Here is a 57671-nt window from a genome sequence, read left to right as displayed (position 1 = left end):
CAGCTTCCATTAATGCGTTTTGATAAGCTTCAGAAGGTTTAAAGTGCAGCGGAGCAGGTTCTAACGATAACTCAGGGCCATCTATAGCATCTTTTGAAACTACAGTTAACCATCTATTCTCTCCACCAACAGGAATATCATGTTTTTTAATAAAACTCAATTTTTCAGTGTAAAATTTTAAAGCCTTTTCTTGATTTTGAACAGGAATGCTAATTAATGCTATTTTCATTGATATTATTTTTTAAGCTTGTTGTTTATATTAAAAGTTTCTAATGTCAACAACAGCTCCGTTTTGTAATTGATTTTCAGTATCAATTTTATAAATTGTTTCTGCAACAAAATCAGGAGTGTATAAACCATTGCTTTCTTTTAAATCAACAAAACGTTGTACGCTATTAAAATCAGTTTTACTAGTGTTTCTTATTTGAGATTGCATATTGGTATCTACAACGCCAGGATAAATTGAAACGCACTTTACACCGTTTTCTATTTCAGTTTGTTCAGTAGCAATTGCCTTGGTCATCATATCAATAGCGGCTTTTGATGTGCAATAAATAGCCCAACCTTGATACGGGTTTACCGCTGCGCCAGATGAAATATTAATAATTTGTTTTTTGCAGATTAATTGCTGTGTTAATTTGATAAATAAACCAGATAAAATAAGTGGAGTAGTGGTGTTTAATTGTATGGTTTTAGAAATATCGTTAGCTTTTAAGTTTTCTAAATTTGATATTTGGCCTAAACGGCCTGCATTATTAATTAAAGTAATTGAGGCTATTTTAGGCGTTATAATTTCTTTTAAAAGATGTGTAAAAGTGTTTTCTGTAGCTGTTATGTCTGATAAATCTATGGCAACATCAGTTATGTTTTCTAAACCAGATGATGTTCTTGCTAAAGAATATACCTTGTAGTTTTTGTTAGCATATTTTTTAGCCAATGCTTTTCCAATTCCTTTGCTTGCTCCCGTGATTAATATAATATTCATAAAAGTAAAAATACAAAATGAAACTTTATTACGAGAAAGAAGAAGGAGGAAATCTTTTTACCAGAGAAGATTAAAAGAACGGTTTAAAGAAAGTTGATTTGTTTATTAATAGAATGATTACTTCACTACGTTGGCAATGACAAAATGTTATCTAAAAAATTCTTTTGATTTTTCCCAATATACATCCATTTCAGTTAAAGACATGTCAGATAAATCTTTACCTTCATTTTTAGCAGCTTTTTCTATATACTGAAAACGATTAATGAACTTTTTATTTGTTTTTTCTAATGCATTTTCTGGATTTACCTTAATAAAGCGTGCGTAGTTTATCATTGAAAATAATACATCACCAAATTCTTTTTCGATATTTTCTTGGTTTCCCGCTTTAATTTCGTCATTTAGTTCGGTAAGTTCTTCCTGTACTTTTTCCCAAACTTGTTGTGGCTCTTCCCAATCAAAACCAACACCAGCAACTTTATCTTGAATTCTATTTGCTTTAACAAGGGCAGGTAAACTTTTAGGAACTCCTTCTAAAACCGATTTGTTACCTTCTTTGAGCTTTAGTTTTTCCCAGTTTTGCTTAACTTCTTCTTCATTTCTAACTTCAACATCTCCATATATGTGTGGATGACGATCAATTAATTTATCAGAAATTGCATTGGCAACATCGGCAATATCAAAAGCTTGTTTTTCACTACCTATTTTAGCATAAAAGACGATGTGTAATAACACATCGCCTAATTCTTTTTTTATTTCTTGTAAATCATTGTCTAGAATGGCATCTCCTAGTTCGTAAGTTTCTTCAATTGTTAAATGGCGCAGACTTTCTAAGGTTTGTTTTTTATCCCACGGACACTTTTCACGAAGGTCGTCCATGATATCTAACAAACGGTTAAAGGCGCTTAATTGTTGCTTACGAGTATTCACGGTTTATTCTTTTTCAGTAGTTGTAGCTTCTTCTTGTTTAGTTAAAGCACTAAAATCAAAATCAGATGAAGCTAATGTATTATACCATTGAATTACTTTTTTTATGTTTGAAGCATATACACGCTCTTCGTCATAACCTGGTAAAATTTCACCAAAATAAGCGGTTAATTTAGCAGCACTTTCTTTATGAGAAATAGCTTCTTTACCATCTTCTTTATCAGCAATGTTTTTAAGAACAATTGCTAAAGGTACTTCCTCTTCATAAGTATAAATAGCTATGTTTTCTAATAAACTTACATTGTGTGTAGCGGTAATAGGAAAACGTTTTCCGTCTACAATCGATTTTACGATTACACCTGTTTTAGTTTGTGATAAGATTTGAAATAATCCTGGTTTACCAGTAACGGCAATAATTTTGTTAAATTCCATATTATAATATTTTTAATGTCTTGATAGACTATTTTCTTTTAACTTTAGGAAAACGCATTCTGTAACCTGCGTTAACTTTTCCTTTAGCTATGTTTTCTAATTTCTTTTTAATTAATCGTTTTTTTAATGAAGATAATTTATCGGTAAACAAAACTCCATCAATATGATCGTATTCGTGTTGAAAAACACGTGCTGCCAATCCGCCTAAAACTTCGGTATGACTTTCAAAATTTTCATCTTGATATTCAATCGTAATTGTTTCTTGACGAAAAACATCTTCACGCACATCAGGTATACTTAAACACCCTTCGTTAAAAGCCCATTCATCACCTTCTTCTTTAATAATTTTAGCATTGATAAATACACGATTAAAGTTTTTTAACACCTCTCTATCTTCTTCAGATAAATCTTCATCATCGGCAAAAGGAGAAGCATCAATTAAAAACAAACGAATGTCTTTTCCTATTTGTGGTGCTGCTAATCCTACACCTTGTGCGTTATACATTGTTTCTTTCATATCGGCAATTAATTTTTCTAACTGCGGATAGTCTTTATCGATTTCTTTTCCTACTTTACGTAATACGGGATCTCCGTAAGCAACAATGGGTAAAATCATGTTTTTAAATTTTTTAAGGAATGCGAAAATACAAAGAATCGTTTTGCAATAAAATTATTTGTTATATAAATATGACTGTAAAATAATTGTAGCACTAATTTCATCAACCAAAGCTTTGTTTTGACGTTGTTTTTTATTTAAACCACTATCAATCATTGTTTGAAAAGCCATTTTAGAGGTAAAACGTTCATCTTCACGCTTTATAGGAATGTTTGGAATTGATTTACTTAGTTTTTGTAAAAAAGGAATAATTAAAGTTTCACTTTCGCTATCAGAATTATCCATTTGTTTAGGTTTACCAATAATAAATAACTCAACGTTTTCTTTTTTAACATAATCTTTTAAAAAAGGAATTAGTTCTTTAGTTGTAATTGTTGTTAATCCAGAAGCAATAATTTGTAATTCATCAGTAACAGCAATTCCTGTTCTTTTTTTTCCGAAATCAATGGCTAATACTCTTCCCAAGTGTGTTGTTTTTTAGCAAAAATAAGCATTTTAAACAATGATAATACATCTGTTTAAAAAATGTATCTTCGCATTATATTGAGATAGAGATTTTATATTTGTAGAAAATTTAAAAGATGACAGAATTACAATCTATTATAGAAAAAGCATGGGATAACCGTGATTTATTACAAGAAGAGACTACTATAAACAGCATTAGAAAAGTTGTTGATTTATTAGATGCAGGAGAATTACGAGTAGCTGAGCCTACCGAAAATGGATGGCAAGTAAACGAATGGGTTAAAAAAGCAGTTGTATTGTATTTTCCAATTCAGAAAATGGAAACTTTAGAAGCTGGTATTTTTGAGTATCATGATAAAATTCCGTTAAAAAGAAACTTTAAAGAAAAAGGTATTCGTGTAGTACCAAATGCCGTAGCACGTCATGGAGCTTACATTTCAGCAGGAACAATTTTAATGCCTAGTTATGTAAATATAGGTGCATATGTAGATGAAGGAACTATGGTAGATACTTGGGCAACCGTAGGATCATGTGCTCAGATAGGTAAAAATGTACACTTATCTGGTGGTGTTGGTATTGGTGGTGTTTTAGAGCCTTTACAAGCTGCTCCTGTAATTATTGAAGATGGTGCTTTTATAGGTTCTCGTTGTATCGTTGTAGAAGGTGTTAAGGTAGAAAAGGAAGCTGTTTTAGGAGCAAATGTTGTATTAACAATGAGTACAAAAATTATTGATGTTACTGGTGATGAGCCTGTTGAAACTAAAGGAGTTGTTCCTGCTCGTTCAGTAGTAATTCCAGGTAGCTATACTAAAAAATTTGCGGCAGGTGAGTATCAAGTACCATGTGCGCTAATTATTGGTAAACGTAAAGAAAGTACTAATAAGAAAACTTCGTTAAATGATGCTCTTAGAGAGTATGATGTAGCGGTATAATAAGTTATATAAGAGGATGAATAAAAAGGTACGATATTTTAAATCGTACCTTTTTTATTTTCTTCATATAGTTTTCTAAGTTTGGCATATTTCATATAAGAAAAGAATGCTTGCATCATAGAAAATGTTATTCCATCTAAACCATGAAAAATCCCTTTTTTTAGAATATAACATCGAATAAAAGACCATATTCCGTGAGTAATAGGCGTAAAGAAGTTAACTTTTTTATTTTGTTCAAAATATTCTTCTGATTGCCAGGTAGTGTATAAATTATATTTACCTATAATCTGATGAAAGTCTTTCCATCCATAATGTAATAAATGTAATTTTGTTGTTTTTAAATTTGTAGCTTGTATACTTTGATGAACCTTGGTTGTAGCTGGTTTAGCAGTTTGTTTATTAAAAAAACGACAAGTATATGAAGGATACCAACCAGCAAAACTAATAGGTTGTTTTTTTAAGAAATTTTTTCTTCTAAAATTATAAGCATCATAAGGTTCTTTTAAATAATCTTCACTCTTAATAAACTGATAACTATCTTCATCTAAACGTTCATCAGCATCTAAATTTAAGATCCAGTCGTTTTTACAAAATTGTAATCCGTGTACTCTTTGTAATCCGTCACCTAAAAATTCTTGAGAGTATACTTTTGCTCCCATAGATTCAGCAATTTCAATAGTTTTATCTTTACTAAAAGAATCAATAATAATAATTTCATCACAAACTCTATTTAAAGAAATTATACAGTCTTTAATGTTTGACTCTTCATTAAAAGTAATTACTAACCCGCTTATGTTCATAAATATTATTGTAATTTTGTGTGGTCAAAAATACAATTATATAAATGATTCCAAAAATTATTCACTTCTGTTGGTATGGAAAAGGAGAGTACAACGAAACAATAAAGAAATGCATAGCTTCTTGGGAAGAAAAGTTACCTGATTATACAATTAAAAGATGGGATGAAACAAATACACCGTTTGATAAACTTCCTTTTCTAAGATTGCTTTACAAGCAAAAAAAATGGTCTTTTATTACCGATTATGTTCGGTTATATGCTTTGTATAAAGAAGGAGGAGTTTATATGGATACAGATATAGAGATGTTAAAAAGATTTGATGAGTTACATAAAGAAGAAGCTTTTACAGGTTTTCAAACAGATATGATTTCTTCTCCTTTTCCTGTAGCAGCTGGTATTATTGGAGCAAAAAAAGGTAATTCTTTTATATTGGATTGTATTAAAGAAACGGAAAAGAAGCAACGTTTGAAATTTAATGGAATGGGAGGGCCTCCTATTTTAACAAAAGTATTAAAAGATTATGGTTTAAAAGTATATAAAACGCAAACTATAAAAGATGTATTAGTATTGGATAAAAAATATTTTTACCCATTTTATATTACTGAAAAGTTTACAGAAACTTGTATTAAACCTGAAACAATTTGTATTCATTGGTGGCAAGATTCTTGGGGTAATAAGAAAAAAGGAGGGACGTATATTTTAGATAGTTTAAGTAGAAAATTACAAAAATTGCCGCTAATTTTGTTAAATAGGATAAGATTTAATTTTTTTAAAAAAAGTTTTTATCTAATAAATAATTTATAAGATAAATAAAAAAACACTTTTTAATATACATATATGTTTTTATCTATTGTTATTCCTGTTTATAATACGCCTATAGCTTTTTTAAGTGAATGTATTGAAAGTTTAGATCACATTCCATTGTCAATTGCTTACGAAGTCATAATTGTAAATGATGAATCTACAAATGAAGATACACTAAATTATTTATCAAATTTAGATAAAAAAAAGTATCATATAATTTATAAAAAAAATGGAGGACCAGGCTCGGCTAGAAATGTAGGAATTAAAAAAGCGAAAGGAGAATATATTTTTCCTTTAGATGCTGATGATATACTAAATGGCGATTTTAGTTTATTTGTTACTTACCTTAAAGAAAACGATAGTGTAGATGTATTGTATGGAGATTTATTATATTTTGGAGATGTAAATAAAGTAGAAAAAAATCATGAATTTAATAAGATAGCATTATGGTTTGAAAATAACATAGTACCTATGTGTTCTTTTGTTAGAAGAAGCCTTTGGGAAAAAGTTGAAGGATTTGATGAGAACTTAAAGACTTTTGAAGATTATGATTTTTGGATTCAATGCGCTGTTAAGGGAGGAGAATTTAAATATTTACCGATGTCTACTTATAAATACCGCGTTATTGATGACGGAGCTTCACGATATCAAAATACAAGAGAGTTGCATAAAAAATATTTTAAAATTATTAGAGATAGAGTACCTGTAAAGGAAATTACTTTTTTAGGTTTAATAAAATTTATGAAAGGATATTATTTAAAAAAAAGAAAAAAGAAAGATTCTTTTTTTACAAAAGTTATTAATTATGTCCGTACTTTTCTCAAAACAATAGAAATTTTAAAAAGAATTAGTTTATCTCTTTTTAGGAGAGTTTAAATTATAATAGATTATTTTCATTAAGCTTTTTACTAGATATTAATTATTTTTAAGTAGATTTTATATTATAAAAGAAGAAAATACTTGAAAATAAATAAGGATTTAATCTTTAAGATATTAAATATATTTATAAGATGTAGCTAGAAGAATAATGTATATACTTAAAAGTATTATTATTTTAAATGGTATGATTTGGTCTTTTAATATCATTTTAATTACTGTATAATATATAGTAGATTTGCGAAAAAGATAAAAAAACAATTTATGCGCTTTAAACTCCCTAATTATTTAAGATTTTTATTCATAAACATTTTTTGTTTGTTTGGATTTCTATTCTTATTAAGAATAATTTTTTACTTTTTATTTATAAGTGATTTAACTATAAATTCAGATGAAATTAACAAATCTCTTTTTTTAGGATTGCGTTTTGATTTAAAGTTGGCTATAATTGCATTTATACCATTAGCTTTATTTTACATAGTAGTAAGGAATTTTTTTAAAAAAGGAATTTTCAAAAAAATATATATAGTATATACAACTGTCATATATATAATACTATTAGCATTTTATCTATTTGATTATGGGCATTATGCTTATTTAGATTTACGCTTAAATGCTAATGCTCTGCGTTTTTTAGGTAATTTAAATATCTCAACTCAATTTGTTTTTGATACATATCCGGTATATAAAGGGGCTATTGGTTTTATTATATTCATTTATATAATAATAAAAATTAATAATTTTATTTATAAAGCTTTTAAGAGAAGAGATTTTATATCCTCAAAAAAAAGTAAAATAGTATTTTCAATAATAACAACACTTCTTTTAGCTTTTGGTATTTTTAGTAGTGTGCAGCATTACCCATTACGTTGGAGCCAGGCTTTTTTTTCAAAAAATAAAAGTGTAAATCAATTTACTTTAAATCCTGTATTGTACTTTTTTGATAGCTTTAAATTTAGAAACGAAAGTTATGATATAAACGAAACAAAAAAATATGCTGGAGTAATTAATAAACATTTAGGAATACCATCTGATAGTTTACTATTTAAAAAGAGTTTTACTTTTTCAGATAGCCTTAAAGTAAAAAAGCCTAATGTGGTTTTTGTAATGTTAGAATCCCTAGGAAATGCTTCATTGGGATATTACGGAAACCCACTTAAAGTTACTCCAACAATAGATAGCCTATTAAATAATAGTGTTAATTTTACGAATCATTATGTACCTAAGGTATCAACGGCAGCATCAGTTTTTGGGAGTATTACGGGATTACCTGATGTTGTTAATGTACGTACAGCTTCAAGAAACCCAATGATTATAAACCAACGTGTTTTATTTGATCAGTTTAAAGGTTATAAGAAGCTATATTTTATTGGAGGAAGTGCAAATTGGGCTAATATACGTGCGGTTTTCCAGTCTAATATAAAAGGATTAAAAATTTATGAAGAAGGAGCTTATAAGCATGAAGATAGAGCCGATGTTTGGGGAATAGATGATTATGATTTATTTAAAGAGTCTAATAAAGAGCTTGAAGAATTACACAAAAAAGAAGAACCTTTTGTTGCTTTTATACAAACAGCCACTAATCACCAACCATTTACAGTACCAGAAAAAAGAGATAGTTTTGTACCTATAAAAGAAATTGATGAATCAGTATTAAAAGAAGCAGGCTCGCGTACTTTAGCTCAAGTAAATGGTATTCGTTATTTAGATTTTAACATAAAACGATTTTTAGAAAGAGCAAAGAAATCAGGTTATCATGATAATACCATATTTGTTTTTTTTGGTGATCATCAAGATCATCAGATGGGAGTAGGCTTAGTAAAACATTACAAACCAACTGAAAGTAAATTAGGCGTTTTAACACATAATGTACCTTTGTTTATACATGCTCCTAAATTACTAAAGCCAAGAGTATTTACTAAACACATGAACTTAGTAGACATGTTTCCAACAACAATGGCGTTAGCAAAAATTAATTATACAAACTATACTTTAGGTGTTAATGTTTTAGATACAATACCACGTACTAATTTTTCTTTTATATACAGATATTTAAACGGAGAACCTGCCTCTGGGGTTGTTCAGGATTCGTTATTTTATTATCAAACGGTTTTAAGCAAAAAGTCAAAATTAATAAACCTTAATGATACAAGTTTAAATGATATAAGTGATAAACATCCAAATAAAAATAAAGAAATGGATAGTTTATTAAATGCCTTTTATCAGAGTACAAAATATCTTTATTTTAACAATAAAAAATAATTAATTTCTGATGTTTAAAAACATTCTTAAAAAATTAAATGCAGGAAAAATTATTTTGTACCCAACAGATACTGTTTGGGGAATAGGATGTGATGCTACAAATGAAGCAGCTGTAAAAAACATCTATCAACTAAAAGAAAGAGAAGAGTCTAAAAGCCTTATAATTTTAGTTTCTTCAATAGATATGTTAAAGGAATATGTTTTAGAAATTCCTGATGAAGCTATTAAAATTTTAAATAGATTTAAAAAGCCAACAACTATAATATATAATAATCCGATAAGGTTGGCTAAAAATACTATTGCTTCTGATAATTCAATAGCTATTAGAATACCTAAAGATGAGTTTTGTATTGAAATGATTGAAAGATTTGGTAAACCTATTGTTTCTACATCGGCAAACGTAAGTGGAGAACCAACACCCAAATCGTTTTCAGAAATAAGTAAAGCTATTTTAAATAATGTTGATTATACAGTACCTTTACATCAAAATAGAATTAATAAAAAGTCGTCTACTATTTTAAAAATTGAAGATGATCAAATAAAGGTTATTAGAGAATAATTAAATGCAAGAACAATATTTTAAAGAAGCAATTTCTGCTGAAATATTTCAATATATAAGTAAAGCAGCCGAAGAATTACAATTAGAAAGTTATGTGATTGGAGGTTTTGTACGAGATTTTATTTTACAAAGAGGTACCGCAAAAGATATTGATGTAGTTGCTATTGGTAGTGGAATTGAGTTGGCTGAAAAAGTAGCTTCTTTGTTACCAAACAAACCAAAAGTTCAAGTTTTTAAAACGTACGGAACAGCAATGTTACGTTTTAAAGAGATTGAAATAGAGTTTGTAGGGGCTCGTAAAGAATCTTATAAAGAAAATAGTAGGAATCCAGAAGTGAAGTCAGGGACTTTACAAGATGATCAAAATAGGCGTGATTTTACAATAAACGCATTAGCTTTAAGTTTAAATAAAGACAATTTCGGGCTATTACTAGATCCTTTTAATGGAATAGCTGATTTACAAGCTAAAATTATAAAAACACCGTTAGATCCAGATATTACCTATTCTGATGATCCTTTGCGAATGATGAGAGCCATTCGTTTTGCTACGCAATTAAACTTTAAAATAGAAGCAGAGTCGTTAAGTGCCATTGCTAAAAATGCAAAAAGAATCGATATTATTACCAAGGAAAGAATAATCGTTGAGTTGAATAAGATTTTAGAAGCCAAAAAGCCTTCAATTGGTTTTTTACTTTTAGAAGAAACAGGGTTATTAAATAGAATTATTCCTGAATTAATTGCATTAAAAGGAGTAGAGGAAGTTGAAGGTCAAAAGCATAAAGATAATTTTTATCACACCTTAGAGGTTGTTGATAATATAGCTGTAAACACTGAGGATGTTTGGCTACGTTGGGCAGCTTTATTACACGATATAGGTAAAGCACCTACAAAACGTTATCATAAAAAACAAGGATGGACGTTTCATGCACATGAGTTTGTAGGTTCTAAAATGGTATTTAAATTATTTAAACGCTTAAAAATGCCCTTAAATAATAAAATGAAATTTGTTCAAAAAATGGTCATGTTAAGTTCACGACCAATTGTGTTAGCAAGTGATGTAACAGATTCGGCTGTTCGTAGATTAGTTTTTGATGCTGGTGATGATGTAGATTCTTTAATGACTTTATGTGAAGCTGATATTACAACCAAAAACGCTAAGAAATTTAATCGTTACCATAAAAACTTTGAACTTGTTCGTAAAAAAATTAAAGAAGTAGAAGAGCGAGATAAAGTGCGTAATTTTCAACCACCAATTACAGGAGAGGAAATAATGAAAGCTTTTAATTTAACCCCATGTAGAGAAATAGGAGTAATAAAAGAAGCTATAAAAGAAGCTATTTTAGAGGGCGAAATAGCTAATGAACATGAGGTTTGTTATGAGTATATGCTAACTAAGGGGCAACAATTAGGATTAAAAAAATAAATCAATAAAAAAGGGAAGTTTTAAAACTTCCCTTTTTTATTATGTTAATGACTGCATGGAAACTAACTTAAAATATTCTCCTTTTTTGGCAAGTAATTCATCATGTTTACCTTGTTCAACTATCTTCCCTTTTTTCATTACAACAATTAAGTCAGCGTTTTGAATTGTTGATAAACGATGTGCAATAACTAAAGAAGTTCTGTTTTTCATCATTTTTTCTAAGGCTTGTTGAACCAATTGCTCAGATTCAGTGTCTAAAGCTGAAGTTGCTTCATCTAACACCATTATAGGAGGGTTTTTTAAAACCGCACGAGCAATAGATAAACGTTGCTGTTGACCTCCTGAAAGAGAGTTACCTCCATCACCTATATTAGTATCATATTGATTTGGTAAATCTTTTATAAATTCATGTGCATTTGCAATTTTAGCAGCCTCTAATATAGTTTTGTCAATCGGGCTATCAATACCTAATGTTAAATTATTTTTAACAGAATCATTAAATAAAATAGATTGTTGTGTAACAATTCCCATTAACCCTCTTAACGATTTTTTAGACATTTCTTTAATATCTACTCCATCAATTTCTATAATACCATCATTTACATCATAAAATCGAGTAATAAGGTTTGCTAAAGTAGATTTACCACTTCCAGATTGTCCTACTAATGCTACAGTTTCCCCTTTTTTTATTGTTAGGGAAAAGTTTTTTAGTACATAATCATCTAAATATTTAAATGATATATTTTTAAAGGTGATTGCATTATCAAAGCTGTTTTTAATAAGAGCATTTTCTTTATCAATAATAGTGTTTTTAGTTTCTAAGATTTCTAAAACCCTCTGAGCTGATGCATCGCCTTTTTGAATACCTGAATAAGCTGTTGCTATGGCTTTTGCTGGGTTTAATACTAAATAAAATAAACCAATGTATCCAAAAAAGTCTTGTGGTTTCATTGTTCCTTCTCCGGTTAAAACCAATTTACCTCCAAACCATAAAATAGCTATAATGGTAGTTACTCCTAAAAACTCGCTTGTTGGAGAAGCTAAGGTTTTTCTATGAATAACTTTTGTCATCAAACTAGAATAGTTTTTTGTAGATTTTTTAAATTTTTTATCAATTTTATTTTCAGCATTAAAACCTTTAATAACTTTTAATCCAGTCAAAGTTTCTTCAATAAATGATAAAAAAAAGCCATTTTCTTGTTGTGCCAGTAACGAATTTGCTTTTAATTTTTTGCTAATTGATGATATTATAAAACCCGAAACAGGTAATAAAATAAAAACAAAAAGAGTTAATTCTGCACTAATAGCAAACATAGATGCTAATGTAAAAACTATGGTTAAAGGTTCTCTTACAATTGTTTCTAACGAAGTTAAAAAAGAGTATTCTATTTCAGTGACATCAGATGTCATTCTAGAAATAGTATCACCTTTTCTCTTTTCTGAAAAATAAGAAATAGGTAATTCTAAAATTTTAGCGTATAAACTATCACGTAAATCTTTTACAACACCATTTCTTAAAAAAGCTAATACATATGATGCGAAATATCTAAATAGATTTTTAAAGAAAAATAAAATAAATGATAGCATACAAATAAACAGTAAAGCTGTTTCAATACCACCACTTTCAATCATTTGAGTAACTTTAAAGTTTAAAGAACCTTGCACGTAATCTGAAATAGAGGAAAGACCAGTGTATTTGGGCTGTGTAAATGTTTTTTCTGTTTTTCCGAATAAAATACCTAACACAGGAATAAATCCTAAGACAGATAACACATTAAAAATAGCATATAGGATATTAAAAAGAACATTTAATAGTGCGTATTTACGATAAGGTTTAGCGTACGCTAATATTTTTTTAAAATAATTCATTTAAAAGTTAAGTTCTTTTATAATTCTTTGAATTTTTATATCTAATTCTTTTTCGATAGCAACAGCATTATCAATTGCGTCTAATTTTGATTTTACACTAAAATAAAACTTAATTTTAGGTTCTGTTCCACTAGGACGAGCCGCAATTTTAGTTCCATCTTCAGTTTGATATATTAAAACGTTAGATTTTGGAAGATCTATAACCATTTTTTCACCAGTAATTAGATTCTTTTTAATAGATGATTGATAGTCATATAAAAATTCCACCTTAGCGTTATCTATTTCAGTAAACGGATTGTTACGTAAATCAACCATCATTTGTTTAATTTTCGCAGCACCATCCATTCCTTTTTTTACAATAGCAATTAAATGTTCTTTATAAAAATGATGACGGGTGTATAAGCTTAATAATTCGTTGTAAAACAAACTTTTATTTGCTTTTGAATGCGCAGCAATTTCACAAGCCAATAGGGCAGCGGTAACCGCGTCTTTATCGCGAACAAAATCACTAACCATGTAACCAAAACTTTCTTCACCACCACCAATAAAATTTAGTTCAGGGTGGTCTTTAATCATTTTAGCAATCCATTTAAAACCAGTTAAACCAACTTTTGTTTCAACTCCATATGATGCTGCAATTTCATTTACTAAATTCGTAGATACGATGGTAGATCCTACAAACTGTTTACCATTTAACTTTCCTTTATTTTTCCAATCATTAATTAAAAAGTCGGTCATCATACTCATGGTTTGATTTCCGTTTAATAATTTCATATTGCCTTCTAAATCACGAACAGCAATACCAATTCTGTCCGAATCTGGATCGGTACCAATAACAATGTCAGCATCAATTTTATTTGCCAACTCAACTGCCATTTTTAAAGCTGCTGGTTCTTCTGGATTTGGAGATTTTACCGTTGGGAAACTTCCGTTAGGCGCTTCTTGTTCCTTTACAATATGAACTTGCGTGTAACCAGCACGTTTTAAAACTTCTGGAATTAATTTAATAGCTGTTCCGTGTAAATTAGTAAAAACAATTTTTAAATTTTCACGCCCTTTTACATCAAAAGTTCCGTTTTTAATAGATGCTTGCCAAAAGGCCTCATCTACTTCTTTACCAATTAATTCAATTAAGTTTTCTTGTGCCTCAAATTTAATTTCAGAAAAAGCTAATGAATTTACTTCGTTTATAATTTTTGTATCATGTGGTGGTACAATTTGCCCTCCGTCATTCCAATATACTTTGTAACCGTTATATTCTGGCGGATTATGAGAAGCTGTTAAAACAATACCAACATCGCAACCTAAATGATTTACCGCAAATGATAACTCGGGAGTAGGACGTAGGTCTTCAAAAAGAAATACCTTAATATTATTAGCAGAAAACACATCGGCAACTACTTTTGATAACCATTTACTATCGTGACGACAGTCGTAACCAATGGCAACTTTTATTTCTTTATTAGGATAAGTTTGATGTAAATAATTACTTAAACCTTGTGTTGCTTTACCTAAAGTATATTTATTAATTCGGTTGGTTCCTGCACCTACAATTCCGCGCATTCCTCCTGTACCAAATTCTAAATTTTTATAAAAACGATCTGCTAAATCATCAGAATTAGTATCGATTAATTGTTGAATTTCATTTTTGGTTTCTGTATCAAATGTATCAGATAACCATAATTTTGCTTTGTTTAAAATCTCTTTCATTTGTCAAATTAAAACGTACAAAGATACGCGTTTTATAAATTTAGTTTTTGTTTGATTTTATAATGTTTTTGTTGTGGATTACTTTTAATAATTAATTCTCCTAAAAAACCTGCCAAAAACAATAAAGTTCCTAAAACCATTGAGGTTAAAGCAATATAAAACCAAGGATTACTGGTTACTAAAATGGTTTTTATTCCGGTTGATAATCGGTATATTTTCATAGCTCCAATAAAAAAAGCAGCAAAGAAACCGAAGATAAACATTAAGCTACCCCAAAGGCCAAAAAAATGCATTGGTCGTTTGCCAAATTTTGATAAAAATGAAATAGTAATTAAATCTAAAAAACCGTTTACAAAGCGATCCATTCCAAATTTTGTAACGCCGTATTTTCTTGCTTGATGTTGTACTACTTTTTCGCCAATAATATTAAAGCCTTCGTTTTTTGCTAAAACAGGAATGTAACGATGCATTTCGCCACTTACTTTTACGGTTTTAACAACTTCATTTTTATAAGCTTTTAATCCGCAGTTAAAATCATGTAATTTTAAACCAGATGTTTTACGAGCAGCCCAATTAAATAATTTTGAAGGAATGTTTTTAGTTACCACATTGTCATAACGTTTCTTTTTCCATCCAGAAATTAAATCGAAGTTTTCGTTAATTATTAAATTGTATAATTCAGGAATTTCATCAGGACTGTCTTGTAAGTCGGCATCCATAGTAATTACAACTGCTCCTTTAGCTAAATTAAAACCAGCATCTAATGCTTGTGATTTACCGTAGTTACGTTGAAAACGAATCCCTTTTACAGCACTGTTTTTTGTTGATAATTGCTCAATTACTTGCCAAGAAGTATCGGTGCTACCATCATCAATAAATATTATTTCATATAAATAACGATTGGATTGCATAACGTTTGCAATCCAATCATGTAATTCTTGTAAAGATTCATCTTCGTTAAGAAGTGGTATTACTACCGATATATCCATATTATAGGTGCAAAATTTAAAAAAGGTAAAGTTACAAAGTCTTTTGTAAACTTTATAGCTTTACCTTTTTAAAGTATTCTTAATATTGATCTTCTTCTGTTTTTTTCATGATTGCGCCTCCGATAGCAGAAATAATAAAACCAAAAAATGCTGAAACAACAATTGATACAGGTATTGTAATTGCTGGGCCTCCAAATTTTTTAGCCATTTCTTCAGATGCTTCAATCTGCTCGTCATTCATGCCAGCATCTAACCAAGCTTGTTTTTGAATTTCCATCATTTGTGCTTCAAAACCAGGTTCAATTACATTGATAAATATTAAAGTGTAAACAGCACTAATAACAGCACTAAATACGGCAATTCCTACACCTACTTTTAAAGCTTCTCCAAAAGTTAAAAAACCTCCAGTATTAGCTTTAAATTTTTTAATACCTAAAATGATTAAGGCAATCATGGCCACAAAACCTAAAACACCGGTTATCCATTGAAATTTAATTAAGTTACCTGTTGCATAAAATATTAAATGAATGAATATGCCGATTAAACCTAAGTATAATCCATAATTTAAAATAATGTTTTTACTGTTTGCTTGATTTTCCATTGTTTGAGTTTAGTTAGTTAACAAATATATTATTTTGTTTTCGAATCGGGTTGTTGTAAAAAAAAGATTCTTAACAATAGGTTAGTATTCAAAGAGTTAAAAAAGTTACAAAAAAAAGCTTTTTTTTTTCATTGTTTTTATCAAAAAAGGCTGTAAATTTGCAGCGGCAAGTTCTACACAACTAGCTCCCTTTGAATCCCCCAGGGTGGGAACGCAGCAAGGGTATTAGGTTGTAGCAGTGTGATGTAGGTAGCTTGCCATTTTTTGTACCCAATAGTTTCGTAAAACTATTTACTTTTCTTGTTTTTTATCATCATTTAAATTAATATCACTTCTTGGGTGATGTAATTCTACTACTTCTTTCAAATAGCTAGTATCTAAATGTACATAAATCTCAGTAGTTGTAATACTTTCATGTCCTAGTAATTGTTGTATCACTCGTAAATCGGCACCGTGTTTTAATAAATAAGTAGCAAAAGAGTGTCGTAATGTGTGTGGACCAATATTTTTTTTAAGATTTATTTTTATAGCCAATTCTTTTAAAATAATAAAAATCATCTGACGGGTTAAACGTTTGCCACGTCTGTTTAAAAAAACAATATCTTCATCATCCTTTTTTGGGGTTATTTTAGAGCGAATATCATAAATATAGAAGTTTAAATAATTAATGGTGGTTTTATGAATAGGTACAAAACGGAATTTATTCCCCTTTCCTAAAATACGTATGTAACCATCATCAAAAAATAAATCAGATAATTGTAGGTTTATTAATTCACTAACACGCAAACCACAACTAAAAATAGTTTCGACAATTGTTTTGTTTCGTTCGCCTTGCGGATGACTTAAATCAATGGCAGCAATTAAAGCATCAACTTCTTCTTTTTCTAACGTATCTGGTAGTTTTCTGGTAATATTAGGACTTTCAATTAAATCAGTAGGATTATCTTGGCGATAGTCTTCAAAAATCAAATAATCAAAAAAACTTCGCAAGCCTGAAATTAAACGTGCTTGACTTCTGGGGTTTATTGTTTTGCTACTTTCATAAATAAAGGTTTGAATAATGTCAGAAGATATATTTATTGGAGCATATTTTTTTTTAAGAGTATCAATAAATAAAACGAGTTTTTTTATATCTCTATGATAACTATCAATAGAGTTTTTAGAGAGCCCTCTTTCTATTTTTAAATAATTAATATAATCGTATGTTGCTTGTTTCCAGTTCAAACCGTAATAATTTAAAATATACCCAAAATTGGGTATATTTAGTTTTCTGATTTTTTTTTTTCAAAAATAAGCTTTAATTTGCAGGAACAATTAAACAGAACATAAATTAAAATTATGAAAAAATTATTATTTTTAGTAGCAGTAGTTGCAGCATCATTTACTGCAAATGCACAAGGACAATTTAATGCAGGTGTTAATTTAGGTTTACCAGTAGGTGATGCTTCTAATGTATCTTCATTTGCTTTTGGAGTTGAAGCGAATTATTTATTTGAAGTTTCTGACGAATTTAAAGTAGGGCCAACAGCATCTTACGTACATTTTTTAGGAAAAGACGGTCTTGATGCACCTTCTTTCTTACCTTTAGGAGGGGCTGCAAGATACAGTGTGTCTGACGAGTTTGTTGTAGGAGCTGATTTAGGTTTAGCTTTAGGTATGGCTAACGCATCAGGATCATCATTTTTTTATAGACCAATGGTAGGTTATAACATCAGTGAAACAATGATGGTACAAGCTTCATATATGGGTATGTCGGTAGATTCAGGTTTAGGAGGTTCTTCAACATTTGCGACTTTTAGTGCAGGACTAATGTTTGCATTATAAAAAAAATAAGATATAATAAGTTAAAGGGAGCAATATTGCTTCCTTTTTTTATGTTTTAAAATTAAAAAACAATAATTTTATTTATAAGTTTTTGATAATTTGATGCTTAGGTTTTTTGTGTGTGTTTAGCTTAGATTTATTTTATAAAAAGTGTTGTGTAGTATAAAAATAGCACTATTTTTGCAGCTCAAATTTATAAAATAAAAATTTAAAGGATTATGAAAAAATTATTATTAGTTATCGCTATCGTTGCTGCTGGGTTTACTGCAAACGCACAAGAGTCTAACGGACAAACAGCTAAAGGAAAATGGGTAATTGAAGCTAACACTGGTTCTGCTGCTACAGGAAACACTGTTTTTTCTTTTGCTTCTTCTGATGGAGATTCAAATTTTGCTATTGGATTAGATGGAGGTTACTTTATTCAAGATGATTTAGCTATTAAAGGAGGTTTAGGTTACAATGATGGACAAGAAGCTTTTACTTATAAAGTAGGTGCTGAGTATTATATCGCTGGTCAGTTTCCAGTAGGAATCGACTTTACAGGTACTTCTTATGATACACATAGTGTAAACTGGTTAGGTTTACAAGCAGGTTATGCATACTTTTTAGGAGAAAATGTAGCGGTTAAGCCAGCTTTAAGATATAACATTGGTTTAGAAGATGGTCAAAAAGGATTATTCCAAGGATTAATTGGTTTTGCTTTATATTTCTAAGAAATAAACAAAATAAATTACTAAAAAGAGAAGCAAATTGCTTCTCTTTTTTTATGCTCAAAATTTAAAAATAGTATTTTAGCTTTTTAAAATAAAAGAATGAAAAAAATAATAATTATAAACGGTCCAAACTTAAATTTATTAGGAAAACGTGAGCCTGAAATTTATGGTTCAAATTCTTTTAAAGATTTTTTTGATGGGCTAAAAGAAGAGTATACCACAATACAGTTAGAGTATTATCAATCTAATATTGAAGGTGAAATTATAAATAAATTACATGAAGTAGGTTTTAATTTTGATGGTATAATTTTAAATGCAGCTGCTTACACACATACATCTGTTGGTATTGCTGATGCAGTTAAAGGTATTGAAACCCCTGTAATTGAAGTGCATATTTCAAATGTACATTCGCGTGAAGATTTTCGTCATGTAAGTTATATTGCTCCCAATGCAAAAGGTGTAATCACAGGTTTTGGTTTGCAAAGTTATGAATTAGCGATTCAGAGTTTTTTGTAAAAACCAATATCTAATACTTAGTAAAATTAATAGCGGAATTAAGGTTATTGAAAATAACTGAGTTGCTGTAATCCAAATAATAATGGCTATTATTAAAAAAAGGTGTAATACCAAACAATATTTAGCAATCCAATTGGGCGTATTTTTTTTTAATAAAAAGAAAGCCACAACTATATTAGGTAAAAATGCCCATAAGAAATTAAAATTATTAGGAGCGGTAGAATGATTGGTGTAAAACCATAAATAAACAATTAAAAGGCCTATGATACCTGTTGTGAAAAATAACGTAAAGTCAAGTAATTTAGTTCTTGTTTTGTTTTTATAATCTTTATAAGTAATATATAACCCAAATAAAGATAATAGTGAGAGTATTAAAAATGGTGAAAAAGGATCACTTTTTGACTCTTTTTCTTCAAAATCTAATAAAATACTTGTTTTTGAGACTAAATTTACTTTTTTCCCTTCTTTTAAAATCTTAGAGTTTTTTAAAGCTTTAAAAACATAGTCAGGTAAATATAAATATTCGTTTGCTGTTGCTATTTGGTCTAATCTGTTTCCTAAGGCAACATTAATACCCAAGCTTCCCCAAGTATTGGGATGAATTTCTTTATTCATCAATTGTCTTAAAGATAAATTTTTAGTAACAAAATCATTATTAAAAATTAAATTAGTGCCTACTACTTTTTTTATAATATCACGAGGTTTTGTGGCACAATTATCAAAAAAAGGATCGTATAAATATCCAGCATTTTTTGGTAGTGCATTTGTTTCTAAAATAGTAAAAAACTGTTGCTTCTGTTGTTGTGTTAAATTTAAAACTTGTTCTTTTACCCAGCGTTTATCTTGTTGATTACTTTTTAAAGCTAAGTAAAAAGGATATTTAGCCAACATATATTTCATATAACCTTTGGTAAAATCGGCATAAAAAGTAGGGTTGTCAAAATCAAAAATTCCGTAATTATAAATTAAATCTAATTGTAAGGCAGCATCCTTAACACGAATAGCAGTATGTCCAAATTTTTCATATAAAACTTCACCAGGCCCAGAGGTGATAATACTTATTTGCGAAGCTGCGGATAATTTTTTTGTCGTAACTATTTGCGAAAAAATAATTTGATAACAAAAAAGTATTATCAAAAAAGGAATGGTCTTTTTCATCATAATTTATAATGTATAAATGCTTTCAAATATCATAATTAAGAATGATTTAAAATATTTTCTTTTATAAAATGTGTAATATTTTTTTCTATCCATTTTTCTTGATCACTAAATGAACTTATAAAGCCAACGTGACCACCATAATTTGGAGTTAATAAATGAAATTTTGAAGAGTTTTCAGCTTCATCAAAAGGATAACATTCCTTTGATAAAAAACTATCATCTAATGAATTTATGAGTAATGTGGGTGCTTTTATTTTTGGTATATAAGGTTTAGAGCTTGCTTTTTGCCAATAATCTTCTGAGTTTTTAAAACCAAATACAGGAACGGTATATTGTTTTTCTAAATGACGAAATTTTGTAGCTTTAAATAACAGTTCTTTGTTTAAATTAAAATCAGGGAATTTATCTGCTTTTTCAAGCATTTTAAGTTTGATAGATTTTATAAATTCATTCAAATAAATTTTATTTTTTAGTTTTATTAGTTCTGCTTGCGAACTTGTTAAATCAATAGGAACAGAAATAGCAATTCCGCCTTTAACTTGGGTAGGAATATCATTGTATTCACCTAAGTATTTTAACGTTAAATTTCCTCCTAAGCTAAAACCGACAATGATAATATTTTTATAATTGTAATTAGCAATAAGATGTTTAATAATAAAATGAACATCATCTGTTTTGCCGCTATGATAGGTTTTTAAAAGTAAATTGTCTTCACCACTACAACTGCGTAAATTCATAGAAACGGTGTCAAATCCATCTTTATTTAAATAATTAGATGTTGAAATCATATAATTAGAGTTCGCGCTGCCTTCTAAACCATGTATCAATAAAACTAAAGAACTTGATCCTACTATTGAAAAATCTAAATCGATAAAATCAGCATCCCAAGTTGTAATTCTTTTGCGTTTATAATTAATAGTATCTTTCATAAATAAAGGACGATACATTGTATTAAAATGCGCATTTTTAAAGGGTAAACTAGGATTAAAATCCGAAGCAAGAATAGGCATGTTTTTTAGTTTATATCAAGTGTAAACAAATATGATAAAAAAAAAGTAAAAGCTAAAACTGATAAAAGGATTTCTTATTTTCGCTGTAAATATTGAAACTGATGAAAAAACATATTCCAAATTTATTAACACTAGGAAATTTATTATGTGGTACCATAGCCACTATTTTTGCTATTAAAGGAGATTTTGTAGGAACCGCTATTTTAGTAATAACAGGAATTGTTTTTGATTTTTTTGATGGTTTTGCAGCAAGAATGTTAAATGTTCAAGGAGAATTAGGAAAACAATTAGATAGTTTAGCAGATATGGTAACCAGCGGGGTAGTGCCTGGTATTGTAATGTTGCAGTTATTAATAAGTGCTTTAAATGTTGATGCCGCAAGTTATTTTGGAATCGATATGTACGGTGCAACTGGGAGTAATTTACCTTATATTGGTTTGTTGCTAACTTTAGGTGCTTGTTATAGATTAGCTAATTTTAATATTGATACACGTCAGTCAGATTCTTTTATAGGTATTCCAACACCAGCAATGACTTTGTTTGTAATTTCGTTACCGCTAATTATTGAATTTTCAAAGCAATCATTTTTTATTGATTTAATAAATAATCAATATTTTTTAATAGCGATTACGTTTATCTTAACTTTTTTAATGAATGCTGAAGTACCATTGTTTGCCTTAAAGTTTAAAACTTTTGGAGTTAAAGAAAATGCGTTAAAATATATTTTTTTAGCGTTATCTGTGGTGTTATTAGTGTTTTTAAAATTTGTAGCTGTACCTTTAATAATAGTATTATATGTAATAATGTCGGTAATTAATAATTTAAAAAAAGCATAAATTGTATTTTAAATCATATAAAAAAAGGAGCTGAAAAGCTCCTTTTTTTATATGATTTAAAAGTAAAGTTCGTTAAAATTTCTTCTTTTTTAACTCAAAATCTTTACCTAAATATACTCTACGTACAGTTTCGTCATCAGCTAATTCTTCTGGGGTTCCTTCTTTTAAAAAACCTCCATTGTACATCAAATAAGTTCTGTCAGTAATCGCTAAGGTTGCTTGCACATCATGATCGGTAATTAAAATACCGATATTTTTTGTTTTTAGTTTGGCTACAATTCCCTGAATATCTTCAACAGCAATAGGATCAACTCCTGCAAAAGGTTCATCTAATAGAATAAATTTAGGGTCTGAAGCTAAACAACGAGCAATTTCAGTTCTACGGCGCTCACCTCCAGAAAGTAAATCTCCACGGTTTTTACGAACATGACCTAAACTAAATTCATCAATTAATTCTTCTAAACGTTGCTTTCTTTCAGATTTAGATCTGTTAGTAAACTCTAAAACCGACATGATGTTATCTTCAACAGAAAGTTTTCTAAATACGGATGCTTCTTGGGCTAAATACCCAATACCTTTTTGAGCACGTTTGTACATGGCGTCATCGGTAATTTCTTCATCATCTAAAAAAATACGTCCTGCATTTGGTTTTATCATCCCAACAATCATGTAAAAAGAGGTTGTTTTACCAGCTCCGTTAGGGCCTAATAAACCAATGATTTCTCCTTGTTCTACTTCTAAAGAGATTCCTTTTACAACCTTTCTGCTACCGTAAACTTTTTGAATATTATCTGCTCTTAATTTCATTGATATTGCTTTTTTTTAATAAATAGCGATACTAAATTACAGAAAAACTATAAACTTATAGCTTAATGATTTGTTAACTATTTTCTTCTTCAAGAGCTTCCCAATACTCAACAGCACGACGTAAATGAGGAATCATAATTGTACCTCCAACAAGTGTGGCAATGCTCATAGTTTCCATCATTTCTTCTTTAGTTACTCCGTTTTTATGAGAACTTTCTAAATGGTATGCAATACAATCATCACAACGTAAAACTGCAGAGGCAACTAAACCTAACAATTCTTTTGTTTTGGTAGGCAAATGACCTTCTTTAAAGGCATTGGTATCTAAATTAAAAATACGTTTGATAATTTTATTATCACCTGCTAAAATTTTATCATTCATTTTAGCTCGGTAGTCGTTAAACTCTTGGACTTTTTGAGACATTTTTTTTATTTTGTTTTTTTAAGACATATTGTGATACATAAATACTTATTTCATAAAGTATCATTATGGGTACCGAAACAATTACTTGACTAGCAACGTCTGGTGGTGTTATTATTGCTGATAATACTAAAACAATAACTAAGGCGTGTTTACGATACTTTCGTAAAAACTCAGGAGTTATTAAACCTATTTTGGTTAAGAAAAATATAATTACAGGCAGTTCAAAAAAAACAGCAACACCTATTAATGTGTTGGTAATTAAACTAATATAAGCTTCTAACTTAAAGTTGTTTTCAATAGCATCAGAAATTTCAAAATTATAAAAGAAATAAACCGACATTGGTAAAATAATGTAATAGCTAAATAATATTCCTAAAAAGAAAAGAGAAGAAGAGGTAAAAATAAAACCTTTTGATTTTTTTCTTTCAGAATCGTGTAAACCAGGAGCTAAAAATCGCCAAAATTCCCATAATATATAAGGGAAAGCAACTACGAAACCAAGAATTAATGAAGACCATATTCCTGTCATTAATTGCTGTGTAGGGTTTAAAGCTTGTAATGTTTGTTTAAAATTGATGTTACAAAAACTACTATCAATACCAACAGCTGTAAATACTTTACAAAAAAACTGATAAGTAGCAAAATCTGGTTTTAAATGCGCTAATAGAATTTCATTAAAAACAAAGTTAATATTAGCAAAAATAAGGATAGCAACAATAAAAATTGCAGCAAAGCTTCTTACTAAATGCCATCTTAGTTCTTCAAGATGGTCTAAAAAGGACATTTCTTTTTCAGCCATTTTAAAATATACCTTCTTTAATTAAATCATGCAAATGCACAACACCAACGTAATTATTATCATTATCGGTAACTAAAATTTGAGTAATACTACTATTTTCAAGCGTATCTAAAGCTTCAACAGCCATCGCTTCAACATGTATAGTTTTAGGGGTTTTACTCATAATGTCATTGGCTGTTAACTCATCAATTTTAGTTGTTTTACTAAGCATTCTACGTATATCACCATCGGTAATAATTCCAACAATTTTAGAGTCTTCAACAACAGCAGTTACCCCAAGTCTTTTTTCAGAAATTTCAACAATAACTTGTGTTACTTTGTCTGTGCTATTAACTTTTGGTAATTGGTTGTTTTTAATTAAATCAGCCACTCGTAAGTATAATCGTTTACCTAAAGCACCACCAGGGTGATATTTAGCAAAATCACTACTTGTAAATCCTCGAAGGTCTAATAAACAAACCGCCAAAGCATCACCTAAAACTAATTGTGCTGTTGTACTTGTGGTTGGGGCTAAATTATTAGGACAGGCTTCTTTTTCAACAAAAGAGTTTAATAAAAAATCGGCATTTTTTCCTAAAAAAGAATCAGGATTACCGGTAATAGCAATAATTTTATTCTTTGAACTTTTAATTAAGGGAACCAGCACTTTAATTTCAGGAGTATTTCCACTTTTTGAAATACAAATAACGATATCGTTGTTTTGTACATTACCTAAATCGCCATGTATGGCATCTGCAGCATGCATAAAAACAGCAGGTGTACCAGTAGAATTAAAAGTAGCTACCATTTTGTTAGCAATGTTAGCACTTTTACCAATTCCGGTAACAATAACACGACCTTTTGAGTTGAAAATAAAATTTACAGCTTCAACAAACGAACTATTTAATAAATTTGCTAAATTAGCAATAGCATTACTTTCTAAAAGTATGGTTTCTTTTGCTGTTGAGAGAATTGCATTTGCGTCTTTCAAGTTAAAAAAGTTTTAAGTAATTTTTAAAATGTAAAAATAGGAATATTTAAGAAGAAAAACTTTTTAATAAAAATAAAATTTACCTGAGTTAGTGTAAAGTTTTTTTGTAAATTAGTTTGCATTTTTAATTTTTGATATTAGAAGATGAATATAGAGCAGTCTGAGTTATATGGATCATTGAAAAAAATATTTGGTTTTAACCAATTTAAGGGTCTACAAGAAGAAGTTGTAAAAAGCATTTTAAACAACGAAAACACGTTTGTAATAATGCCAACAGGGGGTGGTAAATCGCTTTGTTACCAATTACCTGCATTAATGAAAGAGGGTACTGCAATTGTTGTATCACCATTAATAGCATTAATGAAAAATCAGGTAGATGCCATTAGAGGAATATCTGAAGAGCATGGTATTGCGCATGTTTTAAACTCATCATTAAACAAGTCAGAAGTTGCTCAGGTAAAGTCTGATATTGAAGAAGGAATAACAAAACTGTTATATGTAGCGCCAGAATCATTAATAAAAGAGGAGTATGCTGAGTTTTTAAGAAAGCAAACTATTTCTTTTGTTGCCATTGATGAAGCACACTGTATTTCTGAATGGGGACATGATTTTAGACCCGAATACCGTAATTTAAGAAATATAATCAAACAAATTGATAATGTACCTATTATTGGTTTAACGGCTACTGCTACTGAAAAAGTGCAAGAAGATATCTTGAAAACTTTAGGAATGAGTGATGCCAACGTATTTAAAGCATCCTTTAATAGAGCAAACTTGTTTTATGAAGTTCGTCCAAAAACAAAAGAAATAGAAAAAGATATCATTCGTTTTATAAAACAACGAATAGGTAAAACAGGAATTATTTACTGTTTAAGTAGAAAAAAAGTAGAAGAAATAGCACAGGTTTTACAAGTAAATGGTATAAATGCACTTCCGTATCATGCAGGATTGGATGCTAAAAAACGCGCAAAACATCAAGATATGTTTTTGATGGAAGATTGCGATGTTATTGTAGCAACCATTGCTTTTGGTATGGGAATTGACAAGCCAGATGTACGCTATGTAATTCATCATGATATTCCTAAAAGTTTAGAAAGTTATTATCAAGAAACAGGTAGGGCTGGTCGTGATGGAGGAGAAGGGTATTGCTTAACTTTTTACTCATATAAAGATATTGAGAAGCTTGAAAAATTTATGGCAAACAAACCTGTTGCAGAGCAAGAGGTTGGTCACGCACTTTTACAAGAAGTAGTTGGATATGCCGAAACATCAATGAATAGACGTAAATATTTGTTGCATTATTTTGGAGAAGAATTTGATGAAATAAATGGAGATGGTGCAGATATGGATGATAATATGAAAAATCCTAAAAAGCAGCATCAAGCAAAAGAAGAGGTTAAAACATTATTATCTGTAATTAGAGATACTAATGAAATGTATAAACCTAAAGAAGTTGTAAATACTATTATAGGTAAAGAAAATGCACTTTTAAAATCTCACAAAACAACAAGTCAGCCTTTTTTCGGTGTAGGTAAAGATAAAGATAATCATTACTGGATGGCGTTGATCCGTCAAATATTAGTAGTTGATTTTATCAAAAAAGAAATTGAGCAATATGGAGTTTTAAAGCTAACCAATAAAGGAAAGGAATTTATAGAAAATCCTACTTCTTTTATGATGACTGAAAATCATGTTTATGCAACAGATGATGACGGAACAATAATAACGACAGAAAAATCAAAAGGAGGTGGAGTAGATACTAAATTAGTAGCAATGCTAAAAGATTTACGTAAAAGTGTAGGTAAGCGTTTAGGTGTACCGCCTTTTGCAGTGTTTCAAGACCCGTCGTTAGATGATATGGCACTAAAATATCCAGTGAATTTAGAAGAATTATCAAAAGTTCACGGTGTAGGAGAAGGAAAATCTAAAAAATTTGGTAAAGATTTTGTAAAGCTGATAACCAATTATGTAGCTGAAAATGATATTGTACGACCAGATGATTTAATTGTTAAAAGTACAGGTGTAAATTCTGGATTAAAATTATATATAATTCAAAATACAGATAGAAAACTGCCTTTAGAAGACATCGCAAAATCAAAAGGATTAGAAATGTCTGAACTGATTAAAGAGATGGAAGCAATTGTGTTTTCGGGTACGAAATTAAATATTGATTATGCTGTTGAAGATTTGTTAGATGAAGATCAGCAAGAAGAAATACATGATTATTTTATGGAGTCTGAAACAGACAAAATTCAAGAAGCTTTAGATGAATTTGATGGGGACTATGATGATGACGAATTACGATTGATGCGTATTAAATTTACCAGTGAAATCGCCAATTAAATGGACGAAAAAATTACAAATTACATACCAAAAAATGATTAATGGACGCAAGAGTAACCCTCTTGCGTTCTGTTTTATTAGGATTAAAATTAGAAGAGGCTATTAAATGGAAAGCACCTGTTTATGTAAATAAAGAGAAAATATAGTAGGTTTATCTGCTTTTAAAAATTATTGTGGCTTGTAGTTTTTTCAAGGTTCTTTTTTTAGTTGATGATAAAAATTGTAGCAAAATGCTCAAGAAGGAAAAACAAAAGCAATGCGATAATGGCGATTTTATAATTTGAAAGATATTAATATGTTTTAGAAGCTATTAAAAATTCAGAAGAAGGAAAAGCGTTAAAACCTAAAAAAAATATCGAGCCAATAGAACTTCCAGAAGAATTACAAATTAAATTTGACAGTAACAAAAAATTAAGAGAAAGTTTTAATCAGTTTACTTTAAATAAAAATAGCATACACAAATTATATATTTGAAGCAAAAAGAACAACAGCCAAACAAAAAAGATTAGAAAAAAATTATTCCGATGAATTTTAAATGGAGTTGGACTTTATGATAAGTATAAAAACTGTTAATTAATTGTAATTGTATTAATTGTAGCAGTTGAATCGCATCGAGTTATATATAAAACAATATGATTTAAACTATCTTTACCTGTAATAAAATACTCTGGACAAGGTTTTATACGCGGTTTACTTTTACTAAAATTAACATCTCCATTGTTTAAAATAGTAGATATAGTAGCAGAATCAATAGCTGTAGTTGCCATTACTTGTTTTGCTTTATCAGTAAATAAACGTTTTTTAATGCGAATTGTTTTTAACGTTCTGGCATCCATTCCATAATCAAAAGAAACATCTTTACCTTTCCATATAAAAAGTACAATTATAGCTCCGAAGCCTAATCCAATTGCATAATATCCAAAACGTTTTAATAATTGCATAATAATTTTTTAAGATTGCAAAAGTAAGTAAAAAACCTATTATAATATTAATAAATTAATATCATTATAAGGTAAATCAAACCAATCAGCAACCGTTTTATTGGTTAAAATACCATGGTAAAAATACATTCCGTTGCGTAAACTTTTATCAAAACGTGCTGCGTTTTCAAATCCACCTTCTTCAGCAATATTTAATAAGTATGGGGTAAAAATATTACTGATAGATACTGAAGCAGTTCGTGCGTATTTAGACGGTATGTTTGGTACACAGTAATGGATTACGCCATGCTGTGTAAAAGTAGGTTTACTGTGTGTAGTTATTTTTGAAGTTTCAAAACATCCACCACGATCAATACTAACATCAACAATAACGGCGCCGTCTTTCATTTGTTCAATCATAGTTTCAGTAACAATTACAGGTGAACGATCTTTACCTCTAATGGCTCCAATAACAACATCACAACGCATTAACGCTTTTGCTAATGTTTTAGGTTGTATTGTTGATGTGTAAATTGGTGATTGTACACAGTGTTGTAGTTTTCGTAATTTGGTAATAGAATTATCAAAAACTTTTACACGAGCACCTAAACCTATTGCAGATCGTGTAGCAAATTCACCTACGGTACCTGCGCCTAAAACAACAATGTCAGTTGGCGGAACACCACCAATATTACCTAATAGTAAACCATTACCTCCGTTTGAGGTTGTCATTAATTCGGCAGCAATATGCATAGATGCAATACCAGCAATTTCACTTAATGATTTTACGATTGGATATACGCCATGTTCATCTTTTATATAGTCAAAAGCAATGGCTGTAATTCTTTTTTTAGCTAAGGCTTCAAAGTATTTTTTACTTTGTGTTTTTAATTGTAATGCAGATATTAAAACCGTTTGTGGATTTAACATTTTAATTTCATCTAACGATGGTGGCTCAACCTTTAAAACAACATTACATCCAAAAGCTTCTTTAGTGTCATAGGTTATTTTTGCCCCTGCATCAGCGTATTCTTTATCACTGTATTTTGCGCCATTACCAGCTCCGGTTTCTATAACTACTCGATGGCCGTTTGCTATTAACGCAGAAACAGCATCGGGAGATAAACTGATGCGTTTTTCTTCAAAATGTGTTTCTTTGGGTAAACCTATAAATAATTCACCTTTCTGCCTTTTTATTTCAAGCATTTCGGGTTGTGGCATTAATTGCTCTTTGGTAAAAGGTGAAGTTATGCTCATTAATTGTTATTTGATTGTTAGTTGAATATTACGCTGTTCGTTATCTAAAAGACTAATTTTTACAACAACAGCATCTAAAGGTAATAAATTTTTAACGTTTTCGGGCCACTCAATAAAACACCAATTATTGCTGTATAAATAATCTTCAACCCCCATATCGTAAGCTTCTTCTTCGTTTTCTATGCGATAAAAATCAAAATGATATACAGTATCATTATTGCTTGTTTGATATTCGTTAACTAAAGAAAAAGTAGGTGAGTGGGCTACATCTTTAACACCTAAAACGTTACAAAGTTCCTTTATTAAAGTTGTTTTTCCTACGCCCATATCTCCATAAAAAAGTAATATTTTTTGTGGAGCATTTTTTAAAACATCTTTAGCTATTTGGGTTAATTCGTTTAAAGAATAATTTTTGTTCATAACTACAAAAATAGGTTTCTTAATTAAAATATCAAATAACTATTTTGGTTCATATATGGCACAAGGAATAATTACTTCTTCTAAGGATATTCCACCATGTTGATAGGTGTTTTTATAATATTTAACAAAGTGATTATAGTTGTTTGGATAAGCAAAAAACAAATCTTCTTTAGCAAAAATAAAAGGGCTATTGATACCGATGCTAGGTAAAAAAATATCTTTTGGATTTTTAACAGCATACACGTCTTTATCATCAAAACTTAAACTCCTTCCTGTTTTGTATCGTAAATTAGCGCTTATATTTTTGTCACCAATTACTTTTGTTGGGTTTTTAGCGTTTATTGTACCATGGTCGGTGGTTATGATTAATTTTTGACCTAATTTTTGAGCTTTTTGAATAATTTCATATAAAGGAGAGTTTTTAAACCAGCTAACCGATAAAGATCTATAAGCTTTATCATCGCCAGCAAGTTCTTTTATAACTTCCATTTCGGTTTTAGCATGCGATAACATGTCTACAAAATTGTAAACAACGACGGTTAAATCATTTTGCTTTGTACCATTGTAATTATCTGCCAATTCTTTTCCGCTTTTAAGCGATACAATTTTATAATACTCGTGTTTAATATTTAATTTTAATCTTTGTATTTGTGCTTCTAAAAAATCGGCTTCAAACAAATTTTTACCACCTTCATCGGTATCATTTTTCCAAAAACTAGGGTGTTTTTTTTCCATTTCAGATGGCATCAATCCTGAAAATATGGCGTTACGAGCATATTGAGTAGCCGTAGGTAGTATACTATAATAGGAGTGTTCTTCTTCTTTTTTGTAATAATTATTTATAAAAGGTTCTAATACACGATATTGATCATATCGAAGATTGTCGATAACCACCAATAAAACACCTTGATTTTTAGAAAGCGTTGGTACTACATAGTTTTTAAATAATGTATGAGAAAAGGTAGGTTTATCATCAGCGGTAAGCCATTTTTGATAGTTTTTTTTGATGAATTTAAAAAAGTGAGCATTTGCTTCCGATTTTTGAGATTCTAAAATCTCTAACATTCCAGTATCATTTATGTTTTCAAGCTCAAGTTCCCAATGGACTAATTTTTTATAAAGATTAACCCACTCTTTGTAAGAGTTTACCATAGCTAAATCCATCGATATCTTTCGGAATTCTTGTTGATAATTAGCCGTTGTTTTTGCTGAAATTAAGCGTGAATGATCTAAGTTTTTCTTTAAGCTTAATAATATTTGATTTGGGTTTACTGGCTTTATTAAATAATCTGCAATTTTAGATCCAATAGCCTCTTCCATAATATACTCTTCTTCACTTTTAGTAATCATTACCACAGGAAGGTTCGCGTTTTTTTGTTTAATAGCTGCCAAGGTTTCTAACCCAGTAATTCCGGGCATATTTTCATCTAAAAAAACAATATCAAAATTTTGCTCATCAACAAAATCTATTGCATCAGCTCCGTTTGTAGATGTAGTTACTAAGTAATTTTTCTTTTCTAAAAATAAAATATGTGGTTTTAATAAATCTATTTCATCATCAACCCAAAGTATATGTATGTTTTTCATGTAATTTTAGTGTGTTTACAATAAAAATAACGCTCAAAAATTAATTTGTTGTGTTTTTAAAAGCTAAAAATACGTTAATAAAGCTTTTGTTAATTTGGTTTTGTTGATAAATTATGATTCTTTTGTTTAAAATTGAAGTATTTATACATTTTGAACAATCAAAAAACGAATAAATTAAAAATTATAAACGACCCTATATACGGGTTTATATCTATTCCAAATTCTTTAATATTTGATATTATTGAGCATCCCTATTTTCAGCGGTTACGAAGAGTCTCACAAATGGGATTGTCAAATATGGTATATCCTGGTGCAAATCACACACGTTTTCATCATGCAATTGGCTGTATGCACTTAATGCAAAAGGCAGTATATGTTTTAAGAAATAAAAATGTTATTATTTCTGATGATGAAGCAAATGCTGTATACTTAGCTATTTTATTACATGATATAGGACATGGTGCTTTTTCGCATGCATTAGAACACAGTATTGTAAATGGAGTTTCGCATGAAGAAATTTCGTTAAAATTTATGCGTGCTTTAAATGAAGAGTTTAATGGTCAGTTAAGTTTAGCTATTCAAATTTTTGAAGGGAAATATCATAGAGAATTTTTATATCAGTTAATATCAAGTCAATTAGATATTGATCGATTAGATTATTTAAAAAGAGATAGTTTTTATACAGGTGTTGCTGAAGGTAATATTTCGTCGGATCGTTTAATTGCAATGATGAATGTAGTAAATGACGAATTGGTTATTGAGCAAAAAGGAATTTATTCTGTCGAAAAATTTATTATAGCACGTCGTTTAATGTATTGGCAAGTATATTTACATAAAACAGGTTTAGTAGCCGAAAATACTTTGGTTAATGTTTTAAAAAGAGCCAAGGAATTAGCAACAAAAGGTATTGATTTACCGGCAGGAAGAGCTTTGAGGTATTTTTTGTACAATCCTATTTCAAAAGATAATTTTACAAACGATACATTAAAAATATTTTCTGAATTAGATGATTATGATGTTATGTCAGCAATAAAAGAGTGGATACATCATAAAGATTTTATTTTATCTTCTTTATCCAAAATGATTATTCATAGAAATTTATTAAAAATTGAAATGCAAGATGAACCTTTTAAAGAAAGTTATAAAAAAACAATTTATAAAGCAGTTTTAGAAAATAATATAATTAAAAAAGAAGATTTAAATTACTTTGTACTATCAAATAAAATAAAACATCAAGCATACAATACTAATAAACCAATAAAAATATATACAAAAAAAGGTAAGCTAAGAGATATAGCAAAAGCATCAGATCAATTAAACTTAAAAGCTTTATCAAAACCAGTGGTAAAATATTACTTATGTTATCCTAAAAAATAAAATTACTTTAATTGTTAAACAATTCTAATAAGAGGTAATTAAACAAAAATAATTACTTTTGCATTTAATGAAATTTACAACAAAACAAATAGCAGAAATTCTTGAAGGAGAAATTATAGGGAATCCTGAAGCAGAAGTGTCTAAGCTTTCTAAAATAGAAGAAGGTGAAAAAGGCTCTTTGACTTTTTTATCTAATCCTAAGTATAATCCATATATTTATTCTACAAAAGCTACTGTAGTTATTGTAAATAGTGATTTTGAGCTAGAAAAAGAAACCGAAACAACGCTAATAAAAGTTAAAGATGCTTATGAAGCATTTTCTAAATTATTAGCTTTTTATAATGAAGTTAAAAATAACAAACAAGGAAGAGAAAATCCTCATTTTATAGCTAAAACAGCTTTAATTGGAAGCAATGAATATATTGGTGCATTTAGTTATATCGGAGAGAATGTTGTACTAGGTAAAAATGTAAAAATTTATCCGAATTCATATATTGGTGATAACACGAAAATAGGAGATAATACTACAATTTATGCAGGGGTAAAAATATATTCTGAAACTGAAATAGGAACAAATTGTAAAATTCATTCAGGAAGCATTATTGGTTCAGATGGATTTGGTTTTGCACCTACTGAAAGTGGTATATATAAAACGATACCTCAAATAGGAAATGTTATTATAGAAGATAATGTTGACATTGGAGCAAATTCGACAATAGACAGAGCTACATTAGGATCAACAATTATAAAAGAAGGTGTAAAACTAGACAATCAAATACAGGTTGCTCACAATGTAGAAATAGGAAAAAACACAGTAATAGCCTCACAAACAGGTATTGCAGGTTCGGCAAAAGTAGGAGAAAGCTGTATGATTGGCGGGCAAGTAGGTATAGTAGGTCATATTACTATAGGTAATAATGTTAGAATACAAGCACAATCAGGTATTGCTAAAAGCATAAAAGATAATGATGTAGTTCAAGGAACACCAGCTTTTGGTTATGGTGATTATAGTAAATCATACGTTTACTTTAAAAATTTACCAAAACTAGCATCAACAATACATAAAATTGAAAAAGAGTTAAATGCTCAAAAAATAAAAAATGAGTAAGCAACAAAAAACAATACAAAACGAAATTACATTATCAGGTGTAGGATTACATACAGGTAATGAAGTAACAATGGTATTTAAACCAGCTCCAGTAAATCACGGATTTGCATTTGTAAGAGTTGATTTAGAAGGAGCACCAATAATTCAAGCAAAAGCTGAATTTGTAACCGATACAGAAAGGGGGACTAATTTAGAAAATAAAGGCGTTCAAATACAAACATCAGAGCATGTTTTAGCAGCAGCGGTAGGATTAGAAATAGACAATTTAATTATTGAAATTAACGCTTCTGAACCACCAATAATGGACGGTTCATCAAAGTTTTTTATAAAAGCGTTAGAAGAGGCAATAATTGTAACACAAGACGCTCCTGTTGAAGAATACGTTGTAAAAGAAATTATTTCATATAAAGATGAAGTAACAGGAAGTGAAATTATTTTAATGCCTGCTGATGAATATCAAATAACCACTATGGTTGATTTTGGAACTAAAATTTTAGGAACCCAAAATGCTACATTAAATAAAATTTCTGAATTTAAAGAACATTTTTCTGCAGCAAGAACTTTTAGCTTTTTGCATGAAATAGAAATGTTATTAGAACATAACTTAATTAAAGGAGGAGATTTAAATAATGCAATTGTATATGTAGATAAAGAATTATCAGAAAGTACAACTGAAAAATTAAAAAAAGCTTTTAATAAAGATGATATAAAAATTAAATCTAACGGAATTTTAGATAATTTAGAACTACACTGGGCCAATGAAGCTGCACGACATAAATTATTAGATGTTATTGGTGATCTAGCATTAGTGGGTACGCGTATAAAAGGTAAAGTTATTGCAAACAAACCTGGGCATGCGATAAATACATCATTTGCAAAAAAATTAGCTAAAATAATAAAGTTAGAAAAACGAAATAATGTACCACAATATGATTTGAATCTTCCTCCATTAATGGATATTCATCAAATCATGGATGTGCTTCCACACCGACCACCATTCTTATTAATTGATCGAATTATTGAGCTATCTGATAAACATGTAGTGGGAATGAAAAATGTAACAATGAATGAAAATTTTTTTGTAGGTCATTTTCCAGGAGCTCCAGTAATGCCAGGAGTATTACAAGTAGAAGCAATGGCACAATGTGGTGGGGTTTTAGTACTAAATACAGTACCTGACCCAGAAAATTATTTAACTTATTTTATGAAAATGGATAAAGTTAAATTTAAGCAAAAAGTACTACCAGGTGATACTTTAACCTTTAAATGTGAGTTAATTACCCCAATAAGAAGAGGTATTTGTCATATGCAAGCATATACATATGCAAACGGTAAAATAGTTGCTGAAGCCGAATTAATGGCACAAATATCAAAAGTAAAATAAATATGAATCAACCACTAGCATACGTACACCCTCAAGCAAAAATAGCTAGAAATGTGGTGATAGAACCTTTCACAACCATACACTCTAATGTAGAAATAGGTTCAGGAACGTGGATTGGGTCTAATGTAACAATTATGGAAGGTGCTCGTATAGGTAAAAATTGTAGAATTTTTCCAGGAGCAGTGATTTCAGCAATTCCACAAGACCTAAAATTTAATGATGAGGAAACTACTGTTGTTATTGGTGATAATGTTACAATAAGAGAATGCGTTACCATTAATAGAGGAACTTCGGATAGAATGAAAACAGTTATTGGTAACAACTGCTTAATAATGGCATATTGCCACATAGCACACGATTGTTTTGTTGGTGATAATTGTATATTTTCTAATAATACCACTTTAGCAGGACATGTAACTGTAGGCGATAATGTAGTGTTAGCAGGTATGGTAGCAGTACATCAATTTGCATCAGTAGGTAATCATGCTTTTGTAACAGGTGGGTCTTTAGTGCGTAAAGATGTTCCTCCGTATGTAAAAGCAGCACGTGAACCTTTATCATATGTAGGGATTAACTCAGTAGGATTACGTAGAAGAGGTTATACGACAGAAAAAATTAGAGAAATTCAAGATATATTTAGAATTTTATTTCAACAGAATTACAATAATTCACAAGCAATAGATATTATTGAAGCAGAAATGGAGGCAACTTCAGAACGTGATGAAATTATTCAGTTTATAAAAGACTCACATCGTGGTATTATGAAAGGATATTTTAAATCAAATTAAACATAAAAATTAAATAGTTGATTGTTTATCAACAAAATATAAAAATTATAAAATGGCTACAACATCAGATATTAAAAACGGACTATGCATGAGATATAACAACGATATTTATAAAGTTGTTGAATTTTTGCATGTTAAACCAGGAAAAGGACCTGCTTTTGTAAGAACAAAATTAAAAAGTGTAACCAACGGTAAAGTTGTTGATAATACTTTTCCTTCAGGAAGAAAAATTGATGATGTTAGAGTTGAAACACACAAGTTTCAATATTTATATAGAGAAGGCGAAACATTTCACTTTATGAATCAAGTTGATTATTCTCAAATTACTTTAGAAAAAAGTGCTTTAGATGCACCTGATTTAATGAAAGAAGGAGAAGTAGTTACCATTATTATTAACTCTGAAGATGAAATGCCCTTATCTGTTGATATGCCAGCGAGTGTAATTTTAGAAGTTACACATACCGAACCAGGTGTAAAAGGTAATACAGCAACTAATGCAACAAAACCGGCAACTGTTGAAACTGGTGCTCGTGTAAATGTACCTTTATTTATTAATGAGGGAGATAAAATTAAGATAGAAACTACAAAAGGAACCTATCAAGAACGTATTAAAGAATAAAACGATTCCCGCTTTAGCGGGAATTTCTTTTTAAAAATGAAATTTAAAGAAATACAAACTTTAGAGCAAATAGCAAATTTATTAAAAGTAACATTTGTTGGAGATAAAAATTTTCCAATTAAAGGGATTAATGAAATTCATGTTGTAGAATCAGGAGATATTGTTTTTGTCGATCACCCAAAATATTACGAAAAAGCATTAAATTCTGCAGCAACAACAATATTAATAAACAAAGAAGTTGATTGCCCAGATGGGAAATCATTATTAATATCAGATGACCCTTTTCGTGATTTCAATAAAATAACAACACATTTTAACCCCTTTATAGCATCAAAAGAAAGTATATCTGAAAACGCCATTATTGGAGAAAGAACCATTATTCAGCCGAATGTTTTTATAGGTAACGATGTTCAAATCGGAAAAAACTGTGTAATTCACCCTAACGTTACTATTTATAGTAATACAATTATAGGTAATAATGTTACCATTCATGCGAATACAGTATTAGGAGGAGATGCATTTTATTATAAAAATAGGCCTACAGGATTTGATAAATTAATATCAGGAGGTAGGGTAGTTTTAGAAGATAATGTAGATTTAGGAGCTTCTTGTACTATTGATAAAGGAGTTACCGGAGATACAACTATTGGAGCAGGAACTAAAATAGACAACCAAGTACATGTTGGGCATGATACAATTATCGGTAAAAAATGCTTGATAGCATCACAAACAGGTATTGCAGGGTGTGTTATAATTGAAGATGAAGTAACTATTTGGGGGCAAGTAGGTACCAATAGCGGAATTACCATTGGTAAAGGAGCTGTAATACTTGGTCAAACTGGAGTTACAAAATCGGTTGAAGGAGGTAAATCGTACTTCGGAACACCAGTTTCAGAATCAAGAAATAAGCTAAAAGAATTGGCTGAAATAAAACGATTAATAAAACAACAAAAAAAGAAATAAAAGTTTCACAAATCAATTACAAAAAACTATTTTTGTGAAGCTTAAATTTAAATAAAAATATACCAATGAGTGTTTTAGTAAATAAAGATTCAAAAATTATAGTTCAAGGATTTACAGGTAGTGAAGGTACTTTTCACGCTGGTCAAATGATCGATTACGGTACAAATGTCGTAGGAGGTGTAACACCAGGTAAAGGAGGTCAAGAGCATTTAGGTAAGCCAGTTTTTAATACAGTTGATGAGGCTGTACAAAAAGTAGGAGCAGATACTTCTATTATATTTGTACCACCAGCTTTTGCTGCTGATGCTATTATGGAATCTGCTGAGGCAGGAATTAAAGTAATTATTTGTATTACTGAAGGAATTCCTACAGCTGATATGGTTAAAGTAAAATCATACATTGATCAATTAGATTGTACTCTAGTTGGACCTAACTGTCCAGGAGTTATTACACCAGACGAAGCTAAAGTTGGTATTATGCCAGGGTTTATCTTCAAAAAAGGAAAAGTAGGTATTGTTTCTAAATCAGGTACTTTAACTTATGAAGCTGCTGATCAAGTTGTAAAACAAGGTTTCGGTATAACAACTGCAATCGGTATTGGAGGAGATCCAATTATTGGAACTACAACAAAAGAAGCTGTTGAGTTATTAATGAATGATGATGAAACTGAAGCAATCGTTATGATTGGTGAAATTGGAGGTAATTTAGAAGCAGAAGCTGCTCGTTGGATAAAAGCTGATGGTAACCGTAAACCAGTAGTTGGTTTTATAGCAGGTCAAACTGCACCAGCTGGTAGAACAATGGGACATGCCGGAGCTATTGTAGGTGGTGATGATGATACCGCTCAAGCAAAAATGAAAATTTTAGCAGAAAATGGAGTTCACGTTGTTGAATCTCCTGCAAAAATTGGTGAAATGGTTGCAAAAGTTTTAGCATAGTTTTATAAAAACTGTTAAAATATCATAATATATTATTTTTTAATCCGTTGAATTTGTAAATTCAACGGATTTTTACATTTAATAAAAAAACAAATTTACATGAAAACAATCAAAATGCTATTTATTAGCATGGTACTTATATCAATAGTAGGGTGTAAGCAAACAAACTCTTTAGAGAAAGAAATAAAAACCGAAAAGCAATCTGATGCTAATGGTTATAATTATGAAACGGTTACAAACGACCCAACAGGTTTACGTTTGTATACATTAGACAATGGTTTAAAAGTATACTTAAGTAAAAATACTGATGAACCTAAAATTCAAACCTATATAGCTGTTCGCGCAGGTTCAAATTATGATCCAAAAGAATCAACAGGTTTGGCACACTATTTAGAGCATATGGTGTTTAAAGGAACTCACAAAATTGGTACTGCTGATTGGGAAAAAGAAAAAGCTTATTTAGATAAGATTTCTGATTTGTATGAACAACATAGAGCTGAAACAGATACTATTAAAAAATTAGCATTGTATAAAGAAATTGATAAAGTTTCTTTAGAAGCATCTAATTATTCAATTGCAAATGAATATGACAAAATGATCAGTTCATTAGGTGCAACAGGTACAAACGCACATACTTGGTTTGAAGAAACGGTATATAAAAACAAAATACCAACAAACGAATTAGATAAGTGGCTGAATGTTGAAGCAGAGCGTTTTAGTACGTTAGTATTACGTTTATTTCACACGGAATTAGAAGCTGTTTTTGAAGAGTTTAATAGAGGACAGGATAATGACGGAAGAAAACGTTATGCAGCAATGTTAAAAGATTTATTTCCTAATCACCCTTATGGACAACAATCAACAATTGGTATAGCAGCACATTTAAAAAACCCTTCGATGATAGATATTCATAACTATTTTGATAAATATTATGTACCAAATAATATGGCAATCGTTTTAGTTGGTGATTTAGATTTTGATGCAACTATTAAAAAAGTAAATGATACTTTTGGTAAGTTTGAAAAGAAAGAATTAACACACCCAACATTACCAAAAGAAGAACCAATAACTAGCCCAGTTATTAATGAGGTTTTTGGACCAACTTCTGAATCAATCTCTATTGCTTACCGTTCAGGTGGTGTAAATACTAAAGATGAAAAGTTTGTAACACTTTGTGATATGATTATGGCTAATGGTAATGCAGGTTTAATCGATTTAAATTTAAATCAAAAACAAGCAGTACAATATGCAGGATGTTCACCAACATTTTTAAATGATTATGGCTACCACTCTTTTACAGGAGCACCAAAATCTGGTCAAACTTTAGATGAAGTTAAAGATTTATTATTAGCGCAAGTTGAAAAGTTAAAAAAAGGTGAGTTTGACGAATGGATGATTGATGCGGTTGTAAATGACTTAAAATTAAGCCAAACGCGTCAGTATGAAAATAATACGGCTTTAGCATCTGCTTACTTTAATGCATTTATTCACCATGAAAATTGGGCAGATAAAGTAAAGTTCTTAGATGATTTAAAGAAAATTACTAAACAAGAATTAGTAGATTTTGCAAATAAATTTTACCAAAATAATTACGTTGTAACATATAAACGTAAAGGAGCTGATAAAAATATAGTAAAAGTATCTAACCCTGGTATTACTCCAGTAAATTTAAATAGAGGAAAAACTTCAGCATATGTTACTGAATTTAATAAAATTAAATCAGCACCTTTACAGCCTCAGTTTGTAGATTATAAAACTGCTATTAAAGAAACTAAAACAGCTAATGGGATTAAAGTTTCTTATGTAGAAAATGAAAAAAATGATTTATTTGATATGAATATCATTTTTGATATGGGAAGTGATAATGATAAAAAATTATCGTTAGCAGCTGGGTATTTAGAATACCTTGGTACTGAAAAATATACTGCTGAAGAGTTAAAGAAAGAGTTTTATAAATTAGGAATTTCTTATTATGTAAGTACAGGAAACGACAAAACATATGTAGGATTAAATGGGTTAAAAGAAAATTTACCCAAAGGATTAGAGTTATTAGAGCATTTATGGGATAATGCAAAAGCAGATTCTGAAGCTTATGATAAATATGTAGCTAAAATTCAGAAAGGACGTGAAAATGGAAAAACTCAAAAAGGAAATATCTTATTTGGTGGTTTAATGAACTATGGTAAATATGGAGAAAACTCTAGGTTAAGAGATATCATGCAAATTGATGAGTTAAAAGCCATAAATCCTGAAGAATTAGTAGCTATAGTTAAAGACATGAAAAACTATAAACAGCGAGTTTTTTATTATGGTAAAGATGTAAATACAGCTGTGGCATCATTAAATAAAAGTCATAAATTATATGGTGAATTAAAAGAATATCCACCTGCAAAAGAATACAAAGAAACAGAAACTGGTGGAAATGTATTTTTTACAAATTATGATATGGTGCAAACTGAAATGATGTTTTTAGCTAAAGGAGAGCCTTTTAAAGCAGAAAACTTAGCAGCATCAACCTTATTTAATACGTATTTTGGTAGTGGATTATCATCAATCGTTTTTCAAGAAATTAGAGAATCTAAATCATTAGCATACTCTGCATTTGCCTCATATAGTAATGCTTCTAAAAAAGGAGACTCAAATTATGTTATGGCTTATGTAGGTACGCAGGCTAATAAATTAGAGCAAGCTGTTGATGCTATGATGGATTTAATGAACAACATGCCAGAAGCAGAAAAGCAATTTAATGCAGCAAAAGAATCTACATTAAAAAAATTAGCAGCGCAACGTATTACTAAATCTAATATTTTTTGGACTTATGAAGGTTTAAAGAAAAGAGGTATTGATAATGATCATAGAGAAGCGATGTACAATACTATCAAAAACATGAAAATGGAAGATTTAAAAGCATTTTTTGATAAAAATGTAAAAGGGGAATCTTACAATGTTATGGTTATTGGTAATAAAAAGGATTTAAATGTTGAATCTTTAAAAAAGTTAGGTAAAATTAAAGAGCTAGATATAGATTATTTGTTTAATTATGTAAATGAAAAAAAGATTAAATCTTAATAAAATAAATTAGAACTATTTAAAATCCTGCTAAAGACTATTCTTTAGCAGGATTTTTATTTTTATATTTGACCTATCAAAACAACTAGGTAATGAAATTATTAGAAAATAAAACAGCTATTATAACCGGAGCTTCTAGAGGAATCGGAAGAGGAATAGCTTTAGAGTTTGCAAAACAAGGAGCAAATATTGCTTTTACATACAGTTCATCTGTAGAAGCTGCAACTGCTTTAGAAAATGAATTAATAGCTTTAGGAGTAAAAGCAAAAGGATATCAATCTAACGCAGCAGATTTTGATGCAGCACAAGAATTAGCTAAAGAAGTACATGCAGAATTTGGTAGTATTGATGTATTAATTAACAATGCAGGTATTACCAAAGATAATTTATTGATGCGTATTTCTGAAGATGATTTTGATAAAGTTATTGAAGTTAATTTAAAATCGGTTTTCAATTTAACAAAAGCTGTTATTCGCCCAATGATGAAACAACGTAAAGGGTCAATTATAAACATGAGTTCTGTTGTTGGATTAAAAGGAAATGCAGGTCAGGCTAATTATGCAGCTTCAAAAGCAGGAATTTTAGGTTTTTCAAAATCTGTAGCTTTAGAATTAGGTTCTCGTAATATTAGAAGTAACGTAGTTGCTCCTGGATTTATTGAAACTGAAATGACTGCAAAGTTAGATGAAAAAGTAGTAGAAGGATGGAGAAATGAAATTCCTTTAAAAAGAGGAGGTACTCCAGAAGATATTGCAAACGCTTGTGTATTTTTAGCTTCTGATATGAGTGCTTATATTACAGGTCAAACTTTGTCTGTTGATGGAGGAATGTTAACTTAAGATATACATATTAAAACAAAAAAGCAGCAATTTTAAATTGCTGCTTTTTTTATAAAAATAATTTTGAATAGATGTTTTGTTATTCAATAGCAGGTAAAATTTTACCAGTACATTCTCCAAATCCGATACGAACTTGATCGTTTTGAGAATAACCACGCATAATAACTGTATCGTGGTCGTTGATAAACTTACGTTCAGAACCATCATTCATTTTTATAGGATTTTGTCCTCTCCAAGTTAATTCTAACATCGAACCAAAACTGTCTTTTGTAGGTCCAGAAATAGTACCAGATCCCATCATATCTCCAGCATTTACAGGACATCCATTTACGGTATGATGTGCTAATTGCTGCGCCATCGTCCAATACATATACTTAAAGTTCGAGTTACAAACTATAGTTTCTTCTTTACCTTCTGGTTGAATTGCCATTTGTAAGTTAATATCTAAACTATCTTTACCTTCTTTTTTCAAATATGGCAAAGGTTCATGTACTTGTTTTGGATTATCAACTCTAAAAGGCTCTAAAGCATCTAAAGTTACAATCCAAGGAGAAATTGTTGAAGCGAAATTTTTACCTAAAAAAGGTCCTAAAGGCACATATTCCCAAGCTTGTATATCACGAGCAGACCAATCATTAAATAAAACCAACCCAAAAATATATTCATCAGCATCTTCAATCGGAATTCTATCTCCTAAATCATTTGCAACCGTTGTAATAAAAGCCATTTCTAATTCAAAATCTAATAATTTTGAAGGACCAAAGTTAGGAGTTGTACTTCCTTCACTAGGGCGTTGTTGCCCAACAGGACGACGAATTGGTGTCCCTGAAGGAATAATAGAAGAGCTTCTACCATGGTATCCAATAGGTATGTGTAACCAGTTTGGTAACAATGCATTTTCTGGATCACGGAATAATGAACCTACATTGGTTGCATGCTCTTTACTCGCATAAAAATCGGTATAATCACCAACAGAAACAGGAAGTTGCATTTCAACTTCATCCATTCTAAAAATTATTTTGTCTTTATGTTCAGCATTGTCTCGTAATTTACCATTGGTAACATCAAAAACATCGGCAATTCTATTACGTACTAAACGCCAAGTTTTACGTCCATCAGCAATAAAATCATTTAAGGTATCTTGTAAAAAAATATCATCTGTTAACGGAATGCCATCAAAGTACCCTAATTGGTGTAAAGCTCCTAAATCAATAGCAAAATCACCAATTCTTGTACCAATTGTTATAATATCATCTTTCGTAATAAATACTCCAAAAGGAATATTTTGTATCGGAAAATCAGAGTTTTTATCAACAGTTAACCAAGATTTTCTATTAGGATTATTTGCAGTTATTTTCATTAAAGTTGTAGTGTTTAATTTTAAACTCAAACCTACATATTTTTTTCAATTAAAACCAATATGAAACTGAAAAAAAATAATTTTTATAAAAAAAGTAAGCAAGTTAATTTATGTTTAAAATTAGATAACAATTGCTTAAAAATTAATTAATAAAATTAGTATTTTTGGTTACTTATTTAACAACACAAAAAATGCAAAAAGATCATCAAATATTTGATTTAATTCAAGAAGAGAAAGAACGTCAGCTAAATGGTTTAGAGTTGATTGCTTCTGAAAACTTTGTAAGTGAGCAAGTAATGCAAGCGCAAGGTTCTATTTTAACTAATAAATATGCGGAAGGATATCCTGGTAAACGTTATTACGGTGGATGTGAAGTAGTAGATGTTGTAGAACAAATAGCGATTGATAGAGCAAAAGAGTTATTTGGCGCAGAATATGTAAATGTACAGCCACACTCAGGCTCGCAAGCAAATACAGCTGTTTTTGCAGCGTGTTTAAATCCTGGAGATACTATTTTAGGTTTTGATTTATCTCACGGAGGGCATTTAACACACGGGTCGCCAGTAAATTTTTCAGGTAAATTATACAATCCTGTTTTTTATGGAGTAGATAAAGCTACTGGACTTATTGATTACAATCATTTAGAGCAGCAAGCTAAAGAACATAAACCAAAGTTAATTATTGCAGGAGCTTCGGCTTATTCTCGCGATATGAATTTTGAAAAATTTAGAGAGATTGCTGATAGTGTAGGTGCTATTTTAATGGCTGATATTTCGCATCCGGCAGGTTTAATAGCAAAAGGTATTTTATCTGATCCATTACCGCATTGTCATATTGTTACCACAACAACACACAAAACATTACGTGGACCTCGTGGAGGAATGATTATGATTGGTAAAGATTTTGAAAATCCGTTTGGATTAAAATTAAAATCAGGAAAACTAAAGAAAATGTCTACATTGATTAATTCTGCTGTTTTTCCAGGAAATCAAGGTGGGCCATTAGAGCATGTTATTGCAGCAAAAGCAATTGCTTTTGGTGAAGCTTTAACGGATGAATTTTTAGAATATCAAATTCAAGTAAAAGAAAATGCACAAGCAATGGCGAAAGCTTTTGTAGCAAAAGGATATGATATTATTTCTGGTGGAACAGACAATCACTGTATGTTAATTGATTTAAGAAATAAAGATATTACAGGTAAAGATGCAGAAATTGCTTTAGGAAAAGCTGATATTACGGTAAATAAAAATATGGTTCCTTTTGATACTCAAAGTCCGTTTGTAACTTCAGGTATTCGTATTGGTACATCAGCTATAACTACGCGTGGTTTACTTGAAGAAGATATGCAAATAGTTGTTGATTTTATTGATGAAGCAATTAAAAACCATGATAATGACGAAGCTTTGTTAGAAATTGCTAATAAAGTAGAAGAAATGATGAGCGCTAGAAGGTTATTTGTAATGTAAAACAATATACTTTAACATAAAAAAAGCAGCCAATTGGCTGCTTTTTTTATTCATTATCGTTTGCACGTTCTATAATTTTTTGTGGTAATGCCTTTTTAGCTTTGGCTCCCATTTTTTTAAGTTTCTCTACACTTGTTATTAGGTTTCCTCTACCATCAACTAACTTATTCATAGCGCTATTGTAATCAGCTTTAGAAGCATCAATTTTTTTACCAATACCAATTAAATCTTGCAATAAACCTTCAAATTTATCATACAAAGCACCCGCTTGCCTTGCTATTTCTAAAGCATTTCGTTGTTGTTTTTCATTATTCCACATTGTATCAATAGTACGTAAAGTAGCTAGTAGCGTGGTTGGTGTTACAATTACAATATTTTTTTCAAAAGCTTTATTATATAAGGTATTGTCTTGATTTAAAGCTACTGCAAAGGCAGGTTCAATTGGCACAAAAAGTAATACAAAATCTGGCGAAGCTATTTTATAAAGATCTTCATATTTTTTTTCTGATAATTGCTCTACATGACGCTTTAATGAATTTACATGCTCTTTTAAAAAGCGTTCTTTTTCTTGAGTATCATCTGTATTTACAAATTGTTCATAGGCAGTTAAAGAAACTTTTGAGTCAACAATCATTTTTTTATTATCAGGTAAATGAATAACAACATCGGGTAAAACACGCTTACCATCATCATTTGTAAAAGATTGTTGCACAAAATACTCTCTATCTTTTTCTAATCCTGATTTTTCTAAAACACGTTCCAACACTAATTCACCCCAATTACCTTGTGTTTTACTATCACCTTTTAAAGCTTTGGTTAAGTTAATAGTTTCTTTACTCATTTGTAAGTTCATTTCTTTTAAGCCTACAATTTGTTGGCGTAAAGCTGAATGATAATCAATACTTTCTTTATGAGTTTTATCAACTTTATCTTCAAAAGTTTTAATTTTTTCTTGAAGCGGATTTAAAATATTTTTAATATTCTCTTTATTCTGTTCAGTAAATTTATTCGATTTTTCATCCAAAATTTTATTCGCTAAGTTTTCAAATTCTTTGGTGAATTTATCTTGTAGTTTTTCAACCTCTTCTTTATTTTCACTTAATTTAAGTTGTAAGTTTTTAAGTTCTTCATTTTTTCGAGCTAACTCAACCGATAAAAATTCTTTTTCTCTACGAACCTCTTCCGTTTCTTTAGCTTGATTTTCTATCCGAAGTAATAAATCTTCTTTTTGTTGTGCAACTGTTTTTTCTCTTTCGCTTTTTTGAATCTCAAAATTTTTAATACTAGCATTAAGCGTATTGTTTTCTTTTTCTAAAATATCTGTTACATTTTTTAGGTTTAACTTACCTAATAAATAGCCTATAAAACCGCCTAAAATTAATCCAGAAACGATAGTGATAATTAATAACAATGTTGTGCTCATTTAAATGAAAATAAAATTAATTGAATAAGCAAATATACAGCAACCGATTATAAAAACACATGTAATTGTTATTGAAAACCACAGGTGTTATTTGTTTTTGATATTAGAGAAATCGTATTTATTAATTGTTTTCTGAAGTATTTTCCAGTGATTACGTAATTGTCTTTTTATTTCAGGAGCATTTAAATCTTCAGAAGCCCTATATGCATAACGCAAGTAGTTTCCTCTAAATTTTCTATGGTAATATTCTGTTATAGCTTTCCCTTCTACGAAATCAGTTTTTTTTGCTGGTAACTCTCTTGTTTTAACGCCTTTGTAACTATATGATCTATAAAGTTTCCTTTTAAATAAAGGAGCTTCATCAAGTAGTAAGGTTTCTTTAATATGCTCAACTCTTTTATGTTTTCTTTTTACAGTTTGTTTCATTTCTCTATAAAACTGCGCAAGATTTTTAGACTTTATTAAAGTTTGATATCCATAAAACTCAAAACCCAAATAGTTTAAAGGAAAGTTCTCTTGCAAACTATTATCCTTTTTTATTTTAAAGGACTGTAAACGATTATTAGTTATTTTAAAAAGTGTTTTTTCTGTTTTCTCTTTTGATATTTTTAAATCAATTTTTGCAACTTCATTTATAATAAAATCTTGAACAAAATTTATTTCATTTTCTTTACATAACACCACAATATCATCAGAATATCGCCTGTAAAATACATTATGTTTTATGGTAAGTTCATTAATTACAGCTTCATCAAAACTTAGCATATACATATTAGCAAGTAATGCACTTATTGGTAAACCTTGCGGAATACCAATTAACTCTTTGTTTTTATTCTTTTTTTGATTTTTATGAATTATAATATCTGATTCTAATAACTCATGTATGTTATCAAAGAACGTGTGTTTACCATTTTTTTTATGTTTAGCCAATTCCTTTTCATCAAAGTGATTATTTTTTGTTTTTAGATCATTTAATTTTACATAAGAAAACCTTGTAACAGCTTTAAAAATATTAAAATGATCTTTTGGCAAGCTTTTGTGACCAAGAATTTTTGCCCAAGCCAATTTTAATTTTTTATGATTTAGAGAAGGAAAGAAATTTTCAATATCTAAAACCAGTGCAACACAATTTTCTCTTTTTTTTATTTCATCAAAAACATCTTTAGCAAAATGTACGTTGTTTTTAAATTTTAGTTTATCGGCTGTTTCTATTTGCCTATATGCTGTTATGGCGCTTGATAGTAATTCGTTTTTTCTTAAATAGGTTTCATATTTAGGAGTAATTATTTTTTGTGTATAATAAGAATAAACATGTGCATCTATATGAGTTGCATATAAAATTTCTCTAATTTTAGAATTAGAAACCATTTTATCAGCTTCATTCATTTTTTTATGCGAACGTCTAAATTCTCCTTTAAATTCAGATTCTTTATACCTGCGTTGTTTAATTTCTTTAAAAATTAAAGGTAAAAAAGAGTGCTTTGCTATTTTTTTAGAGTTAGAAATATAGGTTTTTACTTTTTCTCTAACAGATGTTGGTATCTTATTAGAAAAATGTGGGTATCCTCTGTTTTTAAACCAATCTTTTTCTTTTTTATTTATCATAGCGAACAAAAGTAAGAGAAGTTCTCGCTCGGTATTTAATATAATAAACGTAACATCATTAAATGACTGAGCTATTAACCGTATTCACGATTCCCGATGCAATTGAACGTACATTTGCCTTTAGAGACATGTGTGCAGCTAATAAGAAACTTAAACCTTATACTAATGATAGTAAATAAATTCAAGCACTTTAGGTTCTCTCAAATATTTATATATATGATAGAAGCCTTAACTTTATTTCTTTACTTAACAGAAGATATATCGGATATATCGATGTTAAGTAAAGGAAATTACACTTTAACTAATTCACGTATTCATTAATCCCCATATAAAAAGGTCTGAATTAATTGAAATAAAAAATTTACAATGGCTCAATAAATGTTTATTAAAAATAACTAAAGAACTTCTCTGTTTTATATTGTAAATATAGTTTTTTTCATATTTTTAAAGAAATTTAATTGAAAATGAAAAATGATTTTAAAATAGGAGAGATAGTTACATTAAAAACGCACCCTTTACTATACAATTTAAAAATAAAAGGAGATGGGAAGTTAGTACCACCTTTTATGATAGTTAAAGAGGTTTTTATTGAAGCTAAAACTAAAAAAATATACTCGGAAGAGTTGGGCAAAAAAATAGCTGATAGAGTTAAATATACTTGTGCTTTTTTTGATGATAATAGAACTGAATTTAAAGAGGTTACTTTATACGAATCGATGTTAGCTAAATATAATGAGATTTATATAGCACGGATTGATGAGAATAAAATAGAAAAAGGTGCAAATTATAAATCATTAATAGAAGAAGTAAAAGATTATTCTATTCCTAAATACGATTATTCTAAAATAGTTTTTTTCAAAACAAAAAAGTTTGAAATTTTTAAGAAAAGGGATTCTATAAAAACCGATGGAGAAAAGGATGGAAAAACACCAAAACTACAATATATTGTAAACTATTCTTCACCAGACTTTGTTTTATGTGGAATTAAAAATAACGATAATCAAACAGAATATTATCCAAATGGTAATTTAAAGAAAGAGACTGCCGATATATTATTTAAAGTAAAATGGTTTAATGCTAGTCAAATGAAATTTAGTGATATTTATTTACCTGCAGAATGTTTTACTGATATTCAACCATTTCCATCAAAAAAGCCTTATAACGTTAAGGAATCAGTAGAGAACTAAACTCTACAATAAAAAAATAAAGAGTATTTTTGCAACTTATTTATACTAGATGTTATCTAAATTTATATTTACTACAGTTTTAGGATGGAAGTTTGATGGAGAGTTTCCGAAAGAGCTTAAAAAATACGTGTTAATAGGAGCGCCTCATACTAGTTGGAAAGACTTTTATGTAGGTTTGTTTTCTAAAAACATAACTAAAACACGTCTTAATTTTGTAGGAAAAAAATCATTATTTAAACCTCCTTTTGGTTTTTTTTTTAAAGCGTTAGGTGGCGCCCCTATTGATAGAACTAAAAGCACTAATGTTGTAGATGCAATTGTAAATATTTTTAACTCGAAAGATGAATTTAAATTAGCTATATCACCAGAAGGAACCAGACAATATGTTGATAAATGGAAAACAGGATTTTACTATATTGCTAAAGGTGCTAATGTACCAATAGTAATGCTTGGTTTTGATTTTGAAAATAAACGTGTACGATTATCGAAACCATTTTATGTAACGAATGATATAAAAGCTGACTTTGCACATTTTTATGAGTTTTATAAAAATATAAAAGGAGCAAATCCAACATTATTTAATAACAAAAACCTACTTTAAAAGTAGGTTTTTTAAATTTAAATCAGCATATTTTTCTTTTAAAATAAGAAGAAACTTAAATTGATAGTATATCCTATAAAGTGTAAGTATCTTTGCAAAAAATAAATTTATGTCAAAACAGTTTTCTGATTTAGGAATTAACAAACAGTTACAACAAAGCTTAGCTGATTTAAAAATTTCGGTACCAACAAGCGTACAAGAAAAAACAATTCCGGTTATATTAAATAGAAAAAAAGATCTTGTTGTTTTGGCAAAAACAGGAACAGGAAAAACAGCTTCGTTTGGTTTACCTTTATTGCAATTAATCGATGTAGAGTCAACAAAATTACAAGCAATAATATTAGCGCCAACAAGAGAGCTAGGACAGCAGATATATACTAATTTAGTTTCATTTGCAACACATAATTTAGCCATATCAATCGCAGCTGTTTGTGGTGGAACGCCAATTAAACCACAAATTGAGCGTTTACAAAAAGTAACACATATTGTAGTAGCAACACCAGGACGTTTGGCAGATTTAATTAAAAGAAATGCTATTGATGTTTCGCAAATTTCATACTTTATTTTAGATGAAGCCGATGAAATGGTTAGTGCTTTAAAAGAAGGTTTGGATAGTATTATTAAAGAAGTTCCAAAAAGCAGAAGAACTTTATTGTTTACCGCAACAATGCCAGGAACTGTAAAACAACTGGTTCAGAATTACATGTCTAAAAATGTACTTCAAATTGAAGCGGATATGGAAACTGTAGGTCATCAAGGTATTGAGCATCAATATGTGGTAGTAAAACCAATCGAAAAACTAGAAGTTTTACTGCATTTTTTAAACTCTAAAGAAGGAAAACGCGGAATTATATTCTGTAAAACAAAAGCAGCTGTTAATAAATTAGCTAAAAACTTAGCCATCAATAAATTTTCATCTGGCGCTATTCATGGTAGTTTAACTCAAGGAATTCGTGATCGAATTATGGGACAATTTAGAGAAGGCTATATTGATATATTAGTAGCAACCGATTTAGCTGCTCGAGGCATTGATGTTAAAGAAATTTCGTATGTAGTAAATTATCATTTACCAGATACTTATGATGCTTATGTACATAGAAGCGGGCGAACGGCAAGGGCAGGAGCAACCGGACTTTCACTTACTGTATTACAAGAAGAAGAAATTGATGATATTTCAGATTTTGAAAATGAGTTAGGCATTGTTTTTAAGCCCTTTAAAAAGGCTGATAGTAAAAGTATTGAAGAAAACAATGGTTTATTATGGGCAAAAAAAATATTTAAAACAAAACCTAATCGTGCAGTTTCTGAAGATTTTAAAGCTAAGGTAAAAACGATTTTTCATCATTTAACAAAAGAAGAATTGGTTGATAAAATAATTGCCAATTATCTAGCTGAAAATAATACAGGAAACTCGAAAATAGGTAAGTCTAAAAATAAGGAATAGAACAGTGTTTTCTTTAAATTTGAATTTAATTTCTATTTTATGTAAAAAAAATACAAAAAAATGGAATAAATATTGTAATTTAGAATATATTGGGCAATATGATGATTTTCGTTAAAAATGAAAATTAACATTATTCAAAAAATAAATACAAAAACTATATATTAATTAATCTTATGGCAAAATCTCAGCAATCATTTAACAAGAATGAAAAAGAGAAAAAGCGTTTAAAGAAACGTGAAGATAAAAGAAAAAAGATGGAAGCTCGAAAGGCTGATATAAGAGAGAATGGAAAAACAGGAATTGAATTTGCATATACAGATGCTTATGGAAATTTAACATCTACACCACCAGATCCAGATCAAAAGATAGAGATAAATTTAGAAGACATTCAAGTAAGTGTTCCTAAAACTCTAGAAGGTGATAAAGAAGAATTTGATCCTGTAAGAAAAGGAACTGTTTCTTTTTTCGATTCTTCAAAAGGGTTCGGTTTTATTATAGACGGGGCTGATCAAGAAAAATACTTTACGCATGTTAGTGGAATCATCGATCAGATTTCAGAGAATGATAAAGTTTCTTTTGAACTTGAAAAAGGGATGAAAGGAATGAATGCCGTTAAAGTTACCTTGATTAAATAAACTAATTTTAAAAATTAAAAAGGGATAAATTATATACAATATAATTTATCCCTTTTTTTATTATTGATTAAATTCTTCAAAACTTCCGTCAGTATATAAAAGAACTACTTTTCGTAGTTTTTTTGCACCTCCTGAGAGTTGCGTATTTGAATTAATTACGGGTTCTTCTTCAGATATCGAATTTTCAGAAAACAGAGAAGGTGTTTCTTTTTTATCTTCTTTTAAATTCGTTATTGTTGTTTGTATATCCCTTTTTTCTTTTTTAGGAAAAGATCCTTCATTATACAATAGCCAATATAAATCAACTTCTGGAAATTTATCAATTACCTTCATAACAAAATCTAAGCTAGGTTTATTCCTGCCAGATAATAGGTGAGATATGCTTGAACGAGGCACTTCTATAGTATCAGCAAAAGTTGATGATGTTAAATCGTAATGAGTAATTATTGCTTTTAATCGAGTAAGTAAATCCATAAATAAGTTACAATTGTGAATTACATAAATGAATTGTAAAGGTACACAATTGTAAATTACTATAAAAATCGAATAAGAACAACTATACGTCCTCGTTTGTACTTCATTAAAACTTTAGGTTATGTAGTTTAAATTATTAAAAAACAGTGTTTTATGTACTTAATATAGAGATTTTCAATAGTTTTTAGAGGTTAAGTTGATGTTACGGAAAGAGTCAGGTAAACACATTTGTAAAGATATAGATTTATTTAAACACTTATTTACATATGTAAAAAGCGTGATTTGTTAATGTAAAATGGATATTTAATAACTAATAAACAGAATTATAGCTCTTATAAATTTATAAGTTTACTATTTTTAAGATGTTTAAGTGAGGGTTTATAATGTATATTCAAGTATTATACATAAGATTAAGATATATGAAGCTATAAATACCTAAAACAGCGCGATAATAAGGTTTTTACTCATAATTACAATTGTAAATAACACAAATATATGATTATGTAAATGTAGAATACTACAAACTGAAATAAAAACATCAAGTAATTTACAAATGTAAACTACTTGATGTTTATAAAAGTTAACTTAAAAACAGTCTCATCTATATGTGATACAAACCGAATTGTTCCGTTGTGAGCTTCCATAATACTTTTACTTAAAGTTAAGCCAATTCCAGAACCGTCTTTTCTGGTTGTAAAATATGGAATAAAAATGTTGTCTTTAATATCATTAGAAATACCAATACCGTTATCTATAACAGATAAGTTTATTCGGTTATTCTCTTGATGTAATTTAATTCTGATTTTTGGATTTTCAATACCAACTAAAGCATACAAACAATTAGATAATAAATTTATAAGTACTTGTTCTATTTGTTGTTTGTCAGCATCAATAATTACTTCTTTAGAGAAATCGAATTTTACACTTATTTTTTTAGATGAAAATTCATGTTGAAAAAGCATTAAAGTATTTTTAATAATTTTAGTAAGATCTACTTTCACTTTTTGAGGCAAAGGTAATTCAGCTAACTTTCTATAAGTATCTACAAAAGATGTTAAATGGTATGAACGACGTTTAATTATTTGCAACCCTTGCGATAGCTCTTGTATTGTTTCTTCATCTGTTTGATTTTCTTGTAAAAGAGAATCTAAATTTTCGGCTAAACTACTAATAGGAGTAATGGTATTAATTATTTCGTGAGACATTACATTCATTAATTTATACCAAGCTTCTTTTTCTTTTTTATCAATTAATTGCTGAATAGTTTCTAAAGAAATAATTAAATACTCATATTGATTGGTTTGTGTAACCGAGGTTTTTAAGAAAAAACTTTCTTTTATATCGTTTACATCAATGGTAATAGTATGTTTAATTTCTTGCCATTTAGCTATAAAGTTAGCGAGGTTACCTAGTTTACCTTTCAGTAATTTCCAATTATAAAACTTAGGTATCTTTAAAAATTCGGTAAACGCTTTATTAATTTGAAATACCTCAATATGCTCATTTGTGTCTTTTCTTAAAATAAGAACACCAATACTTAAACTTTCTATAATATTGGTAAGAATTAACGCTTCAGATGTTTTTAAAAGACTTTTTTTTCGGTTTTTTTCTAACAATAAAGCGGTTTTGTTATGTAACTGATTTTCTCTTTTTTTAGATGAAAAAGTATTCGAATAATCATCATGCAACAAACAATCTATCGATTTTTCAATATCAGCAAACAGTTTTGTTAAATAATCAAAAAATAAGAATAGTTGAAAAATAAACAAAAAAGAAAACCCAATAGTATTAATTGAGTATCCGTTTAAATAGGTAAAAAAAACCAGAACTCCGTTTACTATTAATAGTAAAACTCTAATGAGAATTTGAATAAATTGAGGTTTTCCCATTTTATAATTGATGTTTTTCTAGTCGTCTATATAATGCAGCACGGGTTAAGCCTAAATCTTTTGCTGCACGAGAAATATTACCTTGATGCTTTTGTAAAGCTTGTTCAATTAACAACTTTTCAGTTTCTTCTAAGTTTAAACTATTCGCCAATCTAGCTTCTAATTTTTTAGTTGAAAAATGTAAATCTTCTAATTGAATTTCAGTGTTATCTGTAATAATTACAGCACGTTCAACAATATGTTCTATTTCTCTAATATTTCCGGGCCAATGGTATTTTTTTAATCCACCGATGGCTTGTGTACTATATCCGTTTATTTTCTTTCTGTATTTCTGGTTTAGTTTCTTTAAAAAATGATTCGCAAGTAATTCAACATCACCAACACGATCTCGAAGCGGCGGTAAGTTTAATTCGATGGTATTTATTCTAAACAACAAATCCTGACGAAACAATTGCTCTGCTACCATTTTATGAATATTGGCATTTGTAGCACAAATAATTCGCACATCAATAGGGCGTTCTTTACCTTCACCCAAACGAGTTATTTTTCTGTTCTGAACAACCGTTAATAATTTAGATTGTAAATGGAGTGGGAGGTTGCCTATTTCATCTAAAAAAATAGTACCGCCTTTTGCTAATTCAAATCTACCAATAGTATCTTTATGAGCATCAGTAAAAGCTCCTTTTGTATAACCAAATAATTCACTTTCAAATAAATTTTCATTTAAAGAACCTAAATCGACATGAATAAAAGGATGGTTTTTTCTTTCAGATTTTAAATGTATTTCTTTTGCAAATACATATTTACCTGTTCCGTTTTCACCTAAAATTAAAATAGTAGCATCTGTAGGTGCAACTTTTTGCGCCAAGCCAACCGCCGATTTCATTGCTGTAGAAGTACCAATAATGTGTTCAGTTTGTTGATGAAAATCTTTATCATTTAATTTTTGAACGGTTTGTAATTGTGTTGTTTTTCGTTTAGAACGTGATAATTCTATTCCCGAATTTACAATTCCATATAACTTTTCGGTGTTCCAAGGTTTTAATATAAAATCGGTAGCTCCTTTTTTAATCGCATCAACTGCTAAATTTACACTACCAAAAGCTGTCATTAAAAGTACGGTAGTTTCCGGACTTACTTCTTTAATATGCTTTAACCAATACAAACCTTCTTTACCATCTTCATAACCAATACGGTAATTCATGTCTAACAAAACAACATCTATATGGGTTGAAGAAGTTAAATGATTACTTATTTTCTTCGGATTATTTACTGTTATAATTTCGGTAAAATATTTCTTTAAACTAATTCTGGCAGAAAATAATATATCATCATCATCATCTACTATTAATATGGTTGCTTCTTTTTTTCTCATACTACATAGTTAGTCAATTGTTTGAATATGAACAAAAATATGTTCGGTTTTGAACATGTGTAAAATCATTACAAAACTCAAAACCCTGTTTATCAAAGTGTTGCATTTGTGTTTTCTAGTGGCATATTTATGGAGTTAACTATGCCAAACGAAGATAAATTATAATGGATAAGCAGCTACAAACTAAAAACAAAACAACTAAAAAGATGCTAATATGGGGAATTCCAATCGTCTTATTAATGTGTATTATTTTAATGAATTTAACGCGTAAAAAACAAGTTAACATTCATAAAGACAATTTAAGTATTAGAGAGGTTACTCTAGGAAATTTTGAAGATGTTATTCTATTTAATAGTACAGTTGAGCCAAAAACTTCTGTTTTGGTAAATGTCATTCAGGGTGGTTCAGTTTCTGAAATTTATGTAGAAAGCGGACAAATGATAAAAAAAGGAACCCCTTTATTAAAAGTCTACAATCCGAATGCTGAATTAAATTATTTAACGCAAGAAACAGCAATGATTGAGCAGATTAATAATTTAAGAAATTTACGTGTAAGCATTAAAAATCAGCAATTAAGTTTAGATCAACAATTATTGAGTATTAATAATGATTTTAGAAATGCAAAACGTCAATACGATTTAGATAAGAAATTATTCGATAAGGGAGTTGTAGCAAAAAATGATTATGAAAAATCTGCTCAAGAACACTCGTATCAAAAAGAAAGAAACGGTGTAATTAAAAAAAGTGTTTCAGAAGAAAAAAGAAGTAGAGATTTACAATTATTAAGTATAAATTCATCGTTAAATAACATGGGAAAAAGCTTAGAATTGTTAAGAAAAAATAAGGAAAACTTTACTGTAAAAGCACCGGTAGATGGTTTGTTATCGTCTTTTAACCCTATACTAGGAGAAAATTATAATCAAGGACAACCAATCGGAAAAATGGATGTTCTAGACGGTTATAAATTAGTAGCAAATGTTGATGAATACTATATTTCTAAACTTAAAAAGGGAATTAAAGGAAGCGTTTCTGCAAATAATGAAAATTATAAAATAGCCTTATCAAAAATTTATCCTGAAATTAAAAGCGGACAATTTAAAGTAGAATTATTGTTTGAGAAGGATACTTTATCAAACAATATAAAAAGAGGAATGTCTTTAAAAAGTAAAGTTTTTTTATCGGGTAAAACAAAAGCTTTATTAATACCTAAAGGATTATTTTATCAAAGTACTAACGGTAAATGGGTTTTTGTTTTAGACTTTGATAATAAAGCGGTAAAAAGAAACATTAAAAT

General features: G+C 29.3%; 54 protein-coding genes and 1 other RNA gene (2 of these 55 only partly in view). 27 read left to right on the top strand and 28 right to left on the bottom strand.

From position 1 onward, the window contains the following. From Q4586_RS05605 to ruvX, 6 genes are all read right to left on the bottom strand, one after another. A protein-coding gene (locus Q4586_RS05605; RefSeq protein WP_303527155.1) for a VOC family protein crosses the window boundary here: on the bottom strand, window positions 1-229 show its 5' portion. 167 nt of this gene lie to the left of the window's left edge; 229 of the gene's 396 nt are visible here — the first part of the coding sequence; the start codon lies at window positions 227-229; its stop codon lies beyond the left edge, outside the window. Window positions 230-259: 30 nt separating this feature from the next. Further along, complete coding sequence (locus Q4586_RS05600) at window positions 260-985, bottom strand: SDR family NAD(P)-dependent oxidoreductase (protein ID WP_303527152.1); 726 nt, start codon at window positions 983-985, stop codon at window positions 260-262. A gap of 147 nt (window positions 986-1132) precedes the next feature. Then, window positions 1133-1912, bottom strand: a complete 780-nt coding sequence (gene mazG, locus Q4586_RS05595; RefSeq protein ID WP_303527150.1) for a nucleoside triphosphate pyrophosphohydrolase — start codon at window positions 1910-1912, stop codon at window positions 1133-1135. Window positions 1913-1915: 3 nt separating this feature from the next. After that, a complete protein-coding gene (locus Q4586_RS05590) occupies window positions 1916-2341 on the bottom strand; it encodes a DUF5606 family protein (RefSeq protein ID WP_068705785.1) in 426 nt (141 codons plus the stop codon). A gap of 28 nt (window positions 2342-2369) precedes the next feature. Next, window positions 2370-2957 (bottom strand): peptide deformylase, encoded by a 588-nt coding sequence (def, locus tag Q4586_RS05585; RefSeq protein WP_068705786.1) that lies wholly within the window; start codon window positions 2955-2957, stop codon window positions 2370-2372. Window positions 2958-3011: 54 nt separating this feature from the next. Further along, window positions 3012-3422, bottom strand: coding sequence for a Holliday junction resolvase RuvX (gene ruvX, locus Q4586_RS05580; RefSeq protein ID WP_068705787.1), 411 nt, complete (start codon window positions 3420-3422; stop codon window positions 3012-3014). Window positions 3423-3538: 116 nt separating this feature from the next. Between ruvX and Q4586_RS05575 the strand changes: the two genes are divergently transcribed. Next, the gene (locus Q4586_RS05575; RefSeq protein ID WP_303527145.1) at window positions 3539-4354 is read left to right on the top strand and encodes a 2,3,4,5-tetrahydropyridine-2,6-dicarboxylate N-succinyltransferase; all 816 of its coding nucleotides are present in this window, start codon (window positions 3539-3541) and stop codon (window positions 4352-4354) included. A 38-nt stretch (window positions 4355-4392) separates the two neighbouring features. Here the strand turns inward: Q4586_RS05575 and Q4586_RS05570 are convergent, their stop codons facing one another. Further along, complete coding sequence (locus tag Q4586_RS05570) at window positions 4393-5154, bottom strand: glycosyltransferase family 2 protein (protein ID WP_303527142.1); 762 nt, start codon at window positions 5152-5154, stop codon at window positions 4393-4395. Window positions 5155-5198: 44 nt separating this feature from the next. On the opposite strand from Q4586_RS05570, the gene Q4586_RS05565 reads away from it, so the two are divergent. The 5 genes from Q4586_RS05565 to Q4586_RS05545 all read left to right on the top strand — a co-directional run bounded on the left by Q4586_RS05565 (window position 5199) and on the right by Q4586_RS05545 (window position 11077). Further along, window positions 5199-5957 (top strand): glycosyltransferase family 32 protein, encoded by a 759-nt coding sequence (locus tag Q4586_RS05565; protein WP_068705792.1) that lies wholly within the window; start codon window positions 5199-5201, stop codon window positions 5955-5957. A gap of 33 nt (window positions 5958-5990) precedes the next feature. Further along, entirely contained in the window at window positions 5991-6833 is an 843-nt protein-coding gene (locus Q4586_RS05560) for a glycosyltransferase (RefSeq protein ID WP_068705794.1), read from the top strand. Between the two features lie 318 nt (window positions 6834-7151). Further along, on the top strand, window positions 7152-9095 hold the full coding sequence (locus Q4586_RS05555) for an LTA synthase family protein (RefSeq protein ID WP_303527136.1): 1944 nt from the start codon (window positions 7152-7154) through the stop codon (window positions 9093-9095). A 10-nt stretch (window positions 9096-9105) separates the two neighbouring features. Further along, window positions 9106-9654 carry an L-threonylcarbamoyladenylate synthase gene (locus Q4586_RS05550; protein ID WP_068705796.1) on the top strand — a complete coding sequence of 183 codons (549 nt, stop codon included), beginning with the start codon at window positions 9106-9108 and terminating at the stop codon, window positions 9652-9654. Window positions 9655-9658: 4 nt separating this feature from the next. Then, on the top strand, window positions 9659-11077 hold the full coding sequence (locus Q4586_RS05545; RefSeq protein WP_068705801.1) for a CCA tRNA nucleotidyltransferase: 1419 nt from the start codon (window positions 9659-9661) through the stop codon (window positions 11075-11077). A gap of 39 nt (window positions 11078-11116) precedes the next feature. On the opposite strand, the gene Q4586_RS05540 is transcribed toward Q4586_RS05545, so the two are convergent. The 4 genes from Q4586_RS05540 to Q4586_RS05525 all read right to left on the bottom strand — a co-directional run bounded on the left by Q4586_RS05540 (window position 11117) and on the right by Q4586_RS05525 (window position 16246). After that, on the bottom strand, window positions 11117-12946 hold the full coding sequence (locus Q4586_RS05540; protein WP_068705802.1) for an ABC transporter ATP-binding protein: 1830 nt from the start codon (window positions 12944-12946) through the stop codon (window positions 11117-11119). Further along, window positions 12947-14656 carry a phospho-sugar mutase gene (locus Q4586_RS05535; protein WP_303527130.1) on the bottom strand — a complete coding sequence of 570 codons (1710 nt, stop codon included), beginning with the start codon at window positions 14654-14656 and terminating at the stop codon, window positions 12947-12949. A 32-nt stretch (window positions 14657-14688) separates the two neighbouring features. Continuing rightward, entirely contained in the window at window positions 14689-15645 is a 957-nt protein-coding gene (locus Q4586_RS05530; RefSeq protein WP_068705805.1) for a glycosyltransferase family 2 protein, read from the bottom strand. A gap of 79 nt (window positions 15646-15724) precedes the next feature. Next, a complete protein-coding gene (locus tag Q4586_RS05525; RefSeq protein WP_068705806.1) occupies window positions 15725-16246 on the bottom strand; it encodes a DUF4199 domain-containing protein in 522 nt (173 codons plus the stop codon). 164 nt (window positions 16247-16410) lie between these two features. Here Q4586_RS05525 and ffs point away from each other — a divergent pair. After that, window positions 16411-16509: signal recognition particle sRNA small type (gene ffs, locus Q4586_RS05520), an RNA gene on the top strand. Between the two features lie 28 nt (window positions 16510-16537). On the opposite strand, the gene Q4586_RS05515 is transcribed toward ffs, so the two are convergent. Beyond that, entirely contained in the window at window positions 16538-17470 is a 933-nt protein-coding gene (locus tag Q4586_RS05515) for a tyrosine recombinase (RefSeq protein WP_068705808.1), read from the bottom strand. A gap of 114 nt (window positions 17471-17584) precedes the next feature. Between Q4586_RS05515 and Q4586_RS05510 the strand changes: the two genes are divergently transcribed. From Q4586_RS05510 to aroQ, 3 genes are all read left to right on the top strand, one after another. Beyond that, a complete protein-coding gene (locus tag Q4586_RS05510) occupies window positions 17585-18070 on the top strand; it encodes an outer membrane beta-barrel protein (RefSeq protein WP_303527123.1) in 486 nt (161 codons plus the stop codon). Window positions 18071-18288: 218 nt separating this feature from the next. Then, window positions 18289-18783 (top strand): hypothetical protein, encoded by a 495-nt coding sequence (locus Q4586_RS05505; RefSeq protein ID WP_303527120.1) that lies wholly within the window; start codon window positions 18289-18291, stop codon window positions 18781-18783. A 99-nt stretch (window positions 18784-18882) separates the two neighbouring features. Further along, entirely contained in the window at window positions 18883-19299 is a 417-nt protein-coding gene (gene aroQ / locus Q4586_RS05500) for a type II 3-dehydroquinate dehydratase (protein WP_303527118.1), read from the top strand. On the opposite strand, the gene Q4586_RS05495 is transcribed toward aroQ, so the two are convergent. Further along, window positions 19276-20460, bottom strand: coding sequence for a lipoprotein N-acyltransferase Lnb domain-containing protein (locus Q4586_RS05495; protein WP_303527116.1), 1185 nt, complete (start codon window positions 20458-20460; stop codon window positions 19276-19278). The two genes, aroQ and Q4586_RS05495, sit on opposite strands and share 24 nt — an antisense overlap. 35 nt (window positions 20461-20495) lie before the next feature. Then, window positions 20496-21470: a YheT family hydrolase gene (locus Q4586_RS05490; protein WP_303527114.1), complete on the bottom strand. Its 975-nt coding sequence runs from the start codon at window positions 21468-21470 to the stop codon at window positions 20496-20498. A 101-nt stretch (window positions 21471-21571) separates the two neighbouring features. Between Q4586_RS05490 and Q4586_RS05485 the strand changes: the two genes are divergently transcribed. Then, a complete protein-coding gene (locus Q4586_RS05485) occupies window positions 21572-22306 on the top strand; it encodes a CDP-alcohol phosphatidyltransferase family protein (protein ID WP_303527112.1) in 735 nt (244 codons plus the stop codon). 72 nt (window positions 22307-22378) lie between these two features. On the opposite strand, the gene lptB is transcribed toward Q4586_RS05485, so the two are convergent. The 4 genes from lptB to Q4586_RS05465 form a co-directional block, all read right to left on the bottom strand. After that, window positions 22379-23113 carry an LPS export ABC transporter ATP-binding protein gene (lptB, locus tag Q4586_RS05480; RefSeq protein ID WP_068705822.1) on the bottom strand — a complete coding sequence of 245 codons (735 nt, stop codon included), beginning with the start codon at window positions 23111-23113 and terminating at the stop codon, window positions 22379-22381. A gap of 73 nt (window positions 23114-23186) precedes the next feature. Further along, window positions 23187-23537 carry a carboxymuconolactone decarboxylase family protein gene (locus tag Q4586_RS05475; RefSeq protein ID WP_068705823.1) on the bottom strand — a complete coding sequence of 117 codons (351 nt, stop codon included), beginning with the start codon at window positions 23535-23537 and terminating at the stop codon, window positions 23187-23189. Then, the gene (tatC, locus tag Q4586_RS05470) at window positions 23512-24336 is read right to left on the bottom strand and encodes a twin-arginine translocase subunit TatC (RefSeq protein ID WP_303527102.1); all 825 of its coding nucleotides are present in this window, start codon (window positions 24334-24336) and stop codon (window positions 23512-23514) included. Before tatC ends, Q4586_RS05475 begins: the two co-directional genes overlap by 26 nt. 1 nt (window position 24337) lies before the next feature. Then, entirely contained in the window at window positions 24338-25306 is a 969-nt protein-coding gene (locus Q4586_RS05465) for a KpsF/GutQ family sugar-phosphate isomerase (RefSeq protein WP_303527099.1), read from the bottom strand. A 144-nt stretch (window positions 25307-25450) separates the two neighbouring features. Between Q4586_RS05465 and Q4586_RS05460 the strand changes: the two genes are divergently transcribed. Beyond that, window positions 25451-27649 carry a RecQ family ATP-dependent DNA helicase gene (locus tag Q4586_RS05460; protein WP_068705829.1) on the top strand — a complete coding sequence of 733 codons (2199 nt, stop codon included), beginning with the start codon at window positions 25451-25453 and terminating at the stop codon, window positions 27647-27649. A 569-nt stretch (window positions 27650-28218) separates the two neighbouring features. Here Q4586_RS05460 and Q4586_RS05455 read toward each other — a convergent pair. The 4 genes from Q4586_RS05455 to porX are packed head-to-tail and all read right to left on the bottom strand — an operon-like array spanning window position 28219 to window position 31833. Beyond that, entirely contained in the window at window positions 28219-28590 is a 372-nt protein-coding gene (locus Q4586_RS05455) for a DUF4258 domain-containing protein (protein ID WP_068705831.1), read from the bottom strand. Window positions 28591-28629: 39 nt separating this feature from the next. Then, window positions 28630-29826, bottom strand: a complete 1197-nt coding sequence (locus Q4586_RS05450) for an alanine dehydrogenase (RefSeq protein ID WP_271405067.1) — start codon at window positions 29824-29826, stop codon at window positions 28630-28632. Window positions 29827-29832: 6 nt separating this feature from the next. Beyond that, on the bottom strand, window positions 29833-30246 hold the full coding sequence (gene tsaE / locus Q4586_RS05445; protein ID WP_068705835.1) for a tRNA (adenosine(37)-N6)-threonylcarbamoyltransferase complex ATPase subunit type 1 TsaE: 414 nt from the start codon (window positions 30244-30246) through the stop codon (window positions 29833-29835). Between the two features lie 39 nt (window positions 30247-30285). Further along, the gene (gene porX, locus Q4586_RS05440; protein ID WP_303527089.1) at window positions 30286-31833 is read right to left on the bottom strand and encodes a T9SS response regulator signal transducer PorX; all 1548 of its coding nucleotides are present in this window, start codon (window positions 31831-31833) and stop codon (window positions 30286-30288) included. 150 nt (window positions 31834-31983) lie between these two features. Between porX and Q4586_RS05435 the strand changes: the two genes are divergently transcribed. The 9 genes from Q4586_RS05435 (at window position 31984) to fabG (ending at window position 42918) form a co-directional block, all read left to right on the top strand. Continuing rightward, complete coding sequence (locus Q4586_RS05435; protein WP_303527087.1) at window positions 31984-33210, top strand: HD domain-containing protein; 1227 nt, start codon at window positions 31984-31986, stop codon at window positions 33208-33210. 67 nt (window positions 33211-33277) lie between these two features. Then, complete coding sequence (lpxD, locus tag Q4586_RS05430; protein ID WP_068705841.1) at window positions 33278-34318, top strand: UDP-3-O-(3-hydroxymyristoyl)glucosamine N-acyltransferase; 1041 nt, start codon at window positions 33278-33280, stop codon at window positions 34316-34318. Then, window positions 34311-35702, top strand: coding sequence for a bifunctional UDP-3-O-[3-hydroxymyristoyl] N-acetylglucosamine deacetylase/3-hydroxyacyl-ACP dehydratase (locus Q4586_RS05425; RefSeq protein WP_303527082.1), 1392 nt, complete (start codon window positions 34311-34313; stop codon window positions 35700-35702). Before lpxD ends, Q4586_RS05425 begins: the two co-directional genes overlap by 8 nt. Window positions 35703-35704: 2 nt before the next feature. Continuing rightward, entirely contained in the window at window positions 35705-36490 is a 786-nt protein-coding gene (gene lpxA, locus Q4586_RS05420) for an acyl-ACP--UDP-N-acetylglucosamine O-acyltransferase (RefSeq protein WP_068705845.1), read from the top strand. A gap of 52 nt (window positions 36491-36542) precedes the next feature. Continuing rightward, a complete protein-coding gene (efp, locus tag Q4586_RS05415; RefSeq protein ID WP_068705847.1) occupies window positions 36543-37109 on the top strand; it encodes an elongation factor P in 567 nt (188 codons plus the stop codon). Window positions 37110-37145: 36 nt separating this feature from the next. After that, window positions 37146-38072 (top strand): UDP-3-O-(3-hydroxymyristoyl)glucosamine N-acyltransferase, encoded by a 927-nt coding sequence (locus tag Q4586_RS05410; protein WP_303527073.1) that lies wholly within the window; start codon window positions 37146-37148, stop codon window positions 38070-38072. Between the two features lie 65 nt (window positions 38073-38137). Next, window positions 38138-39010: a succinate--CoA ligase subunit alpha gene (gene sucD, locus Q4586_RS05405; protein ID WP_068705851.1), complete on the top strand. Its 873-nt coding sequence runs from the start codon at window positions 38138-38140 to the stop codon at window positions 39008-39010. A gap of 99 nt (window positions 39011-39109) precedes the next feature. Next, window positions 39110-42079 carry a M16 family metallopeptidase gene (locus Q4586_RS05400; protein WP_068705853.1) on the top strand — a complete coding sequence of 990 codons (2970 nt, stop codon included), beginning with the start codon at window positions 39110-39112 and terminating at the stop codon, window positions 42077-42079. 92 nt (window positions 42080-42171) lie between these two features. Continuing rightward, a complete protein-coding gene (gene fabG / locus Q4586_RS05395) occupies window positions 42172-42918 on the top strand; it encodes a 3-oxoacyl-[acyl-carrier-protein] reductase (RefSeq protein ID WP_068705855.1) in 747 nt (248 codons plus the stop codon). Window positions 42919-42997: 79 nt separating this feature from the next. Here fabG and fahA read toward each other — a convergent pair whose 3' ends face one another. Further along, window positions 42998-44278: a fumarylacetoacetase gene (gene fahA, locus Q4586_RS05390; protein ID WP_303527476.1), complete on the bottom strand. Its 1281-nt coding sequence runs from the start codon at window positions 44276-44278 to the stop codon at window positions 42998-43000. A gap of 191 nt (window positions 44279-44469) precedes the next feature. Between fahA and glyA the strand changes: the two genes are divergently transcribed. Next, window positions 44470-45744, top strand: a complete 1275-nt coding sequence (gene glyA, locus Q4586_RS05385) for a serine hydroxymethyltransferase (RefSeq protein ID WP_068705859.1) — start codon at window positions 44470-44472, stop codon at window positions 45742-45744. Between the two features lie 46 nt (window positions 45745-45790). Here glyA and Q4586_RS05380 read toward each other — a convergent pair whose 3' ends face one another. Continuing rightward, a complete protein-coding gene (locus Q4586_RS05380) occupies window positions 45791-47167 on the bottom strand; it encodes a DNA recombination protein RmuC (protein WP_303527066.1) in 1377 nt (458 codons plus the stop codon). A gap of 87 nt (window positions 47168-47254) precedes the next feature. Then, entirely contained in the window at window positions 47255-48772 is a 1518-nt protein-coding gene (locus Q4586_RS05375; protein ID WP_303527063.1) for a reverse transcriptase domain-containing protein, read from the bottom strand. A 464-nt stretch (window positions 48773-49236) separates the two neighbouring features. Between Q4586_RS05375 and Q4586_RS05370 the strand changes: the two genes are divergently transcribed. From Q4586_RS05370 to Q4586_RS05355, 4 genes are all read left to right on the top strand, one after another. Beyond that, window positions 49237-49959 (top strand): hypothetical protein, encoded by a 723-nt coding sequence (locus Q4586_RS05370; protein WP_303527061.1) that lies wholly within the window; start codon window positions 49237-49239, stop codon window positions 49957-49959. 49 nt (window positions 49960-50008) lie between these two features. Beyond that, the gene (locus Q4586_RS05365; protein WP_068705862.1) at window positions 50009-50560 is read left to right on the top strand and encodes a 1-acyl-sn-glycerol-3-phosphate acyltransferase; all 552 of its coding nucleotides are present in this window, start codon (window positions 50009-50011) and stop codon (window positions 50558-50560) included. 109 nt (window positions 50561-50669) lie between these two features. Then, window positions 50670-52004, top strand: a complete 1335-nt coding sequence (locus tag Q4586_RS05360) for a DEAD/DEAH box helicase (RefSeq protein ID WP_303527056.1) — start codon at window positions 50670-50672, stop codon at window positions 52002-52004. Between the two features lie 173 nt (window positions 52005-52177). After that, entirely contained in the window at window positions 52178-52639 is a 462-nt protein-coding gene (locus Q4586_RS05355) for a cold-shock protein (protein ID WP_068705866.1), read from the top strand. 60 nt (window positions 52640-52699) lie between these two features. On the opposite strand, the gene Q4586_RS05350 is transcribed toward Q4586_RS05355, so the two are convergent. The 3 genes from Q4586_RS05350 to Q4586_RS05340 all read right to left on the bottom strand — a co-directional run bounded on the left by Q4586_RS05350 (window position 52700) and on the right by Q4586_RS05340 (window position 56377). Further along, window positions 52700-53113 carry a helix-turn-helix transcriptional regulator gene (locus Q4586_RS05350; protein WP_141677711.1) on the bottom strand — a complete coding sequence of 138 codons (414 nt, stop codon included), beginning with the start codon at window positions 53111-53113 and terminating at the stop codon, window positions 52700-52702. Between the two features lie 560 nt (window positions 53114-53673). Then, complete coding sequence (locus tag Q4586_RS05345) at window positions 53674-55002, bottom strand: sensor histidine kinase (RefSeq protein WP_303527047.1); 1329 nt, start codon at window positions 55000-55002, stop codon at window positions 53674-53676. Between the two features lies 1 nt (window position 55003). Then, window positions 55004-56377 carry a sigma-54-dependent transcriptional regulator gene (locus Q4586_RS05340; RefSeq protein WP_303527045.1) on the bottom strand — a complete coding sequence of 458 codons (1374 nt, stop codon included), beginning with the start codon at window positions 56375-56377 and terminating at the stop codon, window positions 55004-55006. Window positions 56378-56541: 164 nt separating this feature from the next. Here Q4586_RS05340 and Q4586_RS05335 point away from each other — a divergent pair, with 164 nt between their 5' ends. Then, window positions 56542-57671, top strand: the 5' portion of a protein-coding gene (locus tag Q4586_RS05335) for an efflux RND transporter periplasmic adaptor subunit (protein ID WP_303527043.1). It continues 118 nt past the right edge of the window; 1130 of the gene's 1248 nt are visible here — the first part of the coding sequence; the start codon lies at window positions 56542-56544; the stop codon falls past the right edge of the window.

Origin of the sequence: Tenacibaculum soleae, from assembly GCF_030549005.1 — a bacterium.
Lineage (GTDB): Bacteria > Bacteroidota > Bacteroidia > Flavobacteriales > Flavobacteriaceae > Polaribacter > Polaribacter soleae.
This window is presented reverse-complemented; position numbering and strand designations above follow the sequence as displayed.

What these genes read in the sequence shown, in the direction of transcription:
- Q4586_RS05600 (WP_303527152.1), bottom strand. Translation starts at nt 985, where the DNA reads ATGAATATTATATTAATCACGGGAGCAAGCAAAGGAATTGGAAAAGCA.
- Q4586_RS05590 (WP_068705785.1), bottom strand. Translation starts at nt 2,341, where the DNA reads ATGGAATTTAACAAAATTATTGCCGTTACTGGTAAACCAGGATTATTT.
- def (WP_068705786.1), bottom strand. Translation starts at nt 2,957, where the DNA reads ATGATTTTACCCATTGTTGCTTACGGAGATCCCGTATTACGTAAAGTA.
- Q4586_RS05575 (WP_303527145.1), top strand. Translation starts at nt 3,539, where the DNA reads ATGACAGAATTACAATCTATTATAGAAAAAGCATGGGATAACCGTGAT.
- Q4586_RS05570 (WP_303527142.1), bottom strand. Translation starts at nt 5,154, where the DNA reads ATGAACATAAGCGGGTTAGTAATTACTTTTAATGAAGAGTCAAACATT.
- Q4586_RS05565 (WP_068705792.1), top strand. Translation starts at nt 5,199, where the DNA reads ATGATTCCAAAAATTATTCACTTCTGTTGGTATGGAAAAGGAGAGTAC.
- Q4586_RS05560 (WP_068705794.1), top strand. Translation starts at nt 5,991, where the DNA reads ATGTTTTTATCTATTGTTATTCCTGTTTATAATACGCCTATAGCTTTT.
- Q4586_RS05550 (WP_068705796.1), top strand. Translation starts at nt 9,106, where the DNA reads ATGTTTAAAAACATTCTTAAAAAATTAAATGCAGGAAAAATTATTTTG.
- Q4586_RS05545 (WP_068705801.1), top strand. Translation starts at nt 9,659, where the DNA reads ATGCAAGAACAATATTTTAAAGAAGCAATTTCTGCTGAAATATTTCAA.
- Q4586_RS05540 (WP_068705802.1), bottom strand. Translation starts at nt 12,946, where the DNA reads ATGAATTATTTTAAAAAAATATTAGCGTACGCTAAACCTTATCGTAAA.
- Q4586_RS05535 (WP_303527130.1), bottom strand. Translation starts at nt 14,656, where the DNA reads ATGAAAGAGATTTTAAACAAAGCAAAATTATGGTTATCTGATACATTT.
- Q4586_RS05530 (WP_068705805.1), bottom strand. Translation starts at nt 15,645, where the DNA reads ATGGATATATCGGTAGTAATACCACTTCTTAACGAAGATGAATCTTTA.
- Q4586_RS05525 (WP_068705806.1), bottom strand. Translation starts at nt 16,246, where the DNA reads ATGGAAAATCAAGCAAACAGTAAAAACATTATTTTAAATTATGGATTA.
- Q4586_RS05510 (WP_303527123.1), top strand. Translation starts at nt 17,585, where the DNA reads ATGAAAAAATTATTATTTTTAGTAGCAGTAGTTGCAGCATCATTTACT.
- Q4586_RS05505 (WP_303527120.1), top strand. Translation starts at nt 18,289, where the DNA reads ATGAAAAAATTATTATTAGTTATCGCTATCGTTGCTGCTGGGTTTACT.
- aroQ (WP_303527118.1), top strand. Translation starts at nt 18,883, where the DNA reads ATGAAAAAAATAATAATTATAAACGGTCCAAACTTAAATTTATTAGGA.
- Q4586_RS05495 (WP_303527116.1), bottom strand. Translation starts at nt 20,460, where the DNA reads ATGATGAAAAAGACCATTCCTTTTTTGATAATACTTTTTTGTTATCAA.
- Q4586_RS05490 (WP_303527114.1), bottom strand. Translation starts at nt 21,470, where the DNA reads ATGCCTATTCTTGCTTCGGATTTTAATCCTAGTTTACCCTTTAAAAAT.
- Q4586_RS05485 (WP_303527112.1), top strand. Translation starts at nt 21,572, where the DNA reads ATGAAAAAACATATTCCAAATTTATTAACACTAGGAAATTTATTATGT.
- lptB (WP_068705822.1), bottom strand. Translation starts at nt 23,113, where the DNA reads ATGAAATTAAGAGCAGATAATATTCAAAAAGTTTACGGTAGCAGAAAG.
- Q4586_RS05475 (WP_068705823.1), bottom strand. Translation starts at nt 23,537, where the DNA reads ATGTCTCAAAAAGTCCAAGAGTTTAACGACTACCGAGCTAAAATGAAT.
- tatC (WP_303527102.1), bottom strand. Translation starts at nt 24,336, where the DNA reads ATGGCTGAAAAAGAAATGTCCTTTTTAGACCATCTTGAAGAACTAAGA.
- Q4586_RS05460 (WP_068705829.1), top strand. Translation starts at nt 25,451, where the DNA reads ATGAATATAGAGCAGTCTGAGTTATATGGATCATTGAAAAAAATATTT.
- Q4586_RS05455 (WP_068705831.1), bottom strand. Translation starts at nt 28,590, where the DNA reads ATGCAATTATTAAAACGTTTTGGATATTATGCAATTGGATTAGGCTTC.
- Q4586_RS05450 (WP_271405067.1), bottom strand. Translation starts at nt 29,826, where the DNA reads ATGAGCATAACTTCACCTTTTACCAAAGAGCAATTAATGCCACAACCC.
- tsaE (WP_068705835.1), bottom strand. Translation starts at nt 30,246, where the DNA reads ATGAACAAAAATTATTCTTTAAACGAATTAACCCAAATAGCTAAAGAT.
- porX (WP_303527089.1), bottom strand. Translation starts at nt 31,833, where the DNA reads ATGAAAAACATACATATACTTTGGGTTGATGATGAAATAGATTTATTA.
- lpxD (WP_068705841.1), top strand. Translation starts at nt 33,278, where the DNA reads ATGAAATTTACAACAAAACAAATAGCAGAAATTCTTGAAGGAGAAATT.
- Q4586_RS05425 (WP_303527082.1), top strand. Translation starts at nt 34,311, where the DNA reads ATGAGTAAGCAACAAAAAACAATACAAAACGAAATTACATTATCAGGT.
- lpxA (WP_068705845.1), top strand. Translation starts at nt 35,705, where the DNA reads ATGAATCAACCACTAGCATACGTACACCCTCAAGCAAAAATAGCTAGA.
- efp (WP_068705847.1), top strand. Translation starts at nt 36,543, where the DNA reads ATGGCTACAACATCAGATATTAAAAACGGACTATGCATGAGATATAAC.
- Q4586_RS05410 (WP_303527073.1), top strand. Translation starts at nt 37,146, where the DNA reads ATGAAATTTAAAGAAATACAAACTTTAGAGCAAATAGCAAATTTATTA.
- sucD (WP_068705851.1), top strand. Translation starts at nt 38,138, where the DNA reads ATGAGTGTTTTAGTAAATAAAGATTCAAAAATTATAGTTCAAGGATTT.
- Q4586_RS05400 (WP_068705853.1), top strand. Translation starts at nt 39,110, where the DNA reads ATGAAAACAATCAAAATGCTATTTATTAGCATGGTACTTATATCAATA.
- fabG (WP_068705855.1), top strand. Translation starts at nt 42,172, where the DNA reads ATGAAATTATTAGAAAATAAAACAGCTATTATAACCGGAGCTTCTAGA.
- fahA (WP_303527476.1), bottom strand. Translation starts at nt 44,278, where the DNA reads ATGAAAATAACTGCAAATAATCCTAATAGAAAATCTTGGTTAACTGTT.
- glyA (WP_068705859.1), top strand. Translation starts at nt 44,470, where the DNA reads ATGCAAAAAGATCATCAAATATTTGATTTAATTCAAGAAGAGAAAGAA.
- Q4586_RS05380 (WP_303527066.1), bottom strand. Translation starts at nt 47,167, where the DNA reads ATGAGCACAACATTGTTATTAATTATCACTATCGTTTCTGGATTAATT.
- Q4586_RS05375 (WP_303527063.1), bottom strand. Translation starts at nt 48,772, where the DNA reads ATGATAAATAAAAAAGAAAAAGATTGGTTTAAAAACAGAGGATACCCA.
- Q4586_RS05370 (WP_303527061.1), top strand. Translation starts at nt 49,237, where the DNA reads ATGAAAAATGATTTTAAAATAGGAGAGATAGTTACATTAAAAACGCAC.
- Q4586_RS05365 (WP_068705862.1), top strand. Translation starts at nt 50,009, where the DNA reads ATGTTATCTAAATTTATATTTACTACAGTTTTAGGATGGAAGTTTGAT.
- Q4586_RS05360 (WP_303527056.1), top strand. Translation starts at nt 50,670, where the DNA reads ATGTCAAAACAGTTTTCTGATTTAGGAATTAACAAACAGTTACAACAA.
- Q4586_RS05355 (WP_068705866.1), top strand. Translation starts at nt 52,178, where the DNA reads ATGGCAAAATCTCAGCAATCATTTAACAAGAATGAAAAAGAGAAAAAG.
- Q4586_RS05350 (WP_141677711.1), bottom strand. Translation starts at nt 53,113, where the DNA reads ATGGATTTACTTACTCGATTAAAAGCAATAATTACTCATTACGATTTA.
- Q4586_RS05345 (WP_303527047.1), bottom strand. Translation starts at nt 55,002, where the DNA reads ATGGGAAAACCTCAATTTATTCAAATTCTCATTAGAGTTTTACTATTA.
- Q4586_RS05340 (WP_303527045.1), bottom strand. Translation starts at nt 56,377, where the DNA reads ATGAGAAAAAAAGAAGCAACCATATTAATAGTAGATGATGATGATGAT.